Origin of the sequence: Paenibacillus sp. ATY16, assembly GCF_003399985.2 — a bacterium.
GTDB classification, from domain to species: Bacteria; Bacillota; Bacilli; order Paenibacillales; family Paenibacillaceae; genus Pristimantibacillus; species Pristimantibacillus glycanilyticus.
Window position 1 is genome coordinate 403,700 of sequence record NZ_NMOK02000037.1, and the last position, 57,671, is coordinate 461,370.

The following is a 57,671-nucleotide window of genomic DNA, read 5'->3' on the forward strand; positions in this document are numbered from 1 at the left end:
GGTGACTGGAGAGCGATTGTTTCGCTGAAGAAAGACAAGCATGAGAGAAAAATCAGCTTACGTCTCTAGGTATGAATTGCCATGAAAGCTCACGCGACAAACAGTTTGACATATTGCAAAACTGTAATATATAATAAGCGACATGACCAACCCAATTGAAATTTTCAAGGCACTTTCCAATGAAGCGCGGATTCAAATTTTAGAATGGCTGAAAGATCCAACAACCCATTTTCACCCCCAGGAAGGGATTGATCTTGTTAAGGTTGGGGTATGCGTTAGTCAAATTACCGAAAAATTAAACATGAATCAATCTACTGCTTCGCAATATCTCTCCATGCTTCAGCGAGCAGGACTGGTCCATGCTACGCGTTCAGGGAAGTGGACCTACTACAGAAGGAATGAAGATGCGATTAATGATATCGGCCGGTTCCTTCAAAAATAATCATAGTAACCATACGGAAAACTGAATTCACTTCCGAATTCAGTTTTTCTAAAAGTCATCATATCGACAGTTTGCAAACTGTTAATTTTTTTGGTTTATCGAATCGATAATTTGCAATATGTAGATATCAATTTGAGGAGGTGGTTTATTCACAACCGTTATCTATGAAAAAAACTCTGAAGAACGAATTAGTACGAAACAAAAAATATAAATCGAGAGAGGTAAAAAAAATGGACAACTTTGAATTTCATAATCAGACGAAGATTTTGTTTGGAAAAGGTCAGGTAAGCAGCTTAAAAAATGAACTCCCGGCATACGGCAACCGAGTTTTGCTGGTTTACGGCGGCGGCAGCATTAAAAAAAGCGGTTTATACGATAAAGTTATCCGTGAATTAAAAGAGATCGATGCTGATGTCATTGAGCTAGCCGGCGTTGAACCGAATCCACGGCTCACGACGGTCAATAAAGGGATTAATCTCATTAGAGAAAATCAACTTGATTTTATTCTTGCGGTCGGCGGCGGCAGCGTTATCGATAGTGCGAAAGCCATCGCGGCAGGCGTGCCTTACGATGGGGACGTATGGGATATCATAACCAGCAAAGCAAAAGCACCGTCTAATTCCGTACCGATCGGCACGGTTTTAACTATTGCGGGAACGGGATCGGAGATGAACGGAAATTCCGTTATTACGGATTGGGGTACGAATACGAAAGCCTTTTTCAATTCCAATCACGTGCTTCCAAGATTCAGTATCCTAGATCCGGAGCTTACGTTCTCCGTGCCTCGGGACCAAACGGTATACGGCAGCGTGGATATTATGGCCCATGTCTTCGAACAGTATTTCCATGCTTCGAGCAATGCGCCTCTTCAGGAAAGAATCGGCGAAGCGATTCTTAGCACGGTCATCGAGACGGCGCCTAAGCTCGTGAACGACTTGAATAACTACGAGTATCGCGAAGTCATGTTATTAAACGGAACACTGGCCTTAAACGGACTAACAGGCATGGGCGTCAATCCGGACTGGGCGACGCATCTTATCGAACATGCCGTATCGGCTGTCCATGACATTCCACACGGAGGCGGAATCGCGATCATTGCTCCGCATTGGATGGAACATGTCGCATCGGTACGACCGGAGAAAGTCGCGCAACTGGGTGTTCGCGTATTCGGTTTGGACCGGGCAGGAAAAACGGATGCCGAGCTCGCGGCTGAAACGATCCAATCTCTCCGGGAATTCTGGAAATCGATTGGAGCGCCGACAAAGCTGTCGGACTATGGAATTGATGACAAGGAAATTGAGCTGATGACGGAAAGAGCAATGCTCGCCGAGCAAATTGGCAATTATGTTCCTCTCACAAAAGAGGATGTCAGAAAGATTCTGAGAAATTCTTTATAACGCATGAACAAGGACAGGGCTGCCTCAAATAGAGGCAGCCCTGTTTGTGTCCTGTCGAGCAAATGAACAAAAGACTTTTTACATGAGCTGTTTTACAAAATGGCTTTTAGTTAAATAATACAAAAGAGATATTTATTATAGTGGACAAACTGCGTACACTATGCCCGATAAACATACAATGATGAGGTAAATGGAGGCTGTGAAAAATGGGTAAGATTGCGATTTTCGGATTTGGCCGCATCGGTAGACAATTGCTGCGCGTCGCGCTTGGGGACAAGCTCTTCGTTCCGGTCTCGATAGCCGATATCAAGGACGAAGGCACGCTAGCCGCTCTGTTTGAAGTGGATTCCAACTATAAGCGATGGCACGAAGACGTGTCCGCCAAAGAAGGCGCGATGGTTATTGGCGGGCGGGAAATTCTTTATATTAATTCCTCTAAGGAAGTGCCGGACTGGAAGTCTCTCGGCGTGGATCTCGTCGTGGATTGCACGGGCCGCGCAGTCGTTCGATCCGTAGCGCAAGCGCATCTGGACCGCGGTGCGAAGCGCGTTCTGATTAGCGGTCCGAGCAAATCACTCGACGATTGCGACGCGGTGCTGCTCAAAGGTATCAACCTCGACAGCTTCGATCCCGACAAGCACCGGATTATCAGCATGGCCAGCTGCACGACTAACGCTTTGGCTGCCGTCGTCAAGCTGGTCAAAGAAAACTACGGGATCAAATTCGGTCTGTTCTCTACGGTGCATTCCTATACCAACACGCAATCGCTGACCGATCAGCCAATGCGAGACCGCCGTGACTCCTGGGCGGCGGCCGAGAACATCATCCCTTCTTCGTCCGGCGCGGCAAAGGCGCTCAAGTTCATCTGGCCCGACTTGCAGATCACGGGGAAAGCGTACCGCGTTCCGACCCGCACGGGAAGCATCGCCGAGCTCAATTTGATCACGGAGAAGCCTTGTTCGGTGCAGGAAGTGAATGACATGTTCCGCCGGGCCTCGCGAGAAGGTGCCTTGAAGGGCGTCATGGACGTGCTCGAAGGAGAATGGGCATCGTCACGCATAGTCGGAGACCCGCATACGTCAATTATCGATCTGCCGCTCACGCATGTGGAAGGAGAGCTATTGTCCGTCGCAGCCTGGTACGACAATGAATGGGGCTTCGCTACGCGTCTGGCAGAGGTGGCAGAGTTCTTATCGAATAAATAGCTAGTGTCTTATGGGCAAAAAAGCGAGGGGAGACTACCGAGATGAGACCGTTATCCTCCGGAAACTTATGGAGAATTATCGGCATTTCCGCGATTTTGTCGACCCTGCTGTTAGTCGCGGGGTTTGGATTCGCCGTCAAGGACATGCTTTCTCCGAAGGGTGAATCGTTCGAGGGAAGTGCAAATGAACCGGCGCTGCCGGCAGGAGGAAAGCTGAGCGAAGGCAAGGGCATTGCCATTACGGCCATCGGTGACTCGTTGACGAAAGGAACCGGCGACGCGTCTGGCGAAGGCTACGTCAAGCAGCTCGTCGAGCTGATGAAGCAGAAATACCCGGACAAGTCCGTCCGTCTCAACAACAATTTGGCCGTCAACGGACTGAAGACCAATCGGCTCGCACAACTGCTTGAGACCGATAAGGGCTACAGCTTTGCGCTTAAGCAAGCAAATATTATCGTCTTCACGATCGGCGGGAACGATCTGTTCCAGATCGCCTCGGGCACGAGTAGGGGGAAGACGGTGGGCGAATTGAACCTGGATAAGCTGAAGGCCGAGCTGCCACAGGGCTTAAACCGGCTGGCGCGGATCGTGAAACGGCTCCATGCGATCAATCCCAATGCGCAGGTCGTCTACGTCGGCTTGTACAACCCGTTTTACGATATACCGGAATATCGGGGCGGCTCGCTCCAGATCCAGCAGTGGAACGACCGGGCGTACGCGCTGCTTCACCAATACCCCAATATGACGATGGTCCCGACGTTTGATCTGTTCGAGAATGCAATCGGCAGGTACCTGTCGTCGGATCATTTTCATCCCAATCACGACGGGTACGCGCAAATCGCAGCCCGCATCTCGCAGTCTATGGAATAGGAGGTAACGCGCATGCAACTAGCAAAACAGGAGGCCGGGCAGTCCGCCCCTCAAGACGCCGTGCTGCTTGTCCGCAACGTCAAGAAGCAAATTTGCGGCAAGCCGATTATCAAGGACGTCACGTTCGAAGTCCGCGCCGGGGAAATCTTCGGGTTTCTCGGGCCGAACGGCGCCGGGAAAACGACGATGATCCGCATGCTCGTCGATTTGATCAAGCCGTCTTCCGGCGAGATACGGATCTGCGGCGAAGACATCAGCCGCCATCCCGAAGCCGCGCTGCGCCAAGTCGGCTGCATTGTCGAAAATCCCGAAGCCTATTCCTACCTGACGGGCTGGGAAAATCTCGAGCATTTCGCGCGCATGCAGCACGGCATTGATAACGAACGCATTCGCGAGGTCGCTGAAATCGTCGGCCTCGACGATCGAATTCATGATAAAGTAAAAACCTACTCGCTGGGCATGCGCCAACGGCTTGGCATCGCGCAGGCGCTGCTCGGCCGGCCGAAGCTGCTCATCCTGGACGAGCCGACTAACGGGCTTGATCCGAAAGGCATCAAGGAGCTGCGCGAATTCGTCCGCATGCTGGCCAATCAAGGCTTGAGCCTGTTTATATCGAGCCATCTGCTGAGCGAGATTCAGCTGATGTGCGACCGCGTGGCAATCATCAGCCACGGCAAGGTACTTGCCGTTGGAACGGTAGAGGAGTTAATCCACGACGCTGACAATTACGTCGTCTGGCAATTCGAACAGCCGGAGGAAGGGCGGCGCCTGCTCGCGGGCGAGGGCGGCGTCGAGCTCGTGCAAGAGCACGAGCACCGGATTGACGAAAGCTTGCTCGCGGGGATGAAGGAAGCGCTCATCACGGCGATGAACCCGGACCGGATCTCGTCTCTGGTCGAGAAGGCGGTAAGAGCCGGCATCGGCATCGTGTCGGTACACAGCATCGCGCCAACGCTGGAGCAGTTATTTTTACGGATGACGGAAGGTGAAAGCATTGGATAGACTGCTCCCGCTCATTCAAAACGAGACGCTCAAGATCTGGAAGAAAAAGCGGTTTTTCGTCATCGTGCTCGTACTGCTGATTCTCATTCCGATCTTTACTTACGCCCAGTTTCGCATCAACGAAACGAATAAGAAGAATTTCAAAGATTGGCGCAATCAACTCGTGCAGCAAATCAGCGAATACCAAAACATACTTTCGAGCGACAGGATACCGGAAGAATGGAAGCGCTCGCGGCGGATCGCCGTGCAGCAGCTTCAATATTACCTGGATCACGACGTCAATCCGAATTCACCGGACGGCGTCACGTTCACTCGAAGCTTTCTGTCGAACGCGGTTACGCTTTTCTTCCCGCTGCTCGTGCTTGCCCTCGCTTCCGACCTCGTATCGGGCGAACGTACGGCGGGAACGATCAAGATGCTGCTGACACGGCCCGTGCGCCGATGGAAGATCCTGCTTAGCAAACTCGTGGCGCTCAGCCTCTACGTATCCTTAATCATTGTGGTCAGCGCCGTCCTTTGTTATCTTATCTCTGGCGCGGTTTTCGGCTACAGAGGATGGGACATGCCTGTATTTACGGGATTCGTCATCAAAGGTTCTTCGGTCGAGAGCAGCTTCGTGCACGCGATTCCGCAATGGCTCTATCTGCTGATGGAAGCCGGGCTGATCTGGGTGTCTGCCATGTCGGTGGCCTTGCTCTCGCTGATGGTGTCCGTGCTCGTGCGCAGCACGGCCGCGAGCATCGTAACGATGATGGCGGCCGTTATTTCCGGAACACTCTTATCCAATATGACTTCTTCCTGGCACAGCGCGAAATTTATTTTCTCCGTCAATCTGCGGCTGACCGATTATTTGGAGGGTTCTCCGCCGCCGATCACGGGCATGACGCTTGGCTTCTCGCTTGTCATTTTAGCCTGCTGGGGAATTGCTTCCCTGGCCGTTTCGTTCTTCGTCTTTACGAAACAGGATATCTTGAATTAAAATAGCTGGAAGTTCGTCATTCAACGGATTGCGGAATAGATTAAGATAAGGAGGTGTTCTTATGGATTTGCTGAAAGGCATCGGAAAGCTGGCGGGCGATTTCACGGGCAGAGTTCTTGGTGGTACCGTGCGCGTTGCCGGGGAACTAGTTCATAGCGATTACGTGAAAGAAATCGGCAATGACGTGGAAAGAGTGACGGCGAAAACAGGCGAGCTGGCCGGTCAAGCGGCGAGCGGCGTATGGGATGTTGGCGCTGGCCTGATAACGTCGGATAAGCAGCAGGCGAAGAGCGGACTCCATGATCTTGGAGATGCGGTTGCGACTACTGTCAGAGGAGCTGGCCAAGGGATCGAATACGTCGTCGAAAGCGGAAAAGAAGTTGTGACAGGCATTAAGGAAAATGATAAGCAGCTGATTAAAGAGGGCGCCAAGAAACTGGGTAAAGCGGCTGCAGTATCCATAATCGCTGTCGGTGTAATCGATATCGTTGATGGTCCGGATGGCGGCATGGACACGTAAGAGACAGCCTAATAACCAATAAAAGCATCAAACGACAGCTGATGGCTGCCGTTTTTTTTATTATTAGCGTTATGGGAAAGTTTGTCGAATTGAAGGGTTTTGATACGGCCGTCTCGAATAGTTGACGAGACTTAAAGAAGTGACTGAGGAGGGGTTTCCCATGTTGAAAAACTATCGGCTGACTAAAGCAGACAAGCGTGGTCTGAGCCGTTTCGATCCGAACGATACGGGCGGCTTTGCAAGTAAAGAAGGCATTCAAGATGAGTTTGAACATATGGAACGGAAGCTCCGCAATCTGCAGGACAAGTTGTTTGCCTCCAAGACCAATGGCGTGCTCGTTTTGTTCCAGGGGATGGATTGCAGCGGGAAGGACGGCGTCATCAAGAAAGTACTTTCCAACCTGAATCCTCAAGGTTTTCGAGCGGAAAGCTTTAAGAAGCCGACTACAGAAGAGTCTGCTCATGACTTTTTATGGAGAACGCACAAGGTTGTCCCTGCCAAAGGCTATATTACCGCATTTAACCGTTCTTATTACGAGGATGTGCTCATAACCCGGGTGCATGGCATGATACAGGATGAGGAAGCAGCAACCCGGATGAAGCATTTCCGGCATTTCGAGAAGCTTCTAACAAACAATGGCGTGCTGCTGATCAAAATTTTCTTGCATATTTCCCCTGAATTTCAACTGGAGAAAATCCGTGAACGGCTGAGCAACCCGGAGAAGCTATGGAAATTCGATGCAAGCGATCTTGAGGAGCGCCAATATTGGGATTCCTACGTTGACGCATACGAAGATGCATTCCGGCATACGGCAACCAATCACGCTCCATGGCATATCGTTCCGGCCAATGAACGATGGTTCCGCGACTACTTGGTGCTCCGCATTATTTTAAGCTGCATGGAGAAGTTGGATCTTTCTTATCCGGAACCGGACATTGATACGCAGAAGCTTCTGGAGCAGCTTCAATCAGGCGAACCTAAGGAATAAAAATAATAGCGTTCAGCGCCGCCGCAATCCATCCTTTAGCCGTTACCATCAGCAAGAACGCCGTCATGAGGGTTATTGGTGATTCAAACTGCGTAATAGAGGGTATATCTTGAAAAAGAAGCAGCCTTCAACGCAGCACTAACTATTCATTTTGCATTTTGAGAAGAAGAGAACCAATCTGAACTGTCAGAATCGTTTCATTCTTTTGATGCCAGCCTGAATCCAGGTCTTGTTGAACACTTGCTCCTTTTTGGTAGTCCATGGAGCAAGTGTTTATTTTGTTTGGGATATTCTATTAAATAAACGGGGGGATTTTCGATGAACAAACAATCGTTGGATTTCATTAAGCAAACGCTTGAAGGATTAAAGCAAAGGACGGCTTCTGTACTGGAGGAGGGATTGATTGAGCATGTTATTCTGATGCTGGATAGGAAATACCCTTCGTACCTGTTAGAGGAAGCCTCCATGAATGAACACTCTGCTCGAACACTGACTCGTCATGGCGGTAAACGATAAATTTTCGATTTTTGAAGAATACCATAACAAGCATAAAAGACCTCCGAAAAGGAGGTCTTTTATGCTTGTTGTATATTTACGATTAGTAGTACCCTTTACCTGTGCCTACGCCGCCAACTTGTGGGCCGTAACCGCCGCCCCAGCCGCCAACAAAGCCACATCCGCAGACGATAATCACCAGCAAGATGAACAGTACAAGAATTCCACCAACTTGATTGCCATGGCCAAATCCTGACATGATTCACAACACCTCCTTACGTCTGGAGTATACATTACAATATGTGCGGGGAGAGATGATGCTTGGGTATTTGCCTCAGAGGCATTCATCCAATTCCATTTGCCTATATAGGCATAGACGAGGGGGGCAGACATTTGAAGTAATGTCGGAGTTGTTAGAGGCCCGCGGGCGGAATAGCTGATATAATAGAAAACGAAGTTTTTTTAAAATACATGACGGCGTAACCGGGAGTCAACGGATTATGGATATGGACTACATGCTGGATGACGGCGCGTGGAGGCAGCTGCTGGATGGCGTTGCCGCGCGCTTCGACGAATTAACGATTATACGGGGATTTCAATATTATAAACAAGGACGGGTCGAGGAGCTGACGCTCCGCGATGACGGCATGCACGTGGATGCGCGCGTCAAGGATAACCGGATGTACGACGTTGCCGTGGATCTGGACGACCTTGCGGCAAGCGAATGCGCCTGCTCCGCGAACGGTGCCTGCACGCACATGGCGGCAACGCTGATGCGCTACGCGGAGTTGTGCGGCCGGCCGTTCCAGGCGCTCGCCAACGCGCGCAGCGCCTTGAAAAACTTAGCGGCTAGCGGCAAGCAGGACGGCGGAAGCGGCGGACCTCGAGCAGGTTCCGAAAAGACTTCACCTCAGCCTGTCAGGCCGACCTTGACGGAGAAGGAGCTGACCGAGCTCTCCGTTAATAAGTGGCATGAACGGTTCCAGGAACGCCGCGGAGCGATGCACTTGCATATACGTACAGCACAGGAAGCCAGCGAGCTGCTCGCCGACCTGCAAGCTATGCGGCCGATGCTGCCCTTGGCGCTGGAGCAGTTGTTCACGCTTCATGCTCTGCTGTTCGTGCTGGAACGGATGGTCAGGCCGGCTCAGACGGACTCGCGTCCATCGGGCCTATTTATCGGCTACCATACGAAGCTTGCGCTGGAGGGACAATGCAGCCAGGCGCGAACCCTGCTCGGGGACAAGCTCGCGCTTGCTGACGACAGCTCCGCATACTGGGACCGGTTGATGGAGACGGCGGATTTTCTACGGGAGCGAATGCTGACCGAGGATAAGACGATCGGCTGCTTCGCGCCGCTTTACGCTTCACTATGGCTGCACTGGCTGGGCCCGGGCTCTGCCGGAAGCGCGGCACTCTATGAGAAGGAGCTATTGCAGCTCCGGGCGGCGGAAGCGGAGCTGGGTTCGACCTTGTCTCGGCTGCCTTGGACAATTGCGCAGTGTCTGCTTCTGCTTTACCTGGCGCGCGACGCGGAGGCACTTGCGATGCTCGCCAAGGAAGGAAACAAGCTGATGCTGAAGCCTGAGCATCTCGCGCCGCTGCTCGGCTTCCTCGAGCGCGCGGAGCAATGGGCCCGGCTGCGCGACTGGCTTACGGAGACCGGGACACTGCTCGTCGGCTCCCGTAGTGAGGACCTGGCGTCTTATGGCGACTATTGGGCAAATGTCGTAGCGCGGCTACCGGAATCGGAGCTGTTGATGTGGCGAACGCTTCAGGAGATGATGCCGTTCTCGCGAACCATCTACGAGGACGCACTGGCGGCGCATGGGAGGTGGGAACGGTGGATCGACCTTCAGATGTGCATGGGCGAGGAGCCGCTGTCGTTCCGCGTGACCGCACTGAAACCGATCGAAAAGGAGGCGCCGGAGCTGCTGCTGCCCTTCTACCATCAGGCGGTGGAACGATACGTGCTGCAGAAGAACCGCGATGGCTACAAAGCGGCGGCGAAGCTGCTGAAGCGGCTAGCCAAGCTGTACTCGCGGCTGAAGAAGAATGAGAGGTGGGAACAGTTCATCTCTGCGTTCGCAAGCCGGAATAGCCGGCTTCGGGCGCTGCAGGAAGAACTACGCAAAGGAGGTCTGCTATCATGAACGCGTATGCCGATACGTTAACGATTCAAGCAAGCCTGACTGAACAGGGCGACGCATTGATCTACGGCGCGGACTCGTCCGGCTACGCGCCGGGTTTACTCGTCAAGCAGAGGCTGTTTGCGTGGCACGAGCCGTCTTTCTACGGCACGGAGCTCGAGATCGAGAAACTGCGGGACGAGCTGGAGCTCGTCGTGCTGCCGGCGGAAATGGTCATACCGTTTTTCGCTAATTCCGAATTACTGCCGAAGCATGTGGCCTGGCGGCTCGAAGGAGATGCGGCGCTGCTCGCCTCGCTCGCGCCGGCGCTCGAGCTAGGTATTGCAGAGCGGAAATTCATCCCGAGCTTCGTGTCTTACAAGGCCGGCAAGCTGCGGTGGACATGGGACGCGGCGGAGCTCGACGCAAAGTCGCGCCGAGCGCTGCGCGCCCTCGAGGTCGGTGGCCAGTATGGCGGACCGGACGATGAAGGAGATAGGGACTTGCCCGACGGCCGGAGTGATGAAAACCCAGACGCGGAACGTGCAGACGCCGCCTTTTTAGCCGGCCTTGGCGCCGCGTTCTCCGCGTCGGTATTTCATCGCCATTACGGCACGGAGGAAGCCGCCGGCGACCTGCGCCGCGACTTCCCGCTGCTGTTCTCCCGAGACCGCGATGCGGCGGTCGCGGGCCTCGACGAGCGCGGCTGGCTTGTCGCTACCGGCTGGAAGGCGGACACGCTTCCGTTCCGGCCGCTCCTGCAGCTGCTGGAGCCGGAGGAAGCTGAAGCCGGCAGCTGGCGCCTCGCGCTTCTGCTGCAGGACAAGCTCGAACCGGCGAAGCTCGTGCCGGTTCGGCTGACGACGGAAGGGGAAGCCTTAGGGACGTGGCCTTTCGGGTGGACGCCTCACGTGCACGAGCGCTCCGCGACTTGGCTCTCGCATCTGCGTGCGAGCCTGCCGGCGGACCGACTGGCCGGCAGCCCCTCTGATGTACTGAGCGCACCGCTGTCAGGCGACGACGCTTGGCGATTCCTAACAGCGGATAGCCAGCGACTTCTGGCCGCAGGCTGGCAGGTGCTGCTGCCCGCCTGGTGGGAGGAGGCGAGCCGTAAGAAGCCGCGTCTGCGCGCGAAGGTGCGCCCCGGTGAAGGACAAGCCGAGCGCGCTGGCGGCAGCCGGTCCTTCTTCGGTCTCGACGCGCTGATCGAATTCGATTGGCGCGTGTCCATTGGCGATACGGACCTCAGCGAAGCGGAGTTTCGGGAGCTGGTCGCCCGCGGCGAGCGGCTCGTGCAGTTTCGCGGCCAATGGGTGCCGCTCGATCCGGCCCTGCTGGCGCAGATCCGTAAAGCGATGGCGGGCGTCGATCCAAGGCGGGGGCTGTCCTTCCAAGACGTTCTGCAGCTGCATCTACGCCGCAATCGCGGCTTGTTCATGCAGGCGGCAACGGGCAAAGACGGCGAGAGTGTCGGCGAGGAAGACGACAAGAACGAAGGCGAACTGGAGATGGACCTTGAGCTGAACGAGCACCTGACGAATGTTATCGGTCAGCTGACGCAACAGACGGACTGGCCGTCGGTCCCGGTGCCGACGACGCTGCATGCGGAGCTGCGCAGCTACCAGCAGGGCGGCTTCTCTTGGCTCGCTTTCCTGCGGAAGTATGGGATCGGCGCCGTTCTTGCCGATGACATGGGCCTCGGAAAGACCATACAGTTCATCACGTACCTGCTGCACGTCGCCGAGGAGGAATCCTTGAACGGAAGACGCCGTCCCGCCCTGCTGATCTGTCCAACCTCGGTACTTGGCAACTGGCAGAAGGAAGTGCGTCGATTCGCGCCATCGCTGCGAATCCTGCTTCATTATGGCAGCAAGCGGCTAGGCGGCGAAGCTTTCTACGAGGAAGCGGCTGAGGCGGACCTTGTGCTGACCTCATACGCGACATCGACATTGGATCAGGAGCTGCTCGGCGGCTATACGTGGTCGGCGATCTGCCTCGATGAAGCACAGAACATCAAGAACGCCAACACGAAGCAGGCCATGGCGGTGAAGAGCTTCCCCGCGAGGCACCGCATTGCGCTGACGGGCACGCCGATCGAGAACCGGCTCGCGGAGCTGTGGTCGATCTACGATTTTACTAATGCGGGCTATCTTGGAACTGCCCGAGTCTTCGCAGAGCGGTTCGGCCAAGCGATTGAACGCGAGCGCGACGAGAAGCGGACGCAGGAGCTGCAGCGGCTTGTGAAGCCGTTTATGCTCAGGCGCAAGAAGAAGGATCCGAACATTATGCTGGACCTGCCGGAGAAGAACGAAATGAAGACCTATATCCATCTCACCGGAGAGCAAAGCGCGCTCTACGAGCAGACCGTCAAGGAGCTGATGGACGAGGTCAAGAAGCTGGAAGGTATTCAGCGCAAGGGAGCGATCCTCTCCGCGCTGACCCGGCTGAAGCAGCTGTGCAACCACCCCGTACTCTTTACGAAGGAAGTCGTGCCGGTGCCGGAGGACGAGCGGGAAGAAGCCGCCGAATCGGCTATGCTCATCAGCCGCTCCGCCAAGCTCGAACGGCTGCTCGACCTCGTGAAGGAGCTGCGCGAAGAGGGCGAGCGATGCCTGATTTTTACGCAGTACATCGGCATGGGCGAAATGCTGCAGCGAGTGCTCGCGCGGGAGCTTGGCGAGCCTGTCCTATACTTGCACGGCGGCTCGTCCAAAACGACCCGCGACAGGATGATCGATCAGTTCCAGTCCCGGGAGCTGCCCGCCGCGGAGCAGCCGAACGTGTTCATCTTGTCGATCAAAGCCGGCGGCGTAGGGCTCAATCTGACCGCGGCGAACCACGTATTCCATTTCGACCGCTGGTGGAACCCCGCCGTGGAGAACCAGGCGACGGATCGCGCCTACCGGATGGGTCAGACGCGCGACGTGCAGGTGCACAAGTTTATATCGCTCGGCACGCTGGAGGAGCGGATCGACGAGATGCTCGAGAGCAAGCAGCAGCTGAGCGACGATGTCATCACAAGCTCGGAAAGCTGGATCACGGAGCTGTCGACGGACGCGCTGCGCGACCTGTTCACATTGCGGCGCGACTGGTCGGAATAGCGCGACCGGCTCTGGTATTCGCGTCTATGAATTGAATAAATATGAAGATGATCAGCTCATAAATTTGCGCGCATAAGGAGATAAAACGATGGCAAAAAGCAAATTGCTAAGAATGGACAATGTCGGCATTGTTGTAGAATCCCTCGATGACGCAATCTCCTTCTTCGAGGAGATTGGCTTGAAGCTCGAAGGGAGAGCCACTGTCGAAGGCGAATGGGCTGGCCGCGTAACCGGGCTCGGTTCTCAGTGCGTAGAGATTGCAATGATGGTTACCCCGGATGGACACAGCCGGCTTGAGCTTTCGCGATTTCTCGCCCCGGCTACAATATCGGATCACCGGACTGCTCCTGTAAATGCCCTCGGTTATCTTCGCGTCATGTTCACCGTTGAAGACATTGACGAATTGTTGTCTAGACTCGTTAAGCATGGTGCTCAGCTCGTTGGCGAGGTTGTTCAGTACGAAAACTCGTATCGGCTCTGCTACATTCGAGGAAAAGAAGGACATCTAATTGGTTTAGCGGAACAACTCGGTAATAAATAAGCGACGTTTAATAGACAACATAACCGAAAGGCGGACGGTCTGAAGGTGCTGACAAAATACACCCATTAGATAAACCGCCAATTCATAATATACGGAGGTAATATGTTATGTACGAACATCTCGTTATTTTCAAGTTCAATACGAATATCACACCTGCCAAGCACCAGGAACTGCTGGGTCAATTGCTCGGGTTTAAGGAACGTATCCCGGGAATTCTCGATATAAGTGCTGGCCTCAACGTAACGGAAGAAACGGAAAATGTACACGGCTACACGCTTGGATTACGGGTTACATTTGATAGCCTTGAATCCCTTCGTTCCTATGGACCTCATCCCGTCCATCAGGAATTTGTAAAATCACTAGATGGTGTCCTAGAAAATGTTGTAGTTGTTGATTATCCAAAGGTCTAGTTCATGCCTGCAAATGTTCGGAAAAGATGGCCGGCGATTATTCGACGAACAGATTGCGATTAATAATCCGAAGAAGATCTCTCCTGGTCGCCGACGCCTGAGAGCAATAGCATAGCTAATTTGATAGCGCATATATCAGGAGCAGCACGTTATTGGTTTGATGTCGCCTACTACGGCGCTCCAATGAATGAGTACAGGAGCATCGAATTCGAAAGAGGGTTGCAGATGTCGAAAGACCAGGCACTGGAAATTTCGAAGAAGTCCTATGATTCTATATATATAGCAAAAATGAGGAAGGGGAATTTAGTGTGGGACTGATGCTTCGTTCCGCGAACGAATCTGTCATAACCCTCACCGATAGCTATTTCTAAGCCGCGTTTCACGCGGTTTTTTTATTTGTATAAACTAGGATCCAATTATTCGTCGCAATCTCATTGTTTTTCTGTCCTTATGTAATATTGTTTCATATTTAATATATATGATATATTTTAGTTACGCTTGACAGGTTGGAGGTGATTCCGCCACACAAAGAGAGGTGCTTCATTTCGAGTACTTAGTGCCGTTTCCGAGCGAGCCTTACCGAGCTTGATTTTCATAGTTGAAAGCACCGCACCTACCCGCATGATGGCGATTGCGACCGTTATACCATGCATTATATATAGTCCGCCTTTAGGTACATTTCTTCAACCTCGGACGGCCGTCCGCCAATTCAATGCCGGAGATCCGGCCTATGCCTTCGAAGACGATTTACTGCCATGCCGCTGATTGACTGCTCACTGTCTGATTGCTCTCACTGACTTGACTACTCCCATTCATTTACCACTCCACTGTAACTGCTCGCATAACTCACCTTTGCAAGACGCATGCATCTAAAATCGAATAAGCAACGAGCCGCCTTTTTATTACATGAACTTGGAGGGATTCTCGAATGCTAAATGTCGCCATGCTCAGCAAGTGGCATGTTCATGCCGACGGGTACGCCAAACACCTGCAATCGCTTGAGAACGCTACCATTACGGCCGTATGGGATGAGAACAAGGAACGGGGTAGCGCCTGGGCAAAAGAACTCGGAGCCGGGTTCGAATCCGACCTTGATGCACTCCTCCGCAGGGAGGACGTGGACGCCGTAGTCGTCGATGCTCCGACAAGCATGCATGCCGATGTGATGATCGCCGCAGCGAACGCGGGCAAGCATATTTTCACCGAGAAAGCGATGGCGCTTACCGTCGCGGAATGCGACCTTATCTCGGCTGCTGTCCGGCAGTCGGGCGTCAAGTTCTGCATTTCGTTCCCCGCCTTGACCAGACCGCATCATCTGTTCGCCAAGCAGCTGCTGGACGAAGGCCAACTCGGCGAAATCACACTATTGCGCATTCGAAACGGCCATGACGGCGCGCTCCGCAATTGGCTGCCCGACTATTGGTACGACGAGAAACTAGCAGGCGGAGGCGCCATGATGGATCTCGGATGCCACCCGATGTACCTGGCCAGCTGGCTGCTCGGCCAGCCGAAGCGCATCACGTCGATGTTCAGCCATTTCACGGGCCGAGCAGTTGAAGACAACGCGCAATGCTCGATCGAGTTCGCGAACAATGCGATCGCGCTGCTGGAAACCAGCCTGGTCACTTACCGGACACCGCCGGCATTCGAGCTTTACGGTACGGAAGGAACGCTTATCATCTCCGGGGACAGCGTGCAAGTTGCATCCAAGCATGCCGATTCACCGCTTCAGGGCTGGATTTCTCCTTACCGGCTGCCTGAAGCGCAGCCGCTGCCATTGACGCAATGGGTGAACGGCGTCCTGAACGACGTGCCGATGCCCTTCGGGCTGGAGGATGGCACAAAGCTGACGGAGCTGCTAGAAACGGCCTATATTGCGCATCGAGAGCGAAGAACGGTCGAATTCAATTCAGCCGGGAGGATATAAGCAATGCGTACAGTCAAGATAGGGATTATCGGATGCGGCATGATTGCGAACGGCAAGCATATGCCAAGCCTGGCCAAGGTTGAACAAGCAGAGATGGTTGCATTCTGCGATCTGATCGAGGAACGCGCGCGCGAAGCCGCCGAGAAGTACGGCGCGCCAGGCGCCTTGGTGTTCACGGATTACAAAGAACTTCTAGCCATGGAAGAAATCGAAGTCATTCATGTTCTGACGCCGAATATCTCGCATGCTGAGATCTCGATCGCGTCACTGGAGGCCGGGAAGCATGTCATGTGCGAGAAGCCGATGGCAAAGACCGGAGCCGAAGCGAAAGCCATGTATGACGCTCATGTCCGGGCCGGGAAGAAGCTTACGGTCGGCTACCAAAACCGGAGCAAAGCGCAGTCCCAACTGCTGAAGAAAATGATCGAGAACGGCGAGCTTGGCGAAATCTATTATGCCAAAGCGGTTGCGACCAGACGGAGGGGAGTCCCCACATGGGGCGTGTTTCTGGATAAAGAGAAGCAGGGCGGAGGTCCGATGATCGATATCGGCACTCATTCTCTGGATCTCATCCTCTGGCTGATGAACAATTACGAGCCTGAAAGCGTCGTGGGCAGCGTCTTCCACAAATTAAAGCATACGGAGAACGCGGCGAACGAGTGGGGTTCCTGGAACCCGAAGGAGTTCGAAGTGGAGGATTCGGCCTTTGGCTATGTGAAATTTAAGAACGGCGCCGTCGTTTCGATCGAAACCAGCTGGGCACTTAATGTCGCCAAGACGGAAGGGTCGTATTTGTGCGGCACGAAAGGCGGGGCGGACTTCAACGGAGGCCTGCGAATCAACGGCGAGAGGGACGGCAGCCTGTTCCTGAACGTCATCGACGTAGATCCGAAGGCGAGAGAACGCTTCAGAGGCGAGAATCTAACCGATTTCGAGTACGAAGCCAAGCAGTGGATCGAATGCATTGTAAACGATGAGGAGCCGCTTGTGAAGCCCGAAGAAGCGATGGTTGTTTCGGCAATTCTCGAGGCGGTCTATATTTCCGCCGAAACCGGGAAGCCAGTCTTCTTCGACTGACTAGACGGACCGGACAGGACAATTGGATCAATAGTTCTAAGATATATCGGAGCAGCCGGCGTATAACGTTCGGTTGCTTTTTTATTAGGAGTCACGGTAGGTCTGGTTTTAAATTGATAAGAACTTGATCCCATACCCGACAAGACATACAATGTGACTAACAAGAACGGCAGAAATGGAAGTCTGGTGGTGTATAAGTAATGGTTAACTCAAATCAGAGGACAGAGATCGCTACATTTGCAGGAGGCTGTTTCTGGTGTATGGTACAGCCGTTCGACAAACTTCCCGGGATTGATTCGGTCGTTTCCGGTTATACGGGCGGCCATACCATAAATCCGACCTACGAAGAAGTCGGTATGGAAACGACAGGTCATGTCGAAGCTGTTCAAATTACATTTCAACCGGAGTTGTTTCCTTATGAGCGACTCCTTGATATCTACTGGCAGCTCATTGATCCCACCGATCATGGCGGACAATTCGGGGATCGAGGCTCATCATACCGAACCGCGATATTTGTACATAATGAGGAACAGCGCAAGAAGGCAGAATCCTCTAAGCAAGCGTTGAAGAAGAGCAAACGATTCAAGAAGCCTATCTTGACCGAAATCTTACCCGCGATGCCATTCTATCCTGCTGAGGATGAGCATCAGGATTATTACAATACGCACCGAAGATCCTACAATTTGTATCATGAAGGCAGCGGACGAAAAGAATTCTTCGAACGAAGCTGGAATACGAAAAAAGACAAAGATCAGCTTCGTCAGCAGTTGACTGAGCTGCAATATAACGTTACACAGAATAGGGATACAGAACCTGCGTTTCAGAACGCATATTGGAATAACCAACGCGAGGGGCTTTATGTCGATGTCATAAACGGCGATCCGTTGTTCAGCTCCAGGGACAAGTACGATGCTGGAACCGGCTGGCCGACCTTCTCAAAGCCAATTGAAGAGGGCTGGATTCGGAAAGAATCCGATCTAAGCAACGGTCAGGTGCGAACGGCGCTTCGCAGCCGAATATCCAAGTCGCATTTGGGTCACTTAGTTCAAGATCTTAACCAGCCTCAGTACCGCATCAATTCCGCTTCTTTACGCTTTATTCCGGCAGAGCAATTAGCGACGGAAGGGTACGGCCGCTATATACCGTTTTTCACATAAATAAGAGACCTTTCAAGAGTTCATTGAACTTTTGAAAGGTCTCTTATTTTTTGATGTACTCGTATTAATTTCGCAAACCATCCGGCGTTAAATCTAAATTTTTGGATTCCGGAAGGGATGCGTCAATCTGATCTAAAACAGCATTCACTAAACGACGAACTTCATCGGTTGATTTCGTTTCCATTAATTGAATTCTTAATTCGTTTGCGCCTCTAAATCCACGAACATAGATTTTGAAAAAGCGAAGAAGCGGTTTAAATGAACGCGGCAGGACTTCTGTTGAATATTTATCGTGAAGATCCAACTGTAATAGAAGTAATTGGAGAAAGTCCTTCGCACTATGTTCTTTAGGTTCTTTTTCAAAAGCGAATGGGTTGGTGAAGATACCGCGGCCAATCATGACGCCATCAACGCCGTATTGTTCCACTAATTTCAACCCGGTTGCGCGGTCGGGAATATCTCCATTAATGGTTAATAGCGTGTTTGGAGCAATTTCATCGCGTAATATTTTTATTTCAGGGATGAGTTCCCAGTGCGCATCTACTTTGCTCATTTCTTTTTTCGTACGAAGATGAATCGAAAGATTGGCAATATCTTGTTTCAATATATGCGTTAACCAACCTCGCCACTCGTCAACCTCAGAGTAACCCAATCTTGTTTTGACACTAACCGGCAGACCGCCTGCTTTGGCTGCTTGAATAATGGCTGCCGCAACTTCAGGATGCCGTATTAATCCCGCACCTTTTCCATTGGAAGCGACGTTTTGTACAGGGCATCCCATGTTTATATCGATACCGCGAAAACCAAGCTTTTTCATATCTATACTCATCTGCTCAAAAAATGCCGGCTTATTGCCCCAAAGATGAGCAACGATCGGTTGCTCATCTTCCGTAAACGTTAACCGACCGCGGGTACTTTCTATTCCTGCAGGGTTGCAATAACTATCGGTACTAGTGAATTCTGTGAAAAATACGTCTGGTTTTGCAGCTGTACTAACAACGTGACGAAATACAACATCTGTGACATCTTCCATTGGTGCTAATATAAAAAATGGCTTGGGTAAATCAAGCCAGAAATTTTCGTTACTCATATAATCTCCTTCTTTTGCAGCAATTAAAATGATTAGGCTATTGTAAACTCGTTAACCCATCATACATAGTATCATTTTTTTTCGTTTCATGCACAAAAACAACTGTGATTGTTTATCAGCGATGATTATAGATCAGCCGAAAGCTCGTACTACGTATCGATAGGCATGGTCATAGCATCGTTCCGTTCCTTTTGCATAAACTCAATAAAGTTTTGTGCCGTCTTGGATAGAAGGTGATTCTTCAGCCATATTATTCCGACCGGGGCCGCCATTAGAGGCTCGCCGGTAATTTTGTGCGCATGTATGGCATATCCTTTGTATCTTTTTAACAGCGTTTCCGGAACGATCGACGCGCTGAAGCCGGATGAAACCAAATCCATTAAGAGCGCAATGTCGGAACATTCGCCAACAAGGTTAGGGCGCAAATGAAGGCGGGAAAATGCCTCCAAAATCAAATAATGCACGCCTAATCCCTGCGTGCTTGGCAGCAGGAGCGGATGGTTATGAACGTCTGCAAGCGATACTTCATCTCCGAACCGTTTCTGTTTCTTAGACGTGATCAAATAGAACGGTTCAGCGTAGAGATGCAGCACCGAAAACTCATCCAACCCGAGAGGTAATCGAATGAAGGCTAATTCGACTTCGCGGTCTCTGACTAATTGACAGAGATACGCGGATTCGTTTTGCTGTATTTTATAAGTGACCTTCGGATACTGCCTCTGAAAATGGAGAAGGATTTCGGGCAATTCGGCCACCGAAAACGCCATCTGGACAAGACGCTGCTCGGCGACCGTTGGCGGCCGGTTCGTCCGGTGCAAACGATATTCGAACGTTTCGAAATCGAGAAGAACACGCTGCCCAAGCTGGCGACATCGATGAAGCATCGAGCCGGGACGCTGCTTGGCACGTTGCTTCAGGCAGGTTCGACGCATGTGCGCACGCATGTCGACATCTACCCCGATGCCGGGCTTCGTCATTTGGAGGCCATTCAGGAAGCGATTGCCGCCTTCGAGGGCAAGCTGTCCGTCGAAATCGTCGCCTTTCCGCAGCATGGGCTTATCCGAACGCAATCCGCCGGGCTTGTGAGGGAGGCGTTGGCCCGGGGCTGCGGCTTGATTGGCGGCGTGGATCCGGCGACCGTGGACGGCGACATCGAAAGATCGCTGCAGCAGATGATGGAGCTGGCCGTAGAGGCGGACGCGGATGTCGATTTGCATCTGCACGACGGGGGAAGCATCGGTCTTCAGACGATCAAACGGTTGGCGCAATTGACGGAGGACGCCGGCTGGCAGGGCCGCGTATCGATCAGCCATGCATTCGCGCTGGGTGATATGGAAGGCCGGGAAGCGGACGAGACCGCGCAGCGGTTGGCTGAGCTCGGCATCACGATCATCACGAGCGTGCCGATAGGGCGAACGATCCCGCCGGTTCCGTTCCTTCGCGCAAAGGGAGTGCCGGTAGCGGTCGGGTGCGACAATATTTTCGATTCGTGGTCGCCGTTCGGCAACGGAGACATTCTCGAACGGGCAGGCCGCTTGGCGGAACGGTTTGGCTATAACACGGAGCAAGCGCTGGCTGATACGATCCGTTTGATAACGGGAGGTCGCAAGCCGCTTGATTCGGATGGAAGACAAGCATGGCCGAAGCCGGGGGACGAAGCAAGCATCGTTTTCGCGGAAGCGAGCTGCTCGGCGGAAGCGATCGCCAGAAGAGCGAAACGTCCGGCAGTCATGTATAAAGGAACGGTCGTTTCGGGATCGTTGGAGAGGGGGTGACGACATGAAACATTCGGCTTACTGGCTCGTCGACGTTCGCTTGGAAAGCGGCTACCGTTATGAAGACGATGCCATCGTCGGAACCGATACGGACATCTGTCATATCCGTGTGGAGGATGGCCAAATCGCGGCGATCATAGACTCCGACAATCGGCCAAGCGAAGGGCTTCCGCAGCTTGATGCGGCCGGTCTCCTCATGCTGCCTGCTTTCAAGGAAATGCACATCCATATCGATAAAACCTATTACAGCGGACCGTGGAAAGCGGTGCGGCCCGTATCCAGCATTTTCAGAAGGTTCGAAGAAGAACGCGAGCTGCTGCCGAAGCTGCTGCCGACGGCTAGGCAGCGAGCGGAAAGCATGCTCGGCATGCTGCTTGGATTCGGATCTACCCATGTCCGAACACACTACAACATCGACCCGGTCGTCGGCATGAAAAACTTGGAAGCAACGATGCGGGCGTTTGAGACGTTCTCGTGCAAAATGACGCATGAGATCGTTGCGTTTCCTCAGCATGGACTACTTCGCTCCCATGCTATCGAGCTGGTGAAGGAAGCAATGATGCAAGGTGCGACCCATGTCGGAGGAGTCGACCCGGCAACCGTCGACGAGAATATCGAGAAATCGCTGCAGACGATCATGGACATCGCCGTTCAAACGAATGCGGGCGTCGGCATCCATATTCACGACCGCGGCGAGCCCGGCTTGACGACGATGCACCGGCTTGCCGATCTTACGGAGCAGGCGGGGTGGCAAGGCAAAGTAACGGTAAGCCATGCGTTCGGCTTTGCTGGCGAGAGAGAAGCCGCCGCTGAATTGGCAAAGAGGTTTGCGGGATTAGACATTTCCGTCACCTCGACGGTACCGTTCGGCAACTTGATCATGCCTATTCCAATGCTGAAAGCTAAGGGAGTCAAAGTAGAATTAGGCAATGACAGCATCACCGATCATTGGTCGCCGTTCGGCACCGGGGATTGCCTGGAGAAGGCAGGCCTGCTCGCCGAATTGTACCGGTTTGTCGACGAACGTTCGCTCGCGGAATCACTCGGCTTCATTACCGGGGGCACGATTCCGCTTGACGCCAATGGCAAGCGAGCATGGCCTGCGGTTGGCGATAAAGCCGACGCGGTTTTCGTGCAAGCCAGCTGCTCCTCTGAAGCGGTAGCGCGGCGGGCACAGCGCAAGGCGGTATTATTCGGAGGCGCCGTCGTTTCCGGCTCGTTGAAGAGTCTGCTTGAACAGTAAACACCAGTATCACTTGAAGAAGGCAGCCGGTCAGAACGATCGGTTGCCTTCATTAATTACGTGATGCCGGAATAGCAAATCATATACACTGCGGTAAGCTTGCTGCGAGCCTCAGGACGGACCGAGCAAAAGGAGGGAGCTAAGGTTGCCGCATGTACATTTTATTCCCTTAAGTCTTAGGGTTAAATCAAAAAACGCGCCTGAACCATAGCGGTTTTGCGCGTTTTGTCGGAACGAATATGGTGTCAGGACGGAATGTTCATAGCGGTCTGTATATTATTGAGATCAAGCTCAATTTGCTCCGGAATATGGTAGGGATGGTACAGGCCCCGCTGTATCATGTAGTTTGTTATCTTTTCATGGGAGTCTATAGCATCGTCCAGCTGTTTCATCAAAATTTGCTTGATTTCGGGGGTGACACATTCGGTTACGGCCATGGCGTAGTTTCTGACTCCGCTCTTGGCGTTTATCAACAGATCCATTGCGATCACGTCATCGGTCAGCGTATGAAGCCCTGTCAAGTGTTCGATTAGGGTGTTCATGTTCTTATCTCCTTTAGGTTAGAGTCGCTTTAGACAGCACTCCACTGAGCTCCTGAAGGTGCTGCTGTGATAATTGTACGTCTTGTTGCAAAATTTGATTGAGCTCCGGGTCGGTTACCAGAGCTTGCATGGTTTTGGATTTGGTCATGCAAACGGTCTTGAAGGCCGTGATTTCATGAACCTCCAGCATCTCATGCAAAGCGTAATTGGAATTCATTCGGATTGTCCTCCCTGTAGTACACCTTAAATCATGGTTTTAAGATGACTTTGATGCAATTGTCCGTTTTCGTATCGAACACTTCATAACCATGCTTGGCTTCGCTAAGCGGAATGACGTGTGTAACAATATCTCCCGGGTCTACTTTACCCGACGTAACCAGCTCGTACATATACGGCATGTAGTGAATGACCGGGGCTTGTCCGGACCGGATATTCACGTTGCGTTGCATGATGTCTCCGAGCGGGAATCCGTTATAACGTCCGCCGTATACGCCGGTAACTTGGATGGTTCCGCCTTTGCGGACAGCCTGGGACGCAATGATAAATGCGCTCATAGTGCCGCCTTGCAGTTTCAAGCCGCTGGCTAGAAATTCGAGATCGCTCATCTTGCCGTCCATTCCTACCGCATCAATCACGACATCGGCTCCGCCTTTGGTCATTTCCTTTAGCGTGTTGCCAATATTCTTATCCTGTTCGAAGTTTACGATTTCCACATGGTTCGTTCGCTTCGCATGCTGCAAGCGGTAATCGACATAGTCAACGGCGATGACCCGCTTTGCTCCCTTAAGCCAGCAGAATTTTTGGGCCAGAAGTCCGACCGGACCGCAGCCGAGCACGATGACCGTATCTCCATTCTTGACGCCGGCGTTATCCACGCTCCAGAATGCCGTCGTCATGGCATCGGCGATCAAGCTCAGCTTTTCGTCCGGCTGCTCGCAGCTTTCGGGAATCTTGAAGTGGGTGAAGTTAGCATACGGAACCCGCAGATATTCGGCTTGCCCGCCAGGGTAACCGCCGGTCGTTCCGGAGTAGCCGAAATAGGCGCCCATATCCCCGTGTTCGTTTGAATTGTCGCATTGGCTTTCCAGCTGATTCTTACAAAAAAAGCATTCTCCGCATGCGATGTTGAAAGGGATGATTACCCGGTCGCCTTTCTTTACCTTGGTCACGCCAGGGCCTACTTCTTCTACAATCCCCATCGGTTCATGCCCGATGACATAGTTTTCCTGAAGGTTAGGGATCATCCCGTGAATCAGGTGAAGGTCCGATCCGCATATAGCGGAACTGGTGATTCTTACAATCATATCGTCCGGTTTTACAATCTTCGGATCCGGCACCTCTTTGACCACGACATTTTTAATCCCTTGATACGTTACCGCCTTCATGCATGTTGTCCTCCAATATGTTCATCTGGGGTCCGATCAAACATTCCTTTACGCGACGTATCACCCGGGAATAAATTCATCTGCCCGATCATCACCGTATTTTTCGCTGAAAGCTGATCGAGCTGGTATTGTTCGTTCAGCTCGTAAGGATGGAACCATTTTTTGCGAATCATAAGCTCCGTGATTTCTTGGTGCAGAGCAATTCCCTGCATAAGATGATTGCGCAACAGCGCTCTTACATCGGGAGAAGCCGTTTCCGTCAGGGCGATGGACAAATTTCTTACGCCTTCTTTGGCACGGATAAGGAAATCCGTTGCAAATGTCATATCTGCCATCTCCGGCATATTTAACGAATTTATCGGGTCTAAATAATCGGTATTCATTGTCGTTCCCCTTTAATGAGTGATAGGTGTTGGGCTATTCGGAACAGGCGCTTGGAAAGGGGCTCTTGCGTAGATGGCCTGGAGCTCGGCGATCTGCTGCGTGGATAGAATGACGTCCTTCTGCATTAACGCTTTCAGCTCTTGGTCAAAGACCAAGCCTTGCATTAGTTTTGACTTAGCCAGGCAGAGCGTTTTGAAGTTTAACGCTTCATGCAGTTCCATTGATTCGTGTGGCGCTAGCGTTGGCATTTCCATTGAGAAAGTATCCTCTCCTTCCTTTAATCCGAATTAGCTTATCCTGCGCATTGAATCCTATACTAATAATGGATGGCCCGAATATAAACAAAATCGCAACCGCATACTTATTTCTGTTTAATTGCTCAAAGAAGGAGGACTAGGCTGAAGATTCGCTTCATTCAAGCGGCAATACGCTGGAGCAGCATGCATCTAACGCGGTTTCTGAAGTGCAAACGGCTTTAAAATCAGGCGCTAAGCTCGATCAGTGAATCTAATGCGGCAACAAATTCACAAGCCTTGGAGACAGCCCGGCAGCAATTGACCCAAGCAGAGGAATTTTTAGATCAAGCGCAAACTTCAGCAAACGCATTACGTCTGCCGGACCAACAGTAAAAGGTAGAAAAGAGCCTTCAATTCCACTTCTAATAGTGGTTTTGAAGGCTTCTTTTATATATATCTGGCACCTCTCATTGTCCCGAAGTAGATCCCGCAGAACGCCCGAGTCATCAGGAATGTGAGGAAAATCGTAGCCCATGACCAAAACCAGTTCCAATGAACATACCGAATCAGATCGGTATATTGTACGAGCAGCACCTCAACTATCGTCAATACAGTAGTGAATAACACGTAATAGCCGAATTGAATCCAGCCGCTCCGATGGCTCGGATAATACGCGTTAAACACCGCGCATGTCATCGGATAGGCCATATATTCGTAGGCGAAACTCGTCCGGTTAACTTCTGCAAACTCCCTTACGGGATAGGCGAGAAGTTGGAGTTCGACTACGACATGACCGAAAATACACGTCATATACTGTTTGAACAAAAAAGCGACCATCGCCAATCGACGTTTTTGCCGCGGGATGACTAGAATCAACAATAATGAAAGGATCCACGCTGAAACGATAATGCCGTACTGCAGCAGCAAACTCATCCCTCGCTCGCTTCCTTTCTGAAAACTTTGCGGTCTCTAAAGAACCAGCTTACTAGAACGTGGACGGATAGGAACATTATCGAGAACACGATCGCCATCAGACTCCAGTGAAAATGAACATATTCCACCAACTCGGTTTTTGCGGCTAACATCCCGTCGATTAAGGTGAGCAGTGAAATCCAGACAGCAAAGTAAAAACACGTTGTCCATTTATTCGCCCGAGGTCTATGAATGTAATATAGACCGCTGGCAACAGGCGTCCACACCACTTTGAACGTGATATTCAAATCCGATGCTTTGGGAAATTCACGTAATGGGTAGGCCACCAAATCAAATTGAACGAGCAGAATTTCTACTATCCATCCAACAGCCTGACACACAAGAAAGCACAACACAAATTCATGAGCTTTTGCTCTTGGAACAAAAAAATAGATGGTGGTTATACACGCAAACCAGACTAGCAGCAATACATTTCGTTCCATGTCAATAGCCATAGCTTGTACAGGAGAGGAGACTCCTATGTATGATGTACTTCTTATATTCATAATCTTGTGTTATAGACACTCACATGCAGTCATATAAATGGGTGATAGCAGTTCGAGCGTGTTGGGGGAGGCTTTCATACAAGCGATGTTACCGAGTGAAACGTATTTTGGTAAGCTTGAGGCGGTTTTTTTATTTTACGGAGCCATGCCCACAGGCGTAACGGTTTCAGAAACCGGGCGTATCTTCATTTGCTTTCCGAAATGGGGAGACGACGTTAAATTTACGGTGGCTGAAATCGTTAACGATACCATTCAGCCTTATCCTAGTATAGAAGCGAATGTGGTAAACCCATCGAATATCGCAATGTCCTTCATTAGTGTTCAAAGTGTCGTTACGGATGGCAGGGGAACGCTTTGGGTACTGGATACGGGGGCTCCTAATTTCTCTGAACCCATCAAAGGCGGGGCAAAGCTAGTCGCTGTCGATTTAAATTCAAATACCATAAGAAGCGTTTATACCTTTACGGATGATGTTGTCCTGCCAACCACTTATCTGAATGATGTCCGATTTGATTTTCGTGTCGGGAAAGCAGGTTACGCCTATATAACGGATTCGTCTTCCCGAGGGCCAGGAGCCATTATTGTCGTTGATTTAGAAACGGGCTATGCCTGGAGACGGTTAAACGGAGCAAATTCAACTTCGCCCGATCTCTTTTTCTTACCCAAAGTGGAAGGTAGAATCCTGATGAATCGCAACAAAGACGGATCTACTTCACCCTTTAGATTGGCATCCGATGGTATAGCGATTTCCCCGGACGGCAAGACGTTGTATTTTTGTCCTCTCACCAGCCGTCAGCTCTATTCGATTTCAACGGAAGTCCTTAGAGACCGAACGATACCGGATAGGAATTTACAACATTACGTGAAGTATTGGGGAGAAAAAGGGGCATCAGATGGAATGATCACCGATGCAAAAGGAAACGTTTACGCCGGAGACTATGAAAATAATAGTATTCGAAAGATATTGCCGAATGGAATAATGGAAACCATTGCGCATGATCCGAGAATGCTATGGCCGGATACTTTTTCTATTGGTCCAGATCAATACTTATATTTCATCGTGAACCAATTACATCGGCAGTCAAGATTTCATTATGGTAATGACCTGAGGGAGAAGCCTTATAGTTTACTTCGTATGAAAATAGAGGAACCGCCGGCTCCTACCTTTTAATGAATTTCGGATTACTGAACCGTTTTGCGGAAATTACCGCGAAACGGTTTTTTTGTATCCGCTGAATTTTTGTTCTTTGTGTATTTTGAGAGCATGGATCCTATTCATTTAAATGTTACAACTACGTTACATCTTGTATATATTTTCGAGATATGTTTTTTGCATGATTAGTTTAGCGCTATGAGCGGAACGAAGATAAATGGCGTGAAGATTGAATGCGGCTAAGTGGGTGAACGAAGATGGAACATGGGAGCTTAGGCATTATCGGCGGAATGGGTCCCAAAGCTACCTCGGTTTTTTTTGAAAAAATCATAAACAGAACGAATGCGAATATGGATCAGGATCACATTAATATCATTATTCTTAATCATACGAGTCTTCCTGACAGGACCGATGTTCTTCGAAAGAAAGAAGGGGATCTATTCTTAGATCAAATTTCTAAGGATATGGCTCTCCTTCATCATGCCGGTGTGTCCAATATTGCAATACCCTGTAACACGGCACACTGCTTTTATAATGAGATGCAGGAAATGACCACCATTCCGATTATTAATATGGTTAACGAGACGCTTAAGCTTGTGGCGGATAAGTTTGGATCGGGCAGTAAAGTGGGGATTTTGGCGACGGATGGAACCTTGCATAACGGGCTATATAGCGAAGAATGTGAAAAGTTGAAACTTAAACTATACAAGCCGAATGAAGAAATACAGAAACGTATCATGAGTATCATTTATAAGAAACTGAAGAAAAACCAACAGGTTAACCCGGCAGAAATCGAGGAAATCATAGAGAAGCTGCTGAGCGACTTCGATTGCGACTGTGTCGTAATTGCTTGCACGGAATTATCAAGTATACCATTGCGGCAGAGTACTCAAAGATATTGCATTGATGCTATGGATGTGCTCGTAGAGCAATCCATTCTTCGTTCTGGTAAAAGCGTTAAAGCTGCTGAAGAAGGTATGGGATATTCATTATGCCGGGGGAACCAGAACGGTTGACATACATATCCAAAGGCTCCGCAAGAAACTTGGATGATGGCAATGGCTCATTTAAACGATTAACGGAATTGGTTATAAGTTTATTACAAAGCCACTGGATAATGAATGAATTATTTTCTCGAGAGATGCGTCTTTATCTTTAGGGATGACTTGATCGTACCGCCGGACAACGTAATGGACCGATTCACGAGAACGTCCAAGGCGTCGATATAGTAAGGCCGCACGGATTCGCTTAATTCTATGCAAGATAATTCCGTGCACGCGAGAACGACGCCGTCGCATTTCTCCCGCTGGAGCATTTCCGTCATAATACCTTCGAGCAGACGAGAATCCGAATAACCGGTTTTTTTGATATCTTCATAGATGATGCTCATAATGCTTTGTTGCATGCTTGGGCTCGGGATGAACGGCTCAAGGCCGTATTGCCGCAGGACATCCGAATAGATATCGGTTTGAAGGGTGGCGTCGGTCGCGAGAATGCCGATTTTACGATTGGCTTTATGTTTCGCGAGCAGTTCTTCGACCGTTTCTCTTACCATGTTGACGATCGGAATAGCCGTCATGGCTTGAATGTCGTCGAAGAAACGATGCGCCGTATTGCAAGGAATAACGATGTTCGACACTTCCGCATGCTCGAGCAGCGCGATGTCCGCTTGAATCAACCGAAGGAATTGCTGATCTTTCCGCTCAAGGATTGAGCTTGTTCGGTCCGGCAATGACGCATGATTCAAAATAATCATGTCGATATGGTCCTGATCCGCTTCCGCTTCGGTGAATTCAATAACTCTCTCGAAAAAAACCGATGTCGCCTTTGGTCCCATCCCGCCAATCACACCTAAAAGGGATCGTCTCATCATCTCTACCTTATTTTGCATCATCATCTTTTCCATGTATTTATACTATGAGAATTCGGTCATAAATTTTCATTTAAATGAAAATTTTTGAATCCCGAAATCCGGTTTTGGCTATAGTAAAGTGAACTGAATTGAATTGAAATTATTCGCAAAGTTTCAACAGAAATGAGGTTGCCGCATGCGCACAAAACGAAATAGACGCGCTAGACGTAACAAGGCCATCTTAGTATTTTCCTTCATTTTTATTGCCGCATTGGTTATATGGACGTCGATCGACAACATATCGGCGGATACCAATCCCGCAGCCACGCCGACTGCCGCACCGACTGCCGCGTCTGCCGCAACGCCGGACACCAAGGCTGATACGGAGCCGCCCAAAATCACGGGAGTCAAAAATTTAACCGTCTTTATCGGAGACCGCGTTTCGTACAAAACCGGCGTAACCGTTAAGGATAATCTCGATACGAACGTCGCTTTGGTCGTAGACACGGGCGGCGTCAACCTAAAGAAAGCCGGCGTTTACAACCTTACGTATACCGCCAAGGATGCCGCAGGCAACATAGCCCAAGCGGAGGCTACCGTAATGGTTAAGGTAAAGCCTGCGAGCCCCCTCAACGAAGACGAACTGAATAAACTGGCGGATACCGTTCTCGCCAAGATCGTGACGGAAGACATGACGGATGTCGATAAATTATGGGCAATCTTCAAATGGACGAAGTACAACATCGGCTATGTTGACAGCTCCAGCCACACCGATTGGCGAAAAGGCGCGCTTCAAGGGTTTAAACAAGGTACGGGCGACTGCTTCGTCTACTATGCCACCGCAAGGATGCTGATGGAAAGAAGCGGCTTCGAAACGCAAACCGTGATCCGGGACAAAGGCAGAAAAACGAAACATTTCTGGAGCTTAGTCAAAGTCGATGGCGCCTGGTATCACTTCGATACCACTCCCACGATCAAAAAGAATACGACTTTCCTGCTTACGGACGCAGAACTGGCGTTATTTAATAAGCAATTTAAGAACTACTACCTATTCGATAAGTCCAAACATCCGGCAACGCCGACCAAACCGCTCAAGGAAAGAAGCAAGTATCTTAAATAAGGAGGGGAGGTTTGCCTATGCAGTTCAACGTCATGGAGTATTTAGAGCATACGGTACGAAGAGTACCGGACAAAATAGCTTACGCGAACGACGAATTCAGCCTTACGTTCCAAGAAGTGTACGGACAGTCCAGAGCGATCGGAACGTTTCTGAACAGGCACCATTTGCAAAAGCAGCCGATCGTCGTATTCATGAACAGGAGTCCGAAAGCGATTGCGGCTTATTACGGCGTCATCTACAGCGGCAATTTCTACGTACCGCTCGACGACGAGATGCCCAGCACCCGCATCGAGACGATCGTTCGGAAGATAAATCCCGGCGCGATCATCTGCGACGAGTCGACGATGGAAACCGCCGTTGCCATCGACTTTCAAGGGAACGTTCATCTGTTCGGCGACTTGATTCAAGGTCCTGTCGACGACGAGGCATTAACCCGAATACGCCTTTCCGCCTTGGACACGGATCCTTTATACGTCGTTTTCACGTCCGGCTCAACGGGCGTACCGAAGGGCGTCATCGCCAACCACAGATCGGTTATCGATTATATCGAAAACTTATCAGACGTGCTCTCCCTGAGCGAAGACACGATATTCGGGAACCAGACGCCGCTGTATCTCGATGCTTGCTTTAAAGAACTATTTCCGACCCTGAAGTTCGGAGCGACGACGTATATCATCCCGAAGAGCCTGTTTATGTTCCCGCTCAAATTGGTGGAGTTCCTGAACGAGTATCGCATAAACACCGTATGCTGGGTCGTATCGGCGTTAACGATGATCTCTTCCTTCAAAGTGCTGGACAAGCTGGTTCCGCAATATCTGCATACCGTCGCGTTCGGCAGCGAAGTATTCCCGGTGAAACAATTCAATCTGTGGAGAAGCGCGTTGCCTAACGCGAAGTTCGTTAACTTATACGGCCCTACCGAAGCGACCGGCATGTCGTGTTACTACAAGGTGGAACGGGCGTTCGAGGAACACGAGATATTGCCGATCGGCAGGCCGTTTCGCAATACCGAAATCCTCTTGCTCGGTGCAGGCGATCGCGAAGCCGCTCCCGGGGAAGCCGGAGAAATTTGCATTCGGGGCACTTGCCTGACAATGGGCTATTACGGAGATTTCGCTAAAACGAACGAGGTCTTCGTACAAAATCCGTTGAACGCCCAGTATCCCGAACTGATCTACCGGACGGGGGATTTAGGCAAATACAACGAGCATGGCGAGCTGATGTTCGTCTCGCGCAAAGATTACCAGATCAAGCATATGGGGTATCGCATCGAGCTTGGAGAAATCGAAGCGAACGTTAATCGGCTGGAAGGCATCAAAAGCGCTTGCTGCGTTTACGACAAAACCACGGAGAAGATCGTTTTATTCTTCGTAGGCGAAACGGATGCCAAATCGGTCGTCAAGGAACTGAAGCGGCTGCTGCCGAAGTATATGATTCCCAATCGGATTGAGCGGTTAGACGCGATGCCGCTCACGACGAACGGAAAAATCGATCGCGTTTACCTCAAAGAAACTTGCGTCAAGAAGGAGAGTTAAGCAAATGGATGAGTTGTTGAAAATATTGGAAGATATGCACCCTGACATCGATTTTCGTCAATGCGATACGTTAATCAAGGATAAAGTGTTGGATTCGTTCGACATCGTCACGCTGCTTGCGGAAATCGACGGTGAATTCGGCGTGACGATTCCCGTGGAGGAAATTACGCCGGATAACTTCAATTCCGCCCAGGCGTTGTATGCGTTAATCAAAAGACTATCCGACGATTTATAGGGGGAGACCATGCTTTTCACCTCATATGGTTTCATTCTCTTTCTCGCTTCCTTGTTCGTCTTTTATTATCTCATTCCGAGAAAATACCAGTGGGTATTGCTTCTCATCGCCAGCTATTTGTTCTATGCGTTCTCCGGACTACAATTTCTTGCTTATATCGCGGTGACGACGGTTTGCGTTTATTATGCCGGACGCCGAATCGGCGACTTGGCGCAGACCGAATCCGCGTATCTACGGGAACATAAGCACGAATTGGCAAAGTCCGAGATCAACGAATACAAATCCAAGATGAAAGCAAGAAAACGGATTCCCATGCTGCTCGCCTTGTTCGTGGCCTTGGGCATACTTGCTTTCGTTAAATACACCGATTTCGCGATTGCGAACATCAATCTCATCGCCCGGGCTTTCGGAAGCGAAGGCGGTATTTCCTTCTGGACGATCGCCGTTCCGCTCGGCATTTCCTTCTATACGTTCAAGAGCGCGGCTTACCTGATCGACGTCTACAGGGGCAAATTTCCGCCGGAGCGCAATCTGTTCAAGTTCGCGTTATTCGTTTCCTTCTTCCCCGAAGTCATACAAGGACCGATTAGCCGATTCGATCAATTGGGCAAGACGTTGTACGGCCCGCACGACTTCGACGGCCGCAACGTAAAGTTCGGCTTGCAGCGAATCGCATGGGGATTTTTCAAAAAGCTGGTCATCGCCGATCAACTGATGGTCGCCGTTCGGACGATTTTCGACGATCCTGGTCACTATCATGGTGCGTTCGTGTTGGTTGGCATGTTGCTATACGCGTTTCAACTGTTGGCCGACTTTTCCGGCGGTATCGATATTACGATCGGGATTGCCCAAGTGCTCGGCGTCAAGGTTCAGGAAAATTTCCTAAGACCGTATTTCGCCAAGTCGATCACGGATTACTGGCGCAGATGGCATATTTCGATGGGCGCTTGGTTCCGGGATTACGTCTTCTTCCCGATGTCCGTCTCGAAGCCGATGCTAGCCCTGTCGAAGTTCTCCCGCCGTCGGTTCGGCAACGCGATCGGCAAGCGCGCCCCCGTGTATCTAGCGACTTTAACGACCTGGTTCGCCACCGGCATATGGCACGGTTCCAGCTGGAACTTCATCGCATGGGGACTGGCGAACGGTATCATCATTCTTATCTCGCAAGAACTGGAACCGTTCTACGATTGGTTCCATGGAAAGTTTAATGTGAAGCATACTTTCGGATTCCGCTCTTTCCAAGTCGTACGGACGCTGCTGCTGATGAGCTCGATCCGGCTGTTCGACTGTTACATGGATGTGCCGCTGACGTTCAGGATGTTCGGGTCCATGTTCACGACCTTCAATTATCGAGTATTATTCGACGGTTCGTTGCTTCATCTGGGCATCTCTTTTAGTCACTATGTCTTAATCCTGTTGAGCCTAGCGGTTGTCGGAATCGTCAGCTTGCTTCAAAGAAGCGGGAGCGTGAGGGAGAAGATAGAGGCGCAGCCGATTGGCGTAAGGTATTCGCTTTACGGCATGCTGATCCTCTCGATCCTGGTCTTCGGGGCTTACGGCGTCGGTTATGACGCGAAGCAATTTATCTATAATCAGTTCTGATTTCAAAGGAGGGATGAGGGGACATTGGTACGGAAGAAGCTTATAATCGGAGCCGTCGCGATCGTTCTGCTGCTCGGCTCGTTGTATGTGCTGCAACGCCTGCTTATGCCCAAATACGTATCCGGCATCGTCGAGGGTTCGCTTATCGGCGAATATTACAAAGAGAAACGTAAGGATTTCGACGTTATATTCCTCGGGGACTGCGAAGTGTACGAGAATTTCTCGCCGGTAACGCTGTGGGAGAAATACGGGATTACGAGCTATATCCGCGGCAGCGCGCAACAGTTGATCTGGCAGTCGTACTATTTGCTGGAAGAGACGCTGAAATACGAGAAGCCGAAAGTCGTCGTCTTTAACGTTCTCGCCATGCAGTACAACGAACCGCAAAAAGAAGAATATAACCGCATGACGCTCGATGGGATGCAACTCTCGGCAACCAAGCTGAAGAGCATTCAAGCGTCCATGATGAACAGCGAGCATCTCGTCGATTACCTTGCGCCCTTATTGCGTTTTCATTCCAGATGGGATCAATTGAGCGAAGACGACTTCACGAATTTGTTCGGCAAGGAGAAGTTATTCCACAATGGGTATTATATGAGAGTAGACGTGAAGCCGGCGGGGGGAGTTCCCAGAGCTCCGAGGCTGCCCGATTACCGATTCGGCTCCAACGCCTATAGCTACTTGGATCGATTGACGGAATTGTGCGAAAAAAATGGAATCCAGCTCGTATTGGTCAAAGCGCCGACAATCTACCCGCATTGGTACGACGAGTGGGATACCCAGATGGAGCAGTACGCCGCGGACCACGATTTAACCTACATCAATTTTCTGAAGCACATGGACGATGCCGGAATCGACCTGAAGACGGATACCTATGACGCGGGCTTGCACTTGAACGTATACGGAGCGGAAAAGCTGGCTGCTTACTTCGGAGCATTCCTCGCGGATACGTACCATCTGCAGGATCATCGTACTGACGAGACGTGGAGCGGGATCTGGCAAAAGAAAATCGACTTTTACGATCGGATGAAGCAGGATCAATTGGACGAGCTCGCCAAATACGGATACCTGAAACGCTATAAAGTCGAAACGTGATAAGAATGGATGAAGGAGTGTTTACGTTGAAAAAAGCAAGTATAGGGCTGATCGCCCTCCTAATGGTACTATCCGGTTGCGGGAACAAAATGACGGAGGAGGGATCTGCGTCACCTAGCGCGTTGACCCAGACGGAAGGAGCCGCTGCTTCGCCAGCTTCGACCCAGGCTTCCGGGACGCCTGAACAAGCAAGCAGCGACGGCTACGTGTTTGAGGCGAACGGAATCCCGATTCCGATGCATGCCGAAGCAGCTCCGATCTTGAAGCAACTCGGAAAACCGCAAAGTTATTTCGAATCGCAAGCCTGCGCTTTCCCGGGACTCAATAAAATCTACCAATACAGCAGCTTCGACGTGTATGCCTACGAGAAGGACGGCGTCGATTATATCGCGTCCGTCATTCTGTTCGACGATACGGTGGCCACCAAGGAAGGCGTCACCTTGTTCAACAAGAAAAGCGACGTGATTAAAGCCTACGGCGACAAGTTCACCAACAACTTGAATTTGTACGTCTATGACCAAGGCAAATCCCAATTACGGTTCGTCATCGAAAACGATCAAGTAACCTCGATCGAGTATTTGGCCAAAATTTGATCGTAATCGCATCGTATCCATGAGATGAGTAAAGACGCCATCGGGGCGGGAGTGGACTCCCTTGATGGCGTCTTTTTGTTCGCGACTACCTGTAAGTCCACATTACAAATTCTTTCCAAGGATGAATACCGCGCATGGGTCACCAGTGTCTACTCGCTCGTGCTTGCCAAGGCAGATAAATGACAACGTAATGGAAAACCCTACAAAAGGAAATAATGATTAGTATCTCATAACTGCAAATGCACAAGGAGGCTTTCAATTTGAACCATCCGGAAAAAAACAAGCATATCGAGAAACACTTTACAGCGACCGCTCTAATCAGAGACATCGTGATAGGTATGTCGGATGGACTGACGGTTCCTTTTGCTCTTGCAGCTGGTCTTTCGGGTTCCGTATCGGGGACGCAGATTGTTGTTGTTGCTGGCTTGGCAGAGATCGCAGCCGGTTCGATAGCGATGGGTTTAGGGGGATATCTAGCGGCTCGGACCGAACAAGAACATTATGAGAATGAACTAGAGAGAGAGCGGCGGGAGATCATCGAACTTCCTGATTATGAAAGAGAAGAAGTAGCCGAGGTGTTCCGGGAATGGGGGCTTCAAGAAGATCTCGTTGAATCGGCCGTCAACCAAATAAGCAGCGATCCGAATCGTTGGATTTCCTTCATGATGAAGCATGAACTTGGACTTGAAGAGCCTGACCCAAAGAGGGCTCGCAATAGTTCGATAACAATCGGATTATCCTATATCGTGGGCGGGTTCATTCCGTTATTTCCATATATGATTATTCATCACGACGTTACGGCTCTAATGGTTTCTGTTGTAGCGACACTAATAGCGTTATTTGTCTTCGGATACGTGAAGGGTAAATTTACAGGCTCCAAACCGTTAAAGAGTGCTGCTCAAACAACACTAGTCGGTGGATTGGCTGCTGCCACAGCCTTTTTGGTAGCTAGGCTCATTGCCTGAAAAACAAAAATGTTATGGGGGCGATTACTTAATGTTCCATTATACGGTTGAGACAACCAAGACACCTGATCAAGCGGTCGAGACACTGACGGAAAATCTAAAGGCTGAGAAATTCGGTGTGCTATGGCAGCTCGATATGCAGGAAAAGCTGCGAGAGAAGGGCGTCGAATTTGATATGTCATATCAAATTTTAGAGGTTTGTAATCCGGTTGAAGCCAAGCGTGTGCTTTCTGAGAATGCACTGATCGGTTACTTTCTCCCTTGCAAATTAGCCGTATATGTAGAGAATGGAACGACTAGGATCGGCATGCCGAAACCGACGGCCTTGATTGGGCTGGTCGAGAATGAAGCCTTGATGAGTATTGCTTCCGATATAGAGAAGCGGTTGACCGCTTGTGTCGATAAGAGTGTTTGATTATTGTTTTCATACGGGGAGACCGAAAGTCTTTGATCGATAGTGATTTCTAATATGTAGGATGACAACAAACATCAATACAATAAAAGTCGCATCAAATGCGGCTTTTTTATGCTGTGTACAGATAGCGGGACAAGAACTTCTCTACAGCCCCGAGATACCCGAAATTTGCACGATTTATTAAACTAACAAGAATAGATCCAATACTTTTATTACTAAGTGCAACCTCCCAAACAAATAAATCGTCAATTTGGGTATTATTAGAATGGGGGATGAGGAATGATGGGAGATGACTTGGAAATGAGCAAAAACAACATCCATGAAACCAATCCCGAAAAGGAATATTTGTACACTGACGATAACTATGTCGATGAGAACCTTCGCACTATTCAAAATATTGAGGGTGGGGGACCACTGAAAAAAGTTGATTTACACTCAATGCCACGTCCTTTAAGAATTTTAGGCTACTTTTTATTTTCTATAATAGTCTTAATGGGCGCTTCAGTAGTCTTGATTAGTTTTATTCGTTAAATTTGTTGACCTATCGGGAGACGATAGCCAATACAACAGCGACGAAAATAGGGGGAATAAATTCAATGGAGGAAAAGTTTTATCGCCACATAGGGGTTTACGGAATATGCATGATTAACGAGAAAATTCTAGTTATCCGAAAAAGTTTAGGCCCTTATACCGGGCAATTTGACTTGCCTGGGGGCGACTAGAAGTATCGGAGTCCTTAGAGCAAGGTTTAAAAAGGGAGTTTAACGAAGAAACAGGATTCAAAGTCAAAGAACTCAAAAATATTGGTGTTTGTGATTTTTCTGTGTTATGGACGCTACAGGATAACTCTACTGAGTGTGTGCATCATATTGCGATTTTATATGAAGTTATTATTGTCGCTGGAAAAATTGGAGATTCCGTGGTTCAATTCGAAGGACAAGACTCCAATGGTTATGACTGGATTTCGATCGATGATGTTACGCCGATAAATTCATCACCGTTGGTCCAGCAAGCAGCTAATTGGTTTCGTACGAAGACGATCCCAGTTAGTAGAAGTACATATGACTACAGATCTTTAAGCTCTAACGGGAGACGATAGTTCGTTTCAAAAATGTGGTGAATTTCTATTTTGTATAGTTGCTTTTTCTGTGCTTGATTAATTGTTGAGCCGATCATATTTAATTTCAAAGTAATCCTGTCCAGTTTAAAGGGACAGGTTTTTTTGTTGGATCGGAGCTTACGTTGGATATAGCATGTACTGTACGTACATTTCATCAGTTGCGGGATTACAAAATCTCATGGCAGCGAAGCTGAAGCGGGGAGGTCATTTGGCTACTACTATGCTATTTTTGGTTTAATTTCACACCAACTATTTCAATTTCTTAATAAAAATTAAACCTATAGTCACTATACATATTAAAAATGCGAGACTTTGTGCCGATAGTAACCATATAACTCTCGTTATTATCACTTTAAGTGTTAATATAAATAGATAATTCGGGAGGGTTAACAATGATTCTTAGTTCAACTAAGAAGTTTCGCCGTATCGCGACATCCGTGACATTAGCAACTACAATTGTCGCATCGATATTTGCGGGAACGGCGTTTGCAGGACCACAGCCAACTGCAATTCAGTTGAGTGTGCTCCAACCAGACGAGGCTCCTATTTACAAGGGAACCACAACTGAGTTTATGGTCGACGCAGCTAATATTGCCGCAGTTGACGAAAATGGTCTATCACAAATGATTTTCCAAGTCGAGTATGATCCTACTGTATTTGACGAGGAAGGTTACACAACTGATGATCAGTATTATCAACCGTCTGGTGTAAAGTTGAGCCCTGCTGTTCCTGAAGGTATGCAGTTAATGAATACTCTTATCAGTCATGACAACGGTAAAACGCAATTGACTTTCACACTGGTTAATACTGCTGATGAGACTATTACACCTGCAATGCGGGCATTTTTATCCTTTAAGCTTCATGTAAAGGATGATGCGCCAGTTGGGGACACTGGAATTATTGTTCGTCCTTACGATGAAACATCAATTGTTGACAGCACAGGGGAATCGGTTCCAAGTGGACTTATTACATCGCCAGTTTCAAATTTCACTATTCAAGCTTTACCTACGTTGACTAGTGTGACAGCAAGAGCGGATTCGCAATCCTTGATTTATGGCGGTACAACTAATGTTCATCTTCAAGGAACTTATTCCGACAGTGCAATAGCTGATCTTACGGGTTCAGCTACATGGACTTCCAGTAACCCTGCGGTTGCTACAGTAAGTTCTACGGGTACAGTTTTGGCCGGTTCAGTGATGGGTTCAACTACGATAACTGGCACATATAATGGTTTGATTTCTTTCGTGCAAATAAGTGTAGTTCCTATCATAACACCGCCTCCAAGCACATTCTTAGGATTTGTGTCTAACCAAGACTCCCTCCAAATCGACAATGTCGGTGGTGTGGGCGTTCTTCTCATGCAAGAGATGTGGACTACAGGGATAGTTGATGTCACAACAACTGGAACTTGGACTTCTTCCAACGCGAGTGTGGCATTGGTATTCAACGGTGCGGTAAATGCGATGGGCTTAGGTGATGCGATTATAACTTACACTAACGCCCACGGGTCTAAATATGTGCCCGTGCATGTCGGGCCAGTAGTGCAGCCTGAACCTGTACTTGAATCGGTATACTTCACTGAGGATGCTAACGATCCACTTCGAGTAGACAAACAAGTGTCACCACAAATCAAGGGGCATTTCTCGGATAATCATGAAGAGCTTATAGATCCATCAGCATTCACATTCACGATTGATGATGAAAGTGTCGCAACGATTGGTGCAGACGGTCTTCTAACAGGGGTAAAAGATGGCATCACTAAGATTACTGCTCAATATAAGGCTGACGAGTCAATCGAGCCGATTCGGAATTATGTATGGGTAGTAAATGATGATGTACATCCTCCTGCCTTTGATCATATCGGCATTGAGCCATATGACGTTCCAACTATTGAGGTTGGAAATACACTCAAGCTGAAAGCAAAAGCATACTTTGATGAAGGTTCGATTAGTTATGATCTGTCGCGATATGCGACTTGGACATCTACCAATGATACGGTATTATCGGTTGATAAACATGGTGAACTGACAGCAATTGCTGAAGGCGCAGCAATAATTTCAGCTACTGTTCCTAACTATGGAAGAGGAAGCCAGCATTTCACCGTAGAAGCAGCAGCCACACCTGAACCGCAAGTTGTTTCTGTAGATGCTGAAACTGACGATTTAAGTACTAACATTGATGATAGTGAAGGGTATCAATTTACGTTAACAGCTACTTACGATGACGAGAGTACAAACGACGTAACTTCTCAAGCTACATGGACTTCTGATGATGAGGATGTCGTAACCATCAGTGAAGGTGGTAAAATGACTCCTGTGGGTCTTGGCACCACTCATGTTCACGGCACTTTCAAAGGCTTTACTGCTGATATCTTGGTTACAGTAAATCCTCTTCCACCTGTATCCATTAGTGTATCGCCATTGTCGGGTAACATTTTGGTTGGTGAAACTCTGCAATTACAGGTTATCGGTACATTCGCAGATTCTACAACAGCTGACGTGACAGATAGAGTGTCTATAGATTCGTCCGACCTTTCAATCGTTGGCGTTTCCTCAACTGGTTTACTTACAGGACTATCTGCAGGTACTGCTGAAATCACAATAGCAAAAGGCGGTCAACTGGAGAAGAAGTTCTCCATTACTGTCCGTAATTCAAGTTCTGGTGGTGGCACCGTTATTTCCACACCTCCGGTTCAAGCGGAAAAGCCAATTGATCTGAAAGTAGACTTCGATAAAACGAAGCTTGAAGAGATGATCAAGAAAGCTTCAGATACTCCATCTAAAACGTTTACTGATGTAACACCAACTACATGGAGTTCTGAAGCCATTCAAAAAGCTACTAGCATGGGTATTATCGATGGTTACAAGGATAACTCTTTCCGCCCTGACGCGAGCATCACTCGTGCAGAGTTTGCAACGATTGTAGCTAAAGCATTTAATCTCGTGTCCTCAAGCAGCACTACTTTCCCAGATGCTATGAACCATTGGGGTTCAAAAGCTATTGAGGCTTTGGTAGAGCAAGGGGTATTAACTGGTTATGGAGACGGTTCTTTCAAACCAGATAAAGAAATCACTCGTGCTGAAATCGTAACCGTTCTCTCTCGAATGACAGACTTCAAGCCTGTTGAGAAAAGCACTTTTACGGATATTGATAACAACTGGGCATCCACACAAATTAAAGTGTTTGCTGAGCAAGGTATCGTGAAGGGAATATCAACTACTGAGTTCGCTCCAAATGATTCAGCAAGTCGTGCAGAAGCTGTATCGATGCTGATTCGTTTAATCGATCTGATAGTTAAAGCTTAATACTGCTACTAATGGGACATGGTTGGGTTGTTACAACTATGTCCCTTCTTGTTCTTCGGAATATCTACCAAAAGCAATGAACATCTGCGGCTATATGCCTCTCTGAAATGTTAGAGAGCGATGATGAGCATGATGACATTAGATCGGGTTATTTAACGGGCAGGGCATTTCCATTAAGTGGTATAATATATTTAATAATGTAAGCTCGTAAGGAGCGTCAGAAGTGAACGCGAGACCTGCATCTTTAAGTGATGCAGAAGAACTTTCTAGGTTAAATCAAGCATTAATGGAAGTGAAAAGAGACCTCCAGCGGTACAGCTTTTAGAAATAATGTTATCCGAAGAGATAAAAAATGGTATTTTATAAACCACATTTAACAGGAGAGGGAGAAGTTTATGAATATCTTTATCACAGGTGGGACTGGGTACATAGGAAGCAGCACGGTAAACGTTGCGCTTCGCCAAGGTCATCAAGTTACGGTCTTGACACGAAGCAAGGAAAAGGCAAAAGAGCTTGAAGATATAGGGGTGCGGGCTATTATTGGCGATCTGCTCACAGATGGCGATTGGCAAAGCGCCCTATCGGAAGCGGACTATGTTATTCATTTGGCGGCCCCTCCAACCTGGGGTAAGAAAGTAACTTTAAAAGTCGCGAACGCCTATCGAAAAGGACACTATCAAATGACCGTCCGTCTGCTCGACAACATCAATCCGCAGAAGCTAAAGAAGCTTGTATATGTGGCAGGCACCAGCTATTTCGGCGATAGCGGCGACAATGAGCCGGTCACGGAATCATACCGCTCGCAGCCGAAAGGATGGGGACCTTACATCGCTCCTTCCGTCGACGTGCTTTCTGCTTATGTGGATAAAGGCATACCCATCGTCATAGCTTTCCCGGGACAAGTGTACGGCGCAAAGTCGTGGTTTCCGCAGTTGTTCCTGAAGCCACTCTCTCAAAACAAGCCGGTTACCGGCCTCAAGGGGCATAATCCAATATTTTCTCCTATTCACGTAGAAGACTGCGCCCGTGCTTTCTTGTTCTTGCTGGAGCAAGGCCAGACAGGGGAACGATATTTACTCGTCGACGATCAGCCGATCAGAAGTGCAGACATTACAACGCTTAGCGCCCAGGCGCTCCATAGACAGGATAAAAAACGTTACGTGCCAACTTGGTTATGCCGGATGCTGCTTGGTCCCGTGTTAACCGAATACGCCACGGCGCATACAAATTTCTCGAACAGCAAGCTTAAGGCGTCCGGCTTTACCTATTTGTACCCAACGATACAATTAGGTATAGAGGATGTCGTAAAAGAATGGAAGGAACTCTCAACATCTAAGGGGCGAATCCAATAAAATAGGAGGAATAGCTCATGAATTGGAATGATTACTTTCATGCTGGTTTTAATAATATAACTGACACGGGTTATATAGTTTTTCTTATAGTTCTTGCGTTGATAGTAGTATTTCTCATGTACATATTTAATCTTGGGAAAAGAATGGCTAAGGGCTTAATGTTCGTAGCCCTGGTTATATGGGTAGCTACTACTTATGCAGGTGTAGATTTTCATGGCATACAGAATTGGATAGATGGTGTATTGTGGTCGGGGACATTTTCATTCTCTGCTTTATACAAGCTATAATGGCTGCTCGATATTACCGCCGATTCCGGAATTATTCGGTACACGGTTAAGGGATAACCCGACTGGGAATAATATTGTCTTTCGAGCAAGTTATTTTTAAACTTTGGGTAAAATAGGGAGCGCGAAAATATAAGACGCTTTAACGGAAAGGTGACGTAACATGACGAACAAAAGATTGGAAGGCATTCGGGCGCTCGTGACGGGAGCGTCCGGCGGTTTGGGCTATGCGATGGCGGAAGCGCTGCTGGCGGAAGGGGCAAAGGTAGCGGTATCCTCTAGAGCGGGAGATAAGTTAGATCAAGCGGTTGCCGGCTTTATAAAAAGAGGATACGATGCGCACGCCTTGCCGCTTGACGTGCGATCCGAACAGTCAGCAGAGGAAGCTGCCCGCTGGGTCCGCCGCGAATGGGGCGGACTCGATGTGCTGGTAAACAACGCCGGGATCGGAATGAAGACAGTAAATCCGCGCTTTCTCACCGAGCCTCAGCCTTTTTACCAGGTAACGCCCGAAGGTTTTCGGAATTTGATCGACACCAACGTGACTGGCTACTTCCTCGTCGCCCGCGCTTTTGCGCCTCTTATGATCGAGCAGGGCAAGGGGCGCATAATCAACATTTCAATGAATTATGAAACTATGAAAAGAAAAGGCTTCGTGCCTTACGGTCCGTCACGCGCGGCAACCGATTCGCTCTCTTATATCATGGCAGAAGACCTAAGGGAACACGGCGTGGCGGTCAATATGCTGCTTCCCGGCGGGGCGACGGTGACCGGTATGATACCGGACGGACTGCGAAAGGAACTTGGCCCGCAGACGCGTCTGCTCGCGCCGGAAATTATGGCAGCACCCATTATCTACCTCGCTTCACAGGACGCGGAGGGAGTGACGGGAGAACGGATCGTGGCGGTCGAATTTGAGCAATGGTTGTCCAACCGAGACAATAAAGGATAACCAACTATGAAGAAGCACGATAATTCATCATTGTTTTCCACCCTCTACTAGGCTTTAATTAGCCAGGTAGAGGGTTTTTCTAATTTGTAGTCACTGATTTCTCCCATTGGATCGTTGGAAAAGAGAATATATATCGAGTTTGCGTTATTTCCGCCTGCTCATGAAAGTGGACTATCTCTTCAAATAACTCCTACACCTATTTATTACTTTAAATACTTGAACTAGCAGATACAACATAAACATATCAAGGAATAAGTGCAATAGGAGCCATTCCTGTAATGAAGTATCAAGGATCGACGATCACGGTCGAACTCCGTTCACTCCTCGGCCAGGATGATCTGTTCAGTGAACAACTGCTGACGTTCTCCTCTCAAGCTGTTTCGTCATAACGTAGAAGTTGAAAATCTGCGTATGAGCGAGAAAACAGGCGAAAAAATACTTTTTAGCGGGAGGAAGTCAAATGGCACAAGAATCTGATGAGCGTAAGTTGCAACAAATAAAACAAATGTAACAGATGTTTCTAGAGAAAATGAAAACTGAACCTTATCCCATGTACCCTAATTACGGAAAAATCACACGCTATGAAGAAATTCCAATTAATTTACCTGAACAACGTCAACTTCGTCATCCTGGTATAGAAGGGTTAATGGTGCCGCTTCCAATAATTGAAAATCCAAATTACAAAGGGAGTGGCAAGTTAGCGGGTAAAGTTGCTCTTATTACAGGAGGGGATAGTGGCATTGGTGCGGCAGCAGCCATTGCCTTCGCAAAGGAAGGTGCTGACGTTGCCATTGCATACTTAGATGAACATGAAGATGCTAATAGAACAAAAGCAAGAATCGAAGAACTAGGGCAACGTTGCCTATTGATACCAGGAGACTTGCGAGATAAACAACAATGTATCGCCATTGTAGAGCAAACTGTTAAAACCTTCGGACGCCTAGATGTTCTTTGTAACCACGTTGGCATCCAATTTCAACAACAAAGCCTTCTTGACATTACAGACGAACAATTCGATGACACCTTCAAAGTCAACATATACTCACATTTTTACACAACGAGAGCAGCGATTCCTTACTTAAAACCAGGCAGTTCTATTATCGGTACTTCTTCAGTCGTAACGTATGTAGGCGAGCAACAAATGATTGATTATACAGCTACAAAAGGTGCAATTGTTGGTTGGACACGTGCTTTGGCTAAAAATGTTGTGAAACAAGGAATTCGAGTTAACGCCGTTGCTCCAGGACGAATCTGGACGCCACTAATTGCAGCAAGCTTCTCGTCAGACCAAGTGGCTGTTTATGGAGCATTTAACCCAATGGAACGAGTTGCTCATCCATTTGAACTCGCACCGACGTATGTTTATTTAGCTTCTGATGATTCACGTTTTGTTACAGGCCAAGTGCTGCATGTTGACGGTGGGGAATCTACAAATTCTTAATATAAGGAGGTCTTTGAATTGAGATATGAATTTAATCCAGTAGTAAAGCTATTACTTGTAAATCATTCGGCGGAAAAAGTCACCATGATTTATATTGAGGATTCATGGTTAATGCCTCAAATAGGACGTAGACCGCCTTATTATTGCTACCCAAAATATATAATAAATTATCCAATAATATAAATCCTCAAGTCATTCTAATACTTATTTTCGTTAAATTGGCGATTTCTAACCTCTTCGAGCAGCGCTGGATCAGTACATCACTAAATGTCGGATGACTTGAACATAGTAACATTGTAAGCCGCATGAATTGCGGCTTTTTTGTTTTATGCTACCAAGTTTTTGTCAGTATGAAATGACAAGAATTGTGGCCAGCTGCAGACAACAAAATCAACGACAGTTTGTTTTTATTAAACTATTAAACTAAAGGGAGGATAGTTCCAATATGTGGTAGGGATATCGTGTTTTATCACGAATAAGAAATATCTCGGATGAGTCGCTTGATTCACTAATTAATTTAGGAGGAGTCAATATGATATTAGAAAAAGTTATAAATAGAATTGTAATACAAAGTGAATATAAGGAGTTTGTTGATAAGTACATACATAATATACTTACTGAATTTAAAGGTAAGATTCATAGCATTTATATGTGTGGCTCGATTCCAAAGGGAACTGCTATACCTTTTAAGTCAGATGCAGACTTTACTATTGTATGTGTAAATCCCAACGATATTGATTACGAAAGATTGACAAATATTAAAGACAGGCTGTTGGAAGAATATCCATTACTAACTAAGATTGATACGATAATTTGCTCGATTGACGATGTATTGAGCAAACCAAATGAGTGGGGTTTTTGGATTAAGATAATTTGTGTTTGCATATATGGTCATGACGTTGGTGAACAAGTACCACCGATAATTATTTCTCCAGAGTTCATTTTAGACTTAAATACAGAGACCAAGGAGGAAGTAGACTGTGTACGTGTTTCACTTTCTAATGCTAGTGATAACACAATGAAAACTAGATATATTAAAGGGTACTCTAAGAGATTAATTCGTGCATTATACTCTTTGGTCTTAGAAGATACAGGTGTATGGCAAGATGACATTGTTAAAATGAAGAACGCCATATTAAACTATTGTGAGATTGACTCCGCTTTAGTTGATTATCTGTATGCTTGTTACTTAGATAGTGATGTACTTGTTGAAGAGTTTCTGGGAATTGCGGATGAAGTATTTAGCTATTTTGAGAACGCCTTAAATGCAATGGCTGCTTCCAGAACTTCCTTCGGCTAACACCATATGACGCTCCGAGTCACTCTGAGAAGCGAGTGACCACATCCAGCCCTCATGCAGTTTTCTGATTTTCTCGAGTTGCTTCACCGGGGATCTATAGCAGGACTGGGGCCACGGATGTCCTAATTGCTTCCATTAACAATAATGCATGTGAGCGTTAAGAAATCAATGCTTGCTTACGTTCAACTAGCGGGCTGACCGTTGTAGCAACGGGAGACGATAGCTTAATAAAAAAACAGCAGCGATCGTTTTAGATCAGCTGCTGTTTTCATTCATATAACCGGCTGTGTATTGATTGTGGGAATGTTATAAGTGTCGGAAGTCAAAAACATCATCCCAATCCCGACTACTTCAGTAACGCGGATAACCAATTTACAATCGAGCGTCATGGTATTGCGTCTTTTTTATACGGGTATGAAACGTCTCGGGAATGTTTGGGAATAGTAATTCATTATGAACAGTAATGGAGCGTAGAGGAATGAAAGTATTATCCATGATTCAACCATGGGCGACTCTGCTTGTCCAAGGCGAGACTCTCTATGAAACAAGATCCTGGAAGACCCGGTATCGCGGACCGTTGGCCATTCATGCAAGCCAGAAAATCGATAAGCAGGCCTGCAAATATGAACCCATACGTTCTTTACTCGCCAAGAATGGCTATACGGAACAAAACCTCCCTACAGGAGTTATCCTTGCAACTTGCGAGCTTACAAATTGTTATCAAGTCATTGACGCTAATCATACGTCAGCCATTCTGGATTGCGGGGAGGTTGTGACGGGTGAGGACTTTCTGTTAGGCGATTACAGTCCAGGTTTTTTTGCGTGGGAAATAGCGGGTTTCCGTCTGCTGAAGCCCTATATTCCAGTGAAGGGAAAACTGGGACTATGGGAATATCCGATAGACGAAGAGTTAATGATATGACCTATGTAAACAATTAATTAGATGGAGGTTCTGTCTTCAGTTAGAGGGCTGTCCCGCGAGGGATGGCTCTTTTTTATTGGAATGGCTGCGTCATAAGCATGGTCCACAAACGATTAGGGGTTTTTTAGGTATAAGACACAATCCTTCCTCTCATCCACAGCTTAAATTGTCCAGTTCGTTTACAATAGGGCTATTCAGACAAGGGGGAATGGAAATGAACCATACAAGTGTGAGGCGCACAAGCATTTCTAATATTGTTCAAATAGAGAATTCTATCGTTGAACGGGCGGTGTTCCGATGAGTACTCTTCTGATCCGAAATGCCCGGAGCATTGTAACGATGGATGGCGAGAATAGAGTGATTCGCAATGGAGATATGTATATTGAGGGTCAAGAAATTATAGCCATCGGGGAAAACCTGCCATACGAAACGGCTGACCGCGTAATCGATGCTACGCACAAAATTGTTTATCCGGGTCTGATCAATACCCATCATCACCTGTACCAAACGCTTACGCGCAACATCCCGCTAGCACAGGATTGCTCGTTATTCGACTGGCTGCTCACCTTGTATGAAATTTGGCGGCATTTGGAGCCGGAAGACGTCTACCTAAGTGCCATGACCGGTCTTGGCGAGCTGCTCAAGAGCGGCTGTACAACTTCGTCGGATCATTTCTACGTTTTTCCGAACGGTGTCTCCGAATATTTAATCGATGAAGAGATCCGTGCGGCTTCCGAGCTTGGCATCCGTTTCTTCCCGACTAGAGGCTCCATGAGTTTAGGGCGGTCCAGTGGCGGACTCCCTCCGGATGAAGTGACTCAGACGGAATCGGTTATTTTGCGGGATACCCAGCGTGTCATCGAAAAATATCATAACGCGGACCGGTTCTCGATGTTGCGTGTTGGCGTGGCGCCATGCTCGCCATTCTCCGTGTCCCGGGATTTGCTGAAGGAATCTTCTGATCTTGCCCGCAGTTACGGCGTTCGGATGCATACCCACCTAGCGGAGACGATGGACGAAGAACAGTTCTGTCTGGAAAGACTAGGCGTTCGTCCGCTCGAATACATGGAGCAGACCGGGTGGGTCGGTGACGATGTTTGGTATGCCCATGGCATTTGGTTTAACGATAGCGAAATACATAAAATGGGCGCTTGCGGCTGCGGTGTAGCACATTGCCCATCGAGCAACATGAAGTTGTCTTCCGGCGCTATTCCGATCCGCAAGCTGCTGGACGCAGGCGTGAAAGTGGGACTTGGCGTCGACGGTTCCGCATCAAACGATGCCTCCAATATGCTTTGGGATTTGCGGATGGCGTATCTTCTCCACAAGCATGAGCTTCAAGAGCGAGGATTAACGACAAACGAGACTTTGTCGATCGCTACACGAGGTTCAGCTCGCGTATTGGGCTGGGAGAGCAGTATCGGATCGCTTGAGGTCGGAAAAGCTGCGGATCTGTTCATGCTGGACTCGCGCAAATTAGGTTTTGCAGGAGCATTGTTTGATGACGCAGCGCTTCCGCTAACGATCGGGGCTACTCAGGCGGATATGACGATCGTAGGCGGACGTGTCGTTGTGGAAAACGGCATGCTGGTTGGTATAGATGAAGAAAAGCTCGCGTTCCGCACGCAACTTGCAGCGGACCGGCTCGTGAACTCGGCATCCTTGCGCCTCGGCATCGATTACAGGAAGTATAGAGGATAAGAATCAATTCAGCATTGCAAAATTTAGCTTTAAGATGATGATACCAGACAAAGATTAAATTGAGGCTGCGTATTATACAGAACATACTAAGAATCGAACCATCACCGAATACAAATGCCCGAATTCTTCTCAGCGAAATAAACAGTATATTAATTCAAATCCAACCAGTGAAAACAAACATTTTAAAAAATACGTAGACCAGTATGTAGCTCGATTGAAAATGCAAAACAAAAAACAGCGTTTCCGGATAAAAGCGGTAACGCTGTTTTTATTTCGCCCGCTAAGCCGATATGAAGAGCGAGGGAGAAAGCATTCATGTATGTGAACGAACGGCATGAAAGTTCACGATCATTCGCTGTGAACCCTACCATAAGTGACAGCAAAAGTTGCTTCTGATAGCCTCTAATCGTCGCTTTGGATATTTTAAAATAACTGACTGCATTTGTCAGTGAATTAGGGTTATACTCAAAATGAGTTTGGAATAGCTTGGTTATACTTGGAAAGAAGGATTAGTCGATGACGAAATCGGACAATATGTTATCGATTCTCTGGATGCTACGCTCTGGAAAGCGGATGACCGCTAAGCAGTTGGCGAAAGAGCTCGAGATTCACGTGCGGACCGTCTATCGCTGTATCGATTCTCTGTGCGCCAGCGGGGTTCCAATCATTGCGGATTCGGGCCCAAACGGCGGCTATAGCATCCTAAGCCGGTTTACCGATTCCCCGCTCTTCTTCGATATCGAGGAGCAAAAGGCCTTGATCCATGCCTCGATATTTGCTAAGGAGGCTGGGTACCCCTACTCAGATGATTTAACCCGAGCGATGGACAAGATGATGCGTTACGCGAACGAGAAGCAACTGGATCATCTAAAGAGTCATAGTACTGCCTTTTCCGTCATTTATCCACGAACGGACGGAGTGCTCCAACTCTATCTTCAAATGCTGGAGGCGGCGGCAGGACAGGGACGGACGGTGGAAATGCAATATGACCGGGGCAAGGGTGAGGCCCCTCTTCCACGACTGTTCGACCCTTATGGTATCGTCAATTGGAAAGGGAACTGGTATACGGTAGGGTATTGCGGTTATCGGAAGAAGTTACGGTCCGGATCAGCTAAGTTCGAGACCGTTCGGATTAAGGGTCAAGAACAGATTCTGAACGAATTGTGTCATCACTGGTTGTTCGGCCATGCACTCGTGGAGCGTGTGCCCGAAGAGGCAGTATTCCAGTTAGAACATTCGATGTTGCAGACGTATGTACCTTATTTTTTGATGCCGTACAGTACAGCCTTGCAGATTGAGTCGGAGCTGCTTATCGGAAAGATGGTGGAGGCGAACTCCCGAATGCTTGCGCATTACGAAGCAATGTTAGCAAATTCCACAAGAAGAGAGGAAGATGTACGATGAGCAAGTTCGCCATGTTCGGAAAATTAACGGCCCACGAGGGGAAACGGGAAGAGCTCGCGGAGATGATGCTGGCATCCAGCGCGACATTGAACGATATGGAGGGCTGCATCTATTATATCCTGCATGCGGCTGAAGACGATCCTAACGATCTTTGGATCACGGAGCTATGGGAGAGCAAGGAGTTTCATGCCGCGTCTTTGCAAAACGAGAAGGTATTGGAGCTAATCGAGCGTTGCCGGCACCTAATCGCAGGGGGCAGTGCTGTAAAGGTTCGGCCGCTCGGAGGAAAAGGATTTTAATTAAATCAATGAGCAGTGCTATACCTGATTAATCGGCAGTCGTTTTCTTCGGCATAGAGAAACGGAGAGGATTTCTTTGACTAGAGAAGAATCTGCACTAATCATTTATCGAATGTACGAAGCGTTCAATAGCAGAGACATAAATTCGGTGGATGATATTTTTACAAATGGATTTTACAGCCATCCCTTACAAGCGGGGATTGAAGCAGTTAAAAAAGCATGGGCTTCAATGTTTGAATGGTTCCCGGATATCCGAGTGGTCGTCCAAGATCTGCTTGTTGATGGCGATAAAGCTGCGAGTCGCACAAGTATTCAGGGAATCAATATAGCGGATTCTGAAAAACAGCCGATGATTATTGAACTTATCCGCGTAGAAAACCAACGGATTGCCGAAGTATGGGGGCTTTCGAATATGGGAGAGTTTTTCGGGGCAAAGAGTATGGGCTAACCTCCCAACGGGCAACGATAGCTCAATATACCGCCTTATTCACAAAGGCGGTTTTCTTATGCTCAAGTATAAAAATTAGAATATAAAGCTCAGTTACTTTGATTTTTGTCTCATGTATAATAAATTCAGTATAAAGAAAAGAGGTATCTTGAAATGAAGAACGGGCAATTAGAGAAACTGAATCTATACGACATTACACAGGGGATATCGGAATATAAAAACTGGATTGTAAGTGAAGTGAACGACCATGCACTCCGTATAGCTGTTATTAATGGTGAATTTCATTGGCATAAACATGAATACTGTGATGAGTTGTTCATCGTTCTTGAAGGAGAGCTTTTCATTGATTTGGAAGATAAAACGATATCTCTGAAACCAGGGGAAATATTCACAATACCACGTAATGTTATGCATCGAACTTGGTCCAAAGAAAGAACGGTTAATCTATGTTTTGAAAAAACCAGCAACGATGTAAATGGATAATCGACAGATAAATCAGTTAAATTATCGGGAAACGTTAGTTCAAATAAGAACATTGCAGCAGCCGGTCAATAATGACCGGCTGTTGACATTACTCAGCTATGAGCAGTTGAATGACTGACATTGCACAAAAATGTTGTCGGGTGACAAGAACATGATCTCATTCAAGTCCGCGAAAATCGCGGATTTTTTTGTTATGGGATAATGTTCTTGTTAAATCATAATTCCAAACGTTTGAGGCGAGCTTTGTATTTAGCCGTACATTGTGGTCTTAGACGAAAAAGAATATTATGAAAAGAAAAGGAAAGATACTTTGCATAATATATAGAAACGCGTTGTTAATCTAGGAAAAACGAAAGAGAGAACGTGATTTCTTAATTCCTTTCGAGAATTGGGAGGAGGTACAGATCGAGATCAAACATGGTGAAACGGGAAAAGGCCTTCGTTTCACTGAACAAGTCCGCACCGCTTTCCTATCGGAATTTCTCATCGGTAAGCCTTCACACCAATCGTTGCTCCGTTATGCGCAAAGCGGCTTAGCTCCTACGTTATCGGTAGCAGGCTACGGCTTCCAGTACCATTATGGCACAATATTGCCGGCAAGTTTAAACGGGCATCCGGCTGCAGCACGAAGGTATCTGCTTCGTTGGTATACGGTCAGAACAGTTCCTGGCGTTGAAGGAGAGACTGCGGCGTCAGTTTTCGACTACGCCTACCCGGATTACTATTCTGCTTCAAGGAGTCATGGATGACCGTTCTGTGAACGGCAATAACGCAGCCGGAAATTTTCGCACCAACCAGCCTTCTGGATTTGATCTATTACTCAAAGATTTTGAATGAAAGTAAATTACAGGCTATGACACGTTCTGCCGGTCGTTAAGCAACAAAAAGAGGGGGTGTTTGGTTATGATACTTAGTGTTGAAGAACGGGACCAAATATTGGCCCAACTGAATGAGCGGCAGCGGCAATACTTATCAGATTATCTTGTTCGCGGTCATCGGACAGTATTTGCTAATGTCATGGCCAAGGAAAAGGGTTTTCATATTCCCGAGGATTCGGATCCGGCAGAAATCGAAAGGTTATTGCAAGACTGGATTTATGTGGGGTATATTGATGGCGGCCATGTTAGGCAGGACCTACGATGTGAATGCGGCCGGCCGCTGAGATATCAGCACCAGGTAAGGAATAAATCCACTGGTGAATTAAAGTTTTTTGGTATTGAGCATTTAAAAGAGCATTTGGGCATTGGGGCAACTACAGTTGCTGCCGTTAAAAAAGGGTTCGATGCCATTGATTATGAATTGGACGAGCTTCTAACCAAGTGGAAAAATAAATGGATCATGGATCCGGATTTGCTTCAAGCGGATAGTATTCCAACGCCGGTTGCCGAACAAATTAAGCTTGGTCTCCCGTTGCTTGAAAAACAAATACGCAGCTTGAAACAGAATCGAATCAAATTACTTCCTAGAAAGCTAACCTTTGAAGAAAAAACGCCTCCCAAAGAAGTAATTGCAGAAATCGAAAGAGATCTATTCAGCTGGAACGAGCCTCCCCAGACTTCACAGAACGATCCTTTTTATCTTTCGGAGAATTTAAAGTCAGCTATACAAAGTTATATTAAGAGCGGTACTCAAAGCGCCCGTATCATTTCTGATTTACTGATTCTTGAGCACGCAGCTCCGAAGAAGCGTTTGATTACTGGTAAACCTGAGATTTATGCTGCTGTGTGTATGTATATTGAACGTCATTATAATGTAGAAATTACTACATTAGGCGCGGAAGATCGTATTTACACGATTAATTCATAAGAAGTAGAAGTACTCCAAATGGGGAAGAAGTGTCAAAAGGGGATAACACATTAGAACGGTGCTGCAGAGAAGCTCCCGAGGACCGGCTTATACAACTCGATGCTCGTCGTCGTGCTTCCTTCAACGATCAGCGTGTTTAAAATTTTCCTGCTACGGCAGGCGTTTATTATGATTCCGAACGATGTGGAGCATTCCGCGTGTGTGGATGGCGCGGTGAAGGGTTAGCGTACACAAAGAAACTGCCTGTTATCATTCGAATAATGACGACAGGCAGTTCTTGTATTGAAACGACTAGTCCAGCTTGATCCCAAAGTGCTGGCGTAACGCTTCCTTGTAAGCTTCGTCCGATTGAGGCGTGAACACGTTGACCCCATCTTGGGCAAACAGGCGGAATTCCTTCCCGGCCACCGTGTTCCGGCCCTCCCGGGTGCGGATGGAAACCATCTCTGCCTTCGTAAAGATAGAGTCTGTCGCATGCTCGCACCAATAGCTGGCCATGATGTAATCCTTCGGCAGCTGTGGCTCCTCCGTGAATGAATAGAGCCGGCACCATTCTCCATGCTTCAGTTCGCACAGCATCCAGCCATAGTACGGGTCCTTGTCCAATCGGTAAGTTTCATCGCCCTGCCGGTGCGGAAGCCCCTCGACCATGGCGACTGGCCGACGGGGAACGATGCCGCCGACGCCAACGTCACATAAATAGGTTTGGTCCCCGGCTTCAACCTTCAGCACTTGATGGCGGCGTTTCGGAGGAGGGGACGGCTCATCGCGCCAAAAGCGGGCGAACAGATCGGTTACAGGGTATCCCAGCTCGCGCAGCAGCCATCCGAACAGCGCGTTCAACTCGAAGCAATAACCCCCGCGTCGCCTGACGACAATTTTATCGAATAGGTGATCGATCTCAAGCGAGATCGGCACGCCACGCACAATGTCCAAATTCTCATAAGGCACGGCGTGAAGATGACAGTCCTGCAGATCTGCGAGCGCTTGAGCGCTTCTGTCCAGCGGTCCTTCATAGCCGATTCGATCTAAATAGAGCTGAATCTTGCTTTTCACGTCCATATTTCCATTCTCCTCCCTTAAGACTAGTTTAGATCTAGTTTAGATCTAGTTTAACTCAAACTTGTCGTGAGAGGTGACAGTTGTAGTCGAACGAGCCGACTTAAATAAAAAAGATGACCTTGATGTAGAAGGTCATCTCATCATATTACGCTTGGCTGCATTTTGTTAAGCTATAGGTCAGTTTACTGGAACAATTTGTTGTATGGGGTATCATGATTTTTAATGGTAAATTTGTATACAAGATTATGTAGTTTGTATGTGGAAAGTGAAGTGTGTAATGTGGAATATTTTGATGATGAAGAAATTAGAAGAGGAAGGAACCTGGTAAAGTCGATTATCCTTATAGTTCTTAGTTTAGAATTATTCAATAATCTTTATTTTATAATAACCAATGGATATGAACTGGAAAATTCACTTAAAAAGCTTATATATTCGGTACTCGTTATCACAATATCGTGCTTACTTTACAAAGGGTATAGGTGGGCATGGTACGTCGTCTTTTTAATGTTAATTCAAGATATATTATCTGGTCTATTTTATTTATTACAGAAATCAGGACTGTTGTTGGCCTTTGATGGATGGTTGATGTTAATGCTTACTATTATTGTGGCGGTTTTTGGTGGAATGTTTCTTGGTGCTTCTCGCAGTATTACAGCTTTTATTAAGTACCAACAAGATAGAAAGCCGAAGTAACTTTGCTAATCTAAACGGAGAACTTTACTTCAATATAGGCAGTGCAGCAGGCGGTCACAATGATCGGCTGCTTTTCTTAACTAAAGAGAAATTAGTGGGATGAATATCCTTTGTTGACAAGTGTTGATTTATGCTAACCTAAGATGGATATAACATTTAATATATGAGGTTGATTATTGTGAAACGTTTCATTCTTCTTACATTATCGCTGTTACTATTGATACTTATTGCTATATTCTTCTCTAACAGACAGAACGCTCAAGAATACGTTACTGCTCTGGCAAAGGATTATATGGAGGGTGATAGTAGCTGGGGGAATTTTAAGATTATTAATACTGACAGTAGAGATGACTATGTAGTTGTGACAATAGAATATCAAACTAAACCAGACTTTGTTCCACCAGAAAAATGGTTTGTCAAAGATAATGAAAAGTTAAGCCAACTGAATTCTGAATACCCAAAGTGGGAAGGAGACATTTATCTAATCAAAAAGTGGTTTATTTGGTGGCAAGTAATTCGTTAAGCTCTCGATGTATATCATTAAACTACTGGGCAGTTTTACAAATGATATTTCTGCAGATTACTCGTAAAAACAGTTATTAGATAAAAAATAAAAGCACAATTATAAGCGTAATAAAAACAATGGTTGCTATCGAGGCTATTTTGGTATAGCGAATAGCACTTTCGGATATCTCAGGTTCTTCTTTATACATCCATCTTTTTCCCCACAACAAGCTTTCTCTAGGTTCGAAATAACTCCAAATTAATACTGCGTATAGTGGTAAAGAAAAAATAATAATTAGGAAAATCATTCTTAAACACACCCCCTAACCAATAGTACGACCTCACGAACAAGAAGTTGCGTAGTGTTTTCAATGCTCAAATTAGACTGCTCACTGATAAAGTACTTAAAGGAGAAAAAGAAATAGCAGCATTGAACAAAGTATTTGGGCTTTTAAGCATAAACCCACTCTGTCATAAAGATAATGAACGAAGATCAATACATTATGGGCGGCATGATGTAATAAACACCGCAAACTTTTGATTTATAAGGGTTTTGAGGTGGCGAGACATCCTGAGGGTAATTGAAGGGTCGGCAGAAAACTAGAGGCTTCTCATGAGTTCAGCGAACTAGTGGGAAGTCTCTTTTTGCATTGGTTTGGTCACATGTAAGCAGACTTCCGAGTCGTGGCAACATCTCTATGGCCAAGGTGCGCAAAGTGCATCATGCCGGATACTTCTCTGAGCGCGAAGATCAGATGCGCGATGGAACAGGGAATGAGGTCGTCTTCCTCCACAAGAATAGGTTGTCTTTATTGTGCTATTCAAGTGACTCGATAATGAAGGTTATCTTCTATTTTCACCTGTATAATCCAGAATGGAAGCGAGAACTTTTTAAGAGGGGAGGGATATAGGGGAGGCTTGAGATTCATGAACCTATTCACGAAAACGCTTTCTTTCGCCTCGCTTCATAGCATTCGAGAGATAGAACAATATGGCACTGACAGGAGGAATTTCTAATGATAGGATCACAGAAAAAAAACCTGAAAAGAGTGACAGCTTTTGTGCTGACCATATGTTTGATGGCTGCATTTGGGTTTAACAGTTCGAAGCCCGCTTCGGCAGCGGCGGTATCTCCGTCGCAGGCCTATGTCGAAGCAATGGGAAAAGGCTGGAACGTATTTAATACCTTTGATAGCTTCAACTCAAACGACTTCTCGCTATCCGATGAGACTTCCTGGGGGCAGCCGAAGGTAACGCAAGAGTTGATTGTGGCAGCCAAGGCCAAAGGCTTCAATAGCATTCGCATCCCCATGACCGCCTATACCAGATATACAATGGGAGCCGACGGACACTATGTCATCGATTCCGCTTGGCTGGCCAGATATAAACAAGTAGTGGACTGGGCCGTTTCCGCAGGATTTTATGTCATGATCAACCTGCATCACGATTCCTGGATCTGGCTTAAAGACTGGGATGGAAATACGGCATCCGAGGAATATAAGCGATATGTGGATTTGTGGACACAGCTTGCGGATTATTTCAAGGACGAACCCAATACCGTATCCTTCGAGACCATAAATGAGCCGCAATTCGCAAGCGATACCGGAACCGTCACAAAGCAGGATAAATTGAATAGGATCAACCAAGCTGCCTATCAA

Annotated in this window: 58 protein-coding genes and 3 pseudogenes (2 of these 61 running past the window's edge); 48 read left to right on the forward strand and 13 right to left on the reverse strand. The window is 48.1% G+C overall.

The window, feature by feature from the left end; translation table 11 throughout:
• The 10 genes from CFI03_RS22180 to CFI03_RS22225 all read left to right on the forward strand — a co-directional run.
• Positions 1-69, forward strand: the end of a protein-coding gene (locus tag CFI03_RS22180; protein WP_248759747.1) for a FixH family protein. Its footprint begins 330 nt before the window's first position; 69 of the gene's 399 nt are visible here — the last part of the coding sequence; the start codon falls outside the window, past its left edge; it ends in the stop codon at positions 67-69.
• A gap of 73 nt (positions 70-142) precedes the next feature.
• On the forward strand, positions 143-442 hold the full coding sequence (locus CFI03_RS22185; RefSeq protein ID WP_127496337.1) for an ArsR/SmtB family transcription factor: 300 nt from the start codon (positions 143-145) through the stop codon (positions 440-442).
• Positions 443-672: 230 nt separating this feature from the next.
• Positions 673-1,839, forward strand: coding sequence for an iron-containing alcohol dehydrogenase (locus tag CFI03_RS22190; RefSeq protein WP_248759749.1), 1,167 nt, complete (start codon positions 673-675; stop codon positions 1,837-1,839).
• A gap of 206 nt (positions 1,840-2,045) precedes the next feature.
• Positions 2,046-3,044, forward strand: coding sequence for a type I glyceraldehyde-3-phosphate dehydrogenase (locus CFI03_RS22195; protein WP_248759751.1), 999 nt, complete (start codon positions 2,046-2,048; stop codon positions 3,042-3,044).
• Positions 3,045-3,085: 41 nt separating this feature from the next.
• Positions 3,086-3,913 (forward strand): GDSL-type esterase/lipase family protein, encoded by an 828-nt coding sequence (locus CFI03_RS22200; RefSeq protein ID WP_248759753.1) that lies wholly within the window; start codon positions 3,086-3,088, stop codon positions 3,911-3,913.
• Between the two features lie 12 nt (positions 3,914-3,925).
• Complete coding sequence (locus CFI03_RS22205) at positions 3,926-4,915, forward strand: ABC transporter ATP-binding protein (RefSeq protein WP_248759755.1); 990 nt, start codon at positions 3,926-3,928, stop codon at positions 4,913-4,915.
• Entirely contained in the window at positions 4,908-5,894 is a 987-nt protein-coding gene (locus CFI03_RS22210; RefSeq protein WP_201005972.1) for an ABC transporter permease, read from the forward strand. The genes CFI03_RS22205 and CFI03_RS22210 overlap by 8 nt, the downstream gene beginning before the upstream one ends.
• 61 nt (positions 5,895-5,955) lie before the next feature.
• Positions 5,956-6,414, forward strand: a complete 459-nt coding sequence (locus tag CFI03_RS22215) for a hypothetical protein (RefSeq protein ID WP_248759757.1) — start codon at positions 5,956-5,958, stop codon at positions 6,412-6,414.
• A 160-nt stretch (positions 6,415-6,574) separates the two neighbouring features.
• Entirely contained in the window at positions 6,575-7,402 is an 828-nt protein-coding gene (locus tag CFI03_RS22220; protein ID WP_248759759.1) for a PPK2 family polyphosphate kinase, read from the forward strand.
• 318 nt (positions 7,403-7,720) lie between these two features.
• Positions 7,721-7,918, forward strand: coding sequence for a hypothetical protein (locus tag CFI03_RS22225; RefSeq protein WP_201005750.1), 198 nt, complete (start codon positions 7,721-7,723; stop codon positions 7,916-7,918).
• Between the two features lie 82 nt (positions 7,919-8,000).
• Here CFI03_RS22225 and CFI03_RS22230 read toward each other — a convergent pair whose 3' ends face one another.
• Positions 8,001-8,156: a hypothetical protein gene (locus tag CFI03_RS22230; protein WP_015844449.1), complete on the reverse strand. Its 156-nt coding sequence runs from the start codon at positions 8,154-8,156 to the stop codon at positions 8,001-8,003.
• A gap of 241 nt (positions 8,157-8,397) precedes the next feature.
• Here CFI03_RS22230 and CFI03_RS22235 point away from each other — a divergent pair, with 241 nt between their 5' ends.
• From CFI03_RS22235 to msrA, 7 genes are all read left to right on the forward strand, one after another.
• Entirely contained in the window at positions 8,398-10,050 is a 1,653-nt protein-coding gene (locus CFI03_RS22235) for an SWIM zinc finger family protein (RefSeq protein WP_248759761.1), read from the forward strand.
• A complete protein-coding gene (locus CFI03_RS22240; protein ID WP_248759763.1) occupies positions 10,047-13,127 on the forward strand; it encodes a DEAD/DEAH box helicase in 3,081 nt (1,026 codons plus the stop codon). Before CFI03_RS22235 ends, CFI03_RS22240 begins: the two co-directional genes overlap by 4 nt.
• An 88-nt stretch (positions 13,128-13,215) precedes the next feature.
• Positions 13,216-13,668 (forward strand): VOC family protein, encoded by a 453-nt coding sequence (locus CFI03_RS22245; protein WP_127495049.1) that lies wholly within the window; start codon positions 13,216-13,218, stop codon positions 13,666-13,668.
• A 107-nt stretch (positions 13,669-13,775) separates the two neighbouring features.
• Positions 13,776-14,078 carry a Dabb family protein gene (locus tag CFI03_RS22250; RefSeq protein ID WP_127495050.1) on the forward strand — a complete coding sequence of 101 codons (303 nt, stop codon included), beginning with the start codon at positions 13,776-13,778 and terminating at the stop codon, positions 14,076-14,078.
• A 928-nt stretch (positions 14,079-15,006) separates the two neighbouring features.
• On the forward strand, positions 15,007-16,005 hold the full coding sequence (locus CFI03_RS22255) for a Gfo/Idh/MocA family protein (protein WP_248759765.1): 999 nt from the start codon (positions 15,007-15,009) through the stop codon (positions 16,003-16,005).
• Positions 16,006-16,008: 3 nt separating this feature from the next.
• Positions 16,009-17,082, forward strand: a complete 1,074-nt coding sequence (locus CFI03_RS22260) for a Gfo/Idh/MocA family protein (protein ID WP_248759767.1) — start codon at positions 16,009-16,011, stop codon at positions 17,080-17,082.
• A 200-nt stretch (positions 17,083-17,282) separates the two neighbouring features.
• Positions 17,283-18,239, forward strand: coding sequence for a peptide-methionine (S)-S-oxide reductase MsrA (gene msrA, locus CFI03_RS22265; protein WP_248759776.1), 957 nt, complete (start codon positions 17,283-17,285; stop codon positions 18,237-18,239).
• 64 nt (positions 18,240-18,303) lie between these two features.
• On the opposite strand, the gene CFI03_RS22270 is transcribed toward msrA, so the two are convergent.
• Positions 18,304-19,329, reverse strand: coding sequence for a tRNA dihydrouridine synthase (locus tag CFI03_RS22270; RefSeq protein ID WP_248759778.1), 1,026 nt, complete (start codon positions 19,327-19,329; stop codon positions 18,304-18,306).
• A gap of 149 nt (positions 19,330-19,478) precedes the next feature.
• Positions 19,479-20,096 (reverse strand): LysR family transcriptional regulator substrate-binding protein, encoded by a 618-nt coding sequence (locus tag CFI03_RS22275; RefSeq protein ID WP_349292491.1) that lies wholly within the window; start codon positions 20,094-20,096, stop codon positions 19,479-19,481.
• Here CFI03_RS22275 and CFI03_RS22280 point away from each other — a divergent pair.
• Together CFI03_RS22280 and CFI03_RS22285 are read left to right on the forward strand one after the other, a co-directional pair.
• Positions 20,055-21,104, forward strand: coding sequence for an amidohydrolase (locus CFI03_RS22280; protein ID WP_248759780.1), 1,050 nt, complete (start codon positions 20,055-20,057; stop codon positions 21,102-21,104). The genes CFI03_RS22275 and CFI03_RS22280 overlap by 42 nt on opposite strands.
• A gap of 4 nt (positions 21,105-21,108) precedes the next feature.
• On the forward strand, positions 21,109-22,347 hold the full coding sequence (locus CFI03_RS22285; protein ID WP_248759782.1) for an amidohydrolase family protein: 1,239 nt from the start codon (positions 21,109-21,111) through the stop codon (positions 22,345-22,347).
• A gap of 245 nt (positions 22,348-22,592) precedes the next feature.
• Here the strand turns inward: CFI03_RS22285 and CFI03_RS22290 are convergent, their stop codons facing one another.
• The 7 genes from CFI03_RS22290 to CFI03_RS31170 all read right to left on the reverse strand — a co-directional run bounded on the left by CFI03_RS22290 (position 22,593) and on the right by CFI03_RS31170 (position 26,372).
• On the reverse strand, positions 22,593-22,889 hold the full coding sequence (locus tag CFI03_RS22290; RefSeq protein ID WP_248759784.1) for a spore coat protein: 297 nt from the start codon (positions 22,887-22,889) through the stop codon (positions 22,593-22,595).
• A gap of 13 nt (positions 22,890-22,902) precedes the next feature.
• A complete protein-coding gene (locus CFI03_RS22295) occupies positions 22,903-23,106 on the reverse strand; it encodes a hypothetical protein (RefSeq protein WP_127495062.1) in 204 nt (67 codons plus the stop codon).
• A 31-nt stretch (positions 23,107-23,137) separates the two neighbouring features.
• Positions 23,138-24,274, reverse strand: coding sequence for a zinc-dependent alcohol dehydrogenase (locus tag CFI03_RS22300; RefSeq protein ID WP_127495063.1), 1,137 nt, complete (start codon positions 24,272-24,274; stop codon positions 23,138-23,140).
• Positions 24,271-24,657 carry a spore coat protein gene (locus CFI03_RS22305; protein ID WP_248759786.1) on the reverse strand — a complete coding sequence of 129 codons (387 nt, stop codon included), beginning with the start codon at positions 24,655-24,657 and terminating at the stop codon, positions 24,271-24,273. The genes CFI03_RS22300 and CFI03_RS22305 overlap by 4 nt, the downstream gene beginning before the upstream one ends.
• A gap of 12 nt (positions 24,658-24,669) precedes the next feature.
• Positions 24,670-24,912, reverse strand: a complete 243-nt coding sequence (locus CFI03_RS22310) for a spore gernimation protein GerQ (protein ID WP_248759788.1) — start codon at positions 24,910-24,912, stop codon at positions 24,670-24,672.
• A gap of 429 nt (positions 24,913-25,341) precedes the next feature.
• Positions 25,342-25,827, reverse strand: coding sequence for a CBO0543 family protein (locus CFI03_RS22315; RefSeq protein WP_248759790.1), 486 nt, complete (start codon positions 25,825-25,827; stop codon positions 25,342-25,344).
• Positions 25,824-26,372 carry a CBO0543 family protein gene (locus CFI03_RS31170; RefSeq protein ID WP_349292492.1) on the reverse strand — a complete coding sequence of 183 codons (549 nt, stop codon included), beginning with the start codon at positions 26,370-26,372 and terminating at the stop codon, positions 25,824-25,826. The genes CFI03_RS22315 and CFI03_RS31170 overlap by 4 nt, the downstream gene beginning before the upstream one ends.
• An 85-nt stretch (positions 26,373-26,457) precedes the next feature.
• On the opposite strand from CFI03_RS31170, the gene CFI03_RS22320 reads away from it, so the two are divergent.
• The 3 genes and pseudogenes from CFI03_RS22320 to CFI03_RS22330 all read left to right on the forward strand — a co-directional run.
• Positions 26,458-27,543, forward strand: a complete 1,086-nt coding sequence (locus CFI03_RS22320; protein ID WP_248759792.1) for an L-dopachrome tautomerase-related protein — start codon at positions 26,458-26,460, stop codon at positions 27,541-27,543.
• Positions 27,544-27,815: 272 nt separating this feature from the next.
• Positions 27,816-28,406, forward strand: a pseudogene (locus CFI03_RS22325) (aspartate/glutamate racemase family protein); the annotation flags it as partial.
• Positions 28,407-28,485: 79 nt separating this feature from the next.
• A pseudogene (locus CFI03_RS22330) lies at positions 28,486-28,578 on the forward strand (winged helix-turn-helix domain-containing protein); the annotation flags it as partial.
• Between the two features lie 73 nt (positions 28,579-28,651).
• On the opposite strand, the gene cuyB reads toward CFI03_RS22330, so the two are convergent.
• On the reverse strand, positions 28,652-29,431 hold the full coding sequence (cuyB, locus tag CFI03_RS22335) for a cysteate racemase (protein ID WP_349292493.1): 780 nt from the start codon (positions 29,429-29,431) through the stop codon (positions 28,652-28,654).
• Positions 29,432-29,573: 142 nt separating this feature from the next.
• On the opposite strand from cuyB, the gene CFI03_RS22340 reads away from it, so the two are divergent.
• The 23 genes and pseudogenes from CFI03_RS22340 (at position 29,574) to CFI03_RS22450 (ending at position 53,754) form a co-directional block, all read left to right on the forward strand.
• Positions 29,574-30,497, forward strand: a complete 924-nt coding sequence (locus CFI03_RS22340; RefSeq protein WP_248759795.1) for a transglutaminase domain-containing protein — start codon at positions 29,574-29,576, stop codon at positions 30,495-30,497.
• A gap of 17 nt (positions 30,498-30,514) precedes the next feature.
• On the forward strand, positions 30,515-32,032 hold the full coding sequence (locus tag CFI03_RS22345; protein WP_248759797.1) for an amino acid adenylation domain-containing protein: 1,518 nt from the start codon (positions 30,515-30,517) through the stop codon (positions 32,030-32,032).
• Between the two features lie 4 nt (positions 32,033-32,036).
• Positions 32,037-32,267: a phosphopantetheine-binding protein gene (locus tag CFI03_RS22350; RefSeq protein ID WP_127495071.1), complete on the forward strand. Its 231-nt coding sequence runs from the start codon at positions 32,037-32,039 to the stop codon at positions 32,265-32,267.
• 9 nt (positions 32,268-32,276) lie between these two features.
• Positions 32,277-33,869: an MBOAT family O-acyltransferase gene (locus tag CFI03_RS22355; RefSeq protein WP_248759804.1), complete on the forward strand. Its 1,593-nt coding sequence runs from the start codon at positions 32,277-32,279 to the stop codon at positions 33,867-33,869.
• A 24-nt stretch (positions 33,870-33,893) separates the two neighbouring features.
• Positions 33,894-34,964 carry an SGNH/GDSL hydrolase family protein gene (locus CFI03_RS22360; protein WP_248759806.1) on the forward strand — a complete coding sequence of 357 codons (1,071 nt, stop codon included), beginning with the start codon at positions 33,894-33,896 and terminating at the stop codon, positions 34,962-34,964.
• A gap of 26 nt (positions 34,965-34,990) precedes the next feature.
• Complete coding sequence (locus tag CFI03_RS22365) at positions 34,991-35,557, forward strand: hypothetical protein (RefSeq protein ID WP_248759808.1); 567 nt, start codon at positions 34,991-34,993, stop codon at positions 35,555-35,557.
• Between the two features lie 260 nt (positions 35,558-35,817).
• Positions 35,818-36,522, forward strand: a complete 705-nt coding sequence (locus CFI03_RS22370; protein ID WP_248759810.1) for a VIT1/CCC1 transporter family protein — start codon at positions 35,818-35,820, stop codon at positions 36,520-36,522.
• Between the two features lie 31 nt (positions 36,523-36,553).
• The gene (locus CFI03_RS22375) at positions 36,554-36,937 is read left to right on the forward strand and encodes a DUF302 domain-containing protein (RefSeq protein WP_248759812.1); all 384 of its coding nucleotides are present in this window, start codon (positions 36,554-36,556) and stop codon (positions 36,935-36,937) included.
• A gap of 279 nt (positions 36,938-37,216) precedes the next feature.
• The gene (locus CFI03_RS22380; protein WP_248759814.1) at positions 37,217-37,468 is read left to right on the forward strand and encodes a hypothetical protein; all 252 of its coding nucleotides are present in this window, start codon (positions 37,217-37,219) and stop codon (positions 37,466-37,468) included.
• A gap of 241 nt (positions 37,469-37,709) precedes the next feature.
• Positions 37,710-38,036, forward strand: a pseudogene (locus CFI03_RS22385) (NUDIX hydrolase); the annotation flags it as partial.
• A 413-nt stretch (positions 38,037-38,449) separates the two neighbouring features.
• Positions 38,450-41,362, forward strand: a complete 2,913-nt coding sequence (locus tag CFI03_RS22390) for an Ig-like domain-containing protein (RefSeq protein WP_248759816.1) — start codon at positions 38,450-38,452, stop codon at positions 41,360-41,362.
• Positions 41,363-41,757: 395 nt separating this feature from the next.
• Positions 41,758-42,714 (forward strand): NAD-dependent epimerase/dehydratase family protein, encoded by a 957-nt coding sequence (locus CFI03_RS22395; protein WP_248759818.1) that lies wholly within the window; start codon positions 41,758-41,760, stop codon positions 42,712-42,714.
• A gap of 17 nt (positions 42,715-42,731) precedes the next feature.
• A complete protein-coding gene (locus CFI03_RS22400) occupies positions 42,732-43,001 on the forward strand; it encodes a hypothetical protein (RefSeq protein ID WP_248759820.1) in 270 nt (89 codons plus the stop codon).
• Between the two features lie 160 nt (positions 43,002-43,161).
• On the forward strand, positions 43,162-43,950 hold the full coding sequence (locus CFI03_RS22405; RefSeq protein ID WP_248759822.1) for an SDR family NAD(P)-dependent oxidoreductase: 789 nt from the start codon (positions 43,162-43,164) through the stop codon (positions 43,948-43,950).
• A 514-nt stretch (positions 43,951-44,464) separates the two neighbouring features.
• Entirely contained in the window at positions 44,465-45,391 is a 927-nt protein-coding gene (locus tag CFI03_RS22410; protein ID WP_248759824.1) for an SDR family oxidoreductase, read from the forward strand.
• Between the two features lie 532 nt (positions 45,392-45,923).
• Positions 45,924-46,691, forward strand: coding sequence for a nucleotidyltransferase family protein (locus CFI03_RS22415; RefSeq protein WP_248759826.1), 768 nt, complete (start codon positions 45,924-45,926; stop codon positions 46,689-46,691).
• 478 nt (positions 46,692-47,169) lie between these two features.
• Complete coding sequence (locus CFI03_RS22420) at positions 47,170-47,613, forward strand: ASCH domain-containing protein (protein ID WP_248759828.1); 444 nt, start codon at positions 47,170-47,172, stop codon at positions 47,611-47,613.
• Positions 47,614-47,910: 297 nt separating this feature from the next.
• Entirely contained in the window at positions 47,911-49,314 is a 1,404-nt protein-coding gene (locus CFI03_RS22425) for an 8-oxoguanine deaminase (protein WP_248759830.1), read from the forward strand.
• A gap of 516 nt (positions 49,315-49,830) precedes the next feature.
• The gene (locus CFI03_RS22430; protein ID WP_248759832.1) at positions 49,831-50,718 is read left to right on the forward strand and encodes a helix-turn-helix transcriptional regulator; all 888 of its coding nucleotides are present in this window, start codon (positions 49,831-49,833) and stop codon (positions 50,716-50,718) included.
• Positions 50,715-51,017: a putative quinol monooxygenase gene (locus CFI03_RS22435; RefSeq protein WP_127495094.1), complete on the forward strand. Its 303-nt coding sequence runs from the start codon at positions 50,715-50,717 to the stop codon at positions 51,015-51,017. The genes CFI03_RS22430 and CFI03_RS22435 overlap by 4 nt, the downstream gene beginning before the upstream one ends.
• Positions 51,018-51,093: 76 nt before the next feature.
• A complete protein-coding gene (locus CFI03_RS22440; protein WP_248759834.1) occupies positions 51,094-51,465 on the forward strand; it encodes an ester cyclase in 372 nt (123 codons plus the stop codon).
• Positions 51,466-51,618: 153 nt separating this feature from the next.
• Positions 51,619-51,948: a cupin domain-containing protein gene (locus tag CFI03_RS22445; protein ID WP_248759836.1), complete on the forward strand. Its 330-nt coding sequence runs from the start codon at positions 51,619-51,621 to the stop codon at positions 51,946-51,948.
• 903 nt (positions 51,949-52,851) lie between these two features.
• Positions 52,852-53,754 carry a DUF3895 domain-containing protein gene (locus CFI03_RS22450; protein WP_248759838.1) on the forward strand — a complete coding sequence of 301 codons (903 nt, stop codon included), beginning with the start codon at positions 52,852-52,854 and terminating at the stop codon, positions 53,752-53,754.
• Between the two features lie 291 nt (positions 53,755-54,045).
• On the opposite strand, the gene CFI03_RS22455 is transcribed toward CFI03_RS22450, so the two are convergent.
• Positions 54,046-54,816: an arylamine N-acetyltransferase family protein gene (locus CFI03_RS22455; protein ID WP_248759840.1), complete on the reverse strand. Its 771-nt coding sequence runs from the start codon at positions 54,814-54,816 to the stop codon at positions 54,046-54,048.
• Between the two features lie 258 nt (positions 54,817-55,074).
• On the opposite strand from CFI03_RS22455, the gene CFI03_RS22460 reads away from it, so the two are divergent.
• A complete protein-coding gene (locus CFI03_RS22460; protein WP_248759842.1) occupies positions 55,075-55,509 on the forward strand; it encodes a hypothetical protein in 435 nt (144 codons plus the stop codon).
• A 178-nt stretch (positions 55,510-55,687) separates the two neighbouring features.
• Positions 55,688-56,032 (forward strand): hypothetical protein, encoded by a 345-nt coding sequence (locus CFI03_RS22465; RefSeq protein WP_248759844.1) that lies wholly within the window; start codon positions 55,688-55,690, stop codon positions 56,030-56,032.
• A gap of 76 nt (positions 56,033-56,108) precedes the next feature.
• On the opposite strand, the gene CFI03_RS31455 is transcribed toward CFI03_RS22465, so the two are convergent.
• Positions 56,109-56,321 carry a DUF6199 family natural product biosynthesis protein gene (locus CFI03_RS31455; protein WP_481857702.1) on the reverse strand — a complete coding sequence of 71 codons (213 nt, stop codon included), beginning with the start codon at positions 56,319-56,321 and terminating at the stop codon, positions 56,109-56,111.
• 708 nt (positions 56,322-57,029) lie between these two features.
• Here CFI03_RS31455 and CFI03_RS22470 point away from each other — a divergent pair.
• Positions 57,030-57,671: the beginning of a cellulase family glycosylhydrolase gene (locus CFI03_RS22470; protein WP_248759846.1), read on the forward strand. Its footprint extends 1,110 nt past the window's final position; the window shows 642 of its 1,752 coding nt (coding positions 1-642); its start codon is at positions 57,030-57,032; its stop codon lies off the right edge, out of view.

Bases quoted from the DNA above. Each gene is read 5' to 3' on its own strand.
- CFI03_RS22185 (WP_127496337.1), top strand. From the start codon at position 143: ATGACCAACCCAATTGAAATTTTCAAGGCACTTTCCAATGAAGCGCGG.
- CFI03_RS22190 (WP_248759749.1), top strand. From the start codon at position 673: ATGGACAACTTTGAATTTCATAATCAGACGAAGATTTTGTTTGGAAAA.
- CFI03_RS22195 (WP_248759751.1), top strand. From the start codon at position 2,046: ATGGGTAAGATTGCGATTTTCGGATTTGGCCGCATCGGTAGACAATTG.
- CFI03_RS22200 (WP_248759753.1), top strand. From the start codon at position 3,086: ATGAGACCGTTATCCTCCGGAAACTTATGGAGAATTATCGGCATTTCC.
- CFI03_RS22205 (WP_248759755.1), top strand. From the start codon at position 3,926: ATGCAACTAGCAAAACAGGAGGCCGGGCAGTCCGCCCCTCAAGACGCC.
- CFI03_RS22215 (WP_248759757.1), top strand. From the start codon at position 5,956: ATGGATTTGCTGAAAGGCATCGGAAAGCTGGCGGGCGATTTCACGGGC.
- CFI03_RS22220 (WP_248759759.1), top strand. From the start codon at position 6,575: ATGTTGAAAAACTATCGGCTGACTAAAGCAGACAAGCGTGGTCTGAGC.
- CFI03_RS22225 (WP_201005750.1), top strand. From the start codon at position 7,721: ATGAACAAACAATCGTTGGATTTCATTAAGCAAACGCTTGAAGGATTA.
- CFI03_RS22230 (WP_015844449.1), bottom strand. From the start codon at position 8,156: ATGTCAGGATTTGGCCATGGCAATCAAGTTGGTGGAATTCTTGTACTG.
- CFI03_RS22235 (WP_248759761.1), top strand. From the start codon at position 8,398: ATGGATATGGACTACATGCTGGATGACGGCGCGTGGAGGCAGCTGCTG.
- CFI03_RS22240 (WP_248759763.1), top strand. From the start codon at position 10,047: ATGAACGCGTATGCCGATACGTTAACGATTCAAGCAAGCCTGACTGAA.
- CFI03_RS22245 (WP_127495049.1), top strand. From the start codon at position 13,216: ATGGCAAAAAGCAAATTGCTAAGAATGGACAATGTCGGCATTGTTGTA.
- CFI03_RS22250 (WP_127495050.1), top strand. From the start codon at position 13,776: ATGTACGAACATCTCGTTATTTTCAAGTTCAATACGAATATCACACCT.
- CFI03_RS22255 (WP_248759765.1), top strand. From the start codon at position 15,007: ATGCTAAATGTCGCCATGCTCAGCAAGTGGCATGTTCATGCCGACGGG.
- CFI03_RS22260 (WP_248759767.1), top strand. From the start codon at position 16,009: ATGCGTACAGTCAAGATAGGGATTATCGGATGCGGCATGATTGCGAAC.
- msrA (WP_248759776.1), top strand. From the start codon at position 17,283: ATGGTTAACTCAAATCAGAGGACAGAGATCGCTACATTTGCAGGAGGC.
- CFI03_RS22270 (WP_248759778.1), bottom strand. From the start codon at position 19,329: ATGAGTAACGAAAATTTCTGGCTTGATTTACCCAAGCCATTTTTTATA.
- CFI03_RS22280 (WP_248759780.1), top strand. From the start codon at position 20,055: ATGGAGAAGGATTTCGGGCAATTCGGCCACCGAAAACGCCATCTGGAC.
- CFI03_RS22275 (WP_349292491.1), bottom strand. From the start codon at position 20,096: ATGGCGTTTTCGGTGGCCGAATTGCCCGAAATCCTTCTCCATTTTCAG.
- CFI03_RS22285 (WP_248759782.1), top strand. From the start codon at position 21,109: ATGAAACATTCGGCTTACTGGCTCGTCGACGTTCGCTTGGAAAGCGGC.
- CFI03_RS22290 (WP_248759784.1), bottom strand. From the start codon at position 22,889: ATGAACACCCTAATCGAACACTTGACAGGGCTTCATACGCTGACCGAT.
- CFI03_RS22295 (WP_127495062.1), bottom strand. From the start codon at position 23,106: ATGAATTCCAATTACGCTTTGCATGAGATGCTGGAGGTTCATGAAATC.
- CFI03_RS22300 (WP_127495063.1), bottom strand. From the start codon at position 24,274: ATGAAGGCGGTAACGTATCAAGGGATTAAAAATGTCGTGGTCAAAGAG.
- CFI03_RS22305 (WP_248759786.1), bottom strand. From the start codon at position 24,657: ATGAATACCGATTATTTAGACCCGATAAATTCGTTAAATATGCCGGAG.
- CFI03_RS22310 (WP_248759788.1), bottom strand. From the start codon at position 24,912: ATGGAAATGCCAACGCTAGCGCCACACGAATCAATGGAACTGCATGAA.
- CFI03_RS22315 (WP_248759790.1), bottom strand. From the start codon at position 25,827: ATGAGTTTGCTGCTGCAGTACGGCATTATCGTTTCAGCGTGGATCCTT.
- CFI03_RS31170 (WP_349292492.1), bottom strand. From the start codon at position 26,372: ATGAATATAAGAAGTACATCATACATAGGAGTCTCCTCTCCTGTACAA.
- CFI03_RS22320 (WP_248759792.1), top strand. From the start codon at position 26,458: ATGTTACCGAGTGAAACGTATTTTGGTAAGCTTGAGGCGGTTTTTTTA.
- cuyB (WP_349292493.1), bottom strand. From the start codon at position 29,431: ATGGAAAAGATGATGATGCAAAATAAGGTAGAGATGATGAGACGATCC.
- CFI03_RS22340 (WP_248759795.1), top strand. From the start codon at position 29,574: ATGCGCACAAAACGAAATAGACGCGCTAGACGTAACAAGGCCATCTTA.
- CFI03_RS22345 (WP_248759797.1), top strand. From the start codon at position 30,515: ATGCAGTTCAACGTCATGGAGTATTTAGAGCATACGGTACGAAGAGTA.
- CFI03_RS22350 (WP_127495071.1), top strand. From the start codon at position 32,037: ATGGATGAGTTGTTGAAAATATTGGAAGATATGCACCCTGACATCGAT.
- CFI03_RS22355 (WP_248759804.1), top strand. From the start codon at position 32,277: ATGCTTTTCACCTCATATGGTTTCATTCTCTTTCTCGCTTCCTTGTTC.
- CFI03_RS22375 (WP_248759812.1), top strand. From the start codon at position 36,554: ATGTTCCATTATACGGTTGAGACAACCAAGACACCTGATCAAGCGGTC.
- CFI03_RS22380 (WP_248759814.1), top strand. From the start codon at position 37,217: ATGATGGGAGATGACTTGGAAATGAGCAAAAACAACATCCATGAAACC.
- CFI03_RS22390 (WP_248759816.1), top strand. From the start codon at position 38,450: ATGATTCTTAGTTCAACTAAGAAGTTTCGCCGTATCGCGACATCCGTG.
- CFI03_RS22395 (WP_248759818.1), top strand. From the start codon at position 41,758: ATGAATATCTTTATCACAGGTGGGACTGGGTACATAGGAAGCAGCACG.
- CFI03_RS22400 (WP_248759820.1), top strand. From the start codon at position 42,732: ATGAATTGGAATGATTACTTTCATGCTGGTTTTAATAATATAACTGAC.
- CFI03_RS22405 (WP_248759822.1), top strand. From the start codon at position 43,162: ATGACGAACAAAAGATTGGAAGGCATTCGGGCGCTCGTGACGGGAGCG.
- CFI03_RS22410 (WP_248759824.1), top strand. From the start codon at position 44,465: ATGTTTCTAGAGAAAATGAAAACTGAACCTTATCCCATGTACCCTAAT.
- CFI03_RS22415 (WP_248759826.1), top strand. From the start codon at position 45,924: ATGATATTAGAAAAAGTTATAAATAGAATTGTAATACAAAGTGAATAT.
- CFI03_RS22420 (WP_248759828.1), top strand. From the start codon at position 47,170: ATGAAAGTATTATCCATGATTCAACCATGGGCGACTCTGCTTGTCCAA.
- CFI03_RS22425 (WP_248759830.1), top strand. From the start codon at position 47,911: ATGAGTACTCTTCTGATCCGAAATGCCCGGAGCATTGTAACGATGGAT.
- CFI03_RS22430 (WP_248759832.1), top strand. From the start codon at position 49,831: ATGACGAAATCGGACAATATGTTATCGATTCTCTGGATGCTACGCTCT.
- CFI03_RS22435 (WP_127495094.1), top strand. From the start codon at position 50,715: ATGAGCAAGTTCGCCATGTTCGGAAAATTAACGGCCCACGAGGGGAAA.
- CFI03_RS22445 (WP_248759836.1), top strand. From the start codon at position 51,619: ATGAAGAACGGGCAATTAGAGAAACTGAATCTATACGACATTACACAG.
- CFI03_RS22450 (WP_248759838.1), top strand. From the start codon at position 52,852: ATGATACTTAGTGTTGAAGAACGGGACCAAATATTGGCCCAACTGAAT.
- CFI03_RS22455 (WP_248759840.1), bottom strand. From the start codon at position 54,816: ATGGACGTGAAAAGCAAGATTCAGCTCTATTTAGATCGAATCGGCTAT.
- CFI03_RS31455 (WP_481857702.1), bottom strand. From the start codon at position 56,321: ATGATTTTCCTAATTATTATTTTTTCTTTACCACTATACGCAGTATTA.